Raw genomic sequence first — 54267 nt, forward strand, 5'->3', positions numbered from 1 at the left:
TCTCGGGCTCGCGGGCGCTCTGCGATTTCATCCGCAGCTTTGCCTCGGGGTTCATCTTCACCACCGCGCTGCCGCCGGCGGTGGCGGCCGCGGCCCAGGCCTCGATCGCGCATCTGAAGGTTTCCGACGCCGAGCGCCGGCAGCAACGCCGGCAGGTAGCGCGCCTGCGCGCGGCGCTGGACCGGCAGGGCATCCCGCACCTGGCCAATGACAGCCACATCATCCCGGTGATGATCAAGGACCCGGTGAAATGCCGGATGCTGGCGGACATCCTGATGCGCGACTGGGGGATCTACGTGCAGCCGATCAACTATCCAACCGTGCCCAAGGGCACCGAGCGCCTGCGCTTTACCCCGGGGCCGCTGCATTCGGACGCCGACATCGACCACCTGGTCGAGGCCCTCACCGTATTGTGGAAGCAATGCGCCCTTGCCCACGCGGTGGCCTGAGCGCCGCGCCACCTGCTTCTTTGGTTTGAAAAATACCTCGGGGAGCGCGAGGGGCTGGCCCCTCGCTCTTGTCTCCGTTGGCCGGTGTCAGATCCGCTCTATCGCCAAGGCGATGCCCTGGCCGCCGCCGATGCACATAGTGATCAGCGCCTTGGATCCGCCGGTGCGTTCCAGCTCGTAAAGCGCCTTGACCGTGAGGATCGCTCCCGTTGCGCCGACCGGGTGGCCAAGGGCGATGGCGCCGCCGTTTGGGTTCACCTTCGCCGGGTCGAGGCCCAGTTCCTTGTTCACCGCCAGGGCCTGCGCGGCAAAGGCCTCGTTCGATTCGATCACGTCGAAGTCGGCAACGCCTAGGCCCGTACGCTCGAGCAGGGACATCACCGCGGGAACCGGGCCGATGCCCATGACCTCGGGGCGCACACCGGCATGGGCATAGCCCAGCACGCGGGCGCGCGGTTTAAGGCCGGCGCCTTCGGCCGCCGAGGCACGCGCCAGCACCAGCGCCGCCGCGCCGTCGTTGATGCCGCTGGCATTGCCAGCCGTCACGCTTCCGTCTTTCTGGAAGACCGCGCGCAGGCCGGAAAGCGCCTCCAGCGTGGTGGCCTTGGGGTGTTCATCGGTGTCGAAATCCACCATGTCGCGCTTCTTGCGCACCTGCACCGGCACGATCTGCTCGGCGAACCGTCCTTCGGCGATGGCTTTGGCGGCGCGTTCCTGGCTTTCCAGCGCAAAGGCGTCCTGCGCCTCGCGGGAAATGTCATGCTCCGAGGCAACGTTTTCGGCTGTCACGCCCATGTGGCCGGTGCCGAAGGGGCAGTTCAGCGCGCCCAGCATCATGTCCAGCGTCTTGACGTCGCCCATCTTGGCGCCCCAGCGCTGATCGGTGATCGCGAAGGGAGAGCGCGACATCGCCTCGGCTCCGCCGGCCAGCGCGAAGTCCGCATCGCCCAGCATCAGCGACTGCACCGCAGAAACGATGGCCTGCGCGCCGGACCCGCAGAGCCGGTTGACGTTCATCGCCGGGGTGCTGTCGGGAATGCCCGCCTGCATCGCCGCCACGCGGCTGAGGTACATGTCGCGCGGTTCGGTGTTGATGACATGGCCGAACACGACGTGTCCGATCTGCCCGCCCTCGACGCCCGCGCGTTCCAGCGCGGCCTTTGCCGCCGCTGTCCCGAGGTCAATGGGCGGCGTGCCTGCAAGGCTGCCGCCGAACGTTCCGATGGCGGTGCGCGCACCGCTCAGGATGACGATATCTTCGCTCATGGTCCCCTCCTGGATCTGGGGCGACTATGCGCGCGCGACATGGGTTTGTCAGCCCTCGGGACGGGTTTGCAAATTGAGACGTAACGGCACGCCACCTGTGGTAAACCGGACGGACAACAGGGAGGAAGTGTTATGTCCAGCAGCGTTCAGGTGCTCTATCCGGCGACGGAAGGCACCCATTTCGACTATGACTACTACGTCAACACGCATCTCAAGATGGTGGCCGAGATCTGGGGTCCTTACATGAAGACCGCCATTGCCACCAAGGGGCTGTCCGGCGGTCCCGATACGCCGCCGGGCTTTCATGCCATCGCGACGCTGGTCTTCAAGGACGGGGCCGCCTTGAAAGAGGGAATGGCCAAGGCGCAGCCGCTGTTGGATGACATCCCGAAATTCACCGATTGCCAGCCGCAGATGCTGATCGGCGAGGTGATCGGCTGAAGCACTCCGTGGCCGCGTCCGTCAGTCCATGACGGGCGCGGCTGGATCTGCATCCTTCAGCACCCGCACCTCGCGTTGCGGGAAGGGGATCGAGATGTCGTTGGCCTGGAAGGCGTCCCAGAGGGCGAGGTACACGTTGCCCCGGATGTTCGTCAGCCCGCCCGTGGGGTCGGTGATCCAGAAGCGCAGGACATAGTCCACCGAGGAATCGCCGAAGCCGATGATGTGGCAGACCGGGGGCTTGTGGCTGAGCACCCGGTTCACGCTTTGCGCAGCGGCGATGGCGATGCGCCGCACCTCGTGCGGATCGTCCTGGTAGGAGGTGCCAAAGTGGATGTCGAGCCGCACGAAGTCGTTGGAATGCGACCAGTTCACCACTTGCCCGGTGATCAGATCCTCGTTCGGGATCAGATATTCCCGGCCATCGCGCGTGACCACGCTGACATAGCGTGCGCCCAGGGACTCGATCCAGCCAAAGGTCTCGCCCAGGCTGATGACGTCGCCGGGCTTGATCGACTTGTCGAGCAGGATGATGATCCCGGAGACGAGGTTCGACACAACCTTTTGCAGGCCAAAGCCGAGGCCCACGCCGATGGCGCCCGACAGCACCGCCAGGCCGGTCAGATCCACCCCCACCGATTTCAGCGCGATGAAGAAGGCCGAGCCAAACAGGATTACCTGCAGGACCTTGACCGCCAGCACCTGCATCGATGGGCTGATCGCCGTGTTGCGCCGGATCGAGGCTGCCGAGGCGCCTGCCATCAGCCGGGCCATCGCCAAGAGCACCGCCATGATCACCACGGCCTTGATGATCAGCCACATCGACAGCCGCGTCTCCCCCATCGTGATCGCGATGGATTCCAGCGTGTTTTCCGCCTCGTCGGTCCAGCCGAGGATCGACAGCGTGGCCCATGTCCAGGCGCCGTAGCGCACCACCACGCCAAGTGCAGGGTTCGCGATCAGCCGGGTCGCGAAGGCGATGAACAGCCAGGCGGTCGAAAGGTTCGCCACCACCCGCAACAAGAGCGAGCGGTAGGACCAGGTCAGTTCCTTCATCACCAGGTAGGCGACCCAGATCATCGCCACGAACAGGATCATCCGCATCCGCCGCTGCACGATCAGCCCGATCCGCAACCGCCATTTCGGCCAGTTCTCGCGGCTGCGAAGCCAGTCGGAATAGCGCGGCCGGATCAGGGCGCGCAGTCCCCATGCGAATAGAAAGACGGCGAGGATGATGCCGATCTGGTAGGTGGTCCAGGGCCGCATGGCCTGTCGCCACAGCAACTCGCCTTCGGCCAGCAGGAATTCCCAGAGGCCGATCAGTGCCTCGGGGTCCAGCGGCAGCGTCTCCTGTGGGTCCATGTCACCTTCCGTCGGCGCGGGTCTCGGGAACTTCAAAGAGTATTGCAAAGCGGGAACCGCGCAACCCTCTGGATTGCTTGACTTGCCGAGGAGGGCGGCGCAGCTTCCGGCCATGATCCTCACTTCTGCCATTGACGCCATCGGGAACACGCCGCTGATCGACCTCACCCGTGCCTGCGCGGCGCTGGGGGTCGAGGGGCGTATCCTGGCCAAGCCCGATTTCTTGTTGCCGGGGTTTTCCAAGAAGGACCGGGCGGCCCGCGCCATCATTCAGGCGGCGCGCGAAAGCGGCGTGTTGCAACCCGGGCAGCCGGTGGTCGAGCTGACCTCGGGCAACATGGGCACCGGGCTGGCCATCGTCTGCGGCATTCTCGGGCATCCGTTCATCGCGGTGATGAGCCGGGGCAATTCGGTCGAACGGGCGCGCATGATGGCGGCGTTGGGCGCCGAGGTGGTGCTGGTCGACCAGGCGCCGGGGGGTGTTCCGGGGCAGGTGTCCGGTGCGGACCTGGCGCTGGTCGAAGAGGCAACTCAGCGCATCACGCGAGACCGCGGCGCCTTTCGGGCTGACCAGTTCGGCCATTCGGGCAACCCCGCGGCGCATGAAACCGGCACAGGGCCGGAACTATGGCAGCAGTCCGGCGGCACGATCGAGGTCTTTGCGGATTTCGTGGGGTCCGGCGGGACGCTGGCGGGCACGGCACGGTTTCTCGCCCCCAAGGGCGTGCGCTGTTACGCTGTCGAACCCCGGGGCGCCGAGGCCATCGGCGGCGGGGATACCAGGCATCCGGACCACCCGATACAGGGCGGCGGCTATGGCATGGCGGACCTGGTGCATCTGCGTGACGCGCCGCTGTCGGGAACCCTGACCGTCAGCGGCGAGCAGGCGCGGGACCACGCCCGCCTGCTGGCGCGGACAGAGGGGCTGTTCGCCGGCTATTCGTCGGGCGCGAACCTTGCAGCGGCGGCAGACCTTTTGCGCGGGCCGGAAAGGGGCCGCACGGTGGGGATAGTACTGTGCGACAGTGGTCTGAAATACCTTTCGACCGACCTCTGGGCGGACGCGACCTGATCGCCTGTCAATGTCTGCTAACGAATGACGCCGCCCCTTGAGGCGGCGCGGCTTTGGCACCCGTGAGGCCGGTCCGCCCGACAGGGCGACCGGTGTCCCGGCATCATTCCACCAGCACGGTCAGCGGGGTGATCCCGCTTGATTCCACGCGGGCCTGCACGCTGAACGCCGCCACGATCAGCACGGCGATCAAGCCAAGGTTGACGATGTTCAATGCACTGCGCATCGGATGCCTCATTTCCTCATGTAACGGGTACGCATTGCCCCGTCACTCGGATCAAGATTTTCGGAAGTCTTGCGCGGATTTCCCCGCGAACCGCCGGAAAATGGGCCAGATCCGGAGATGCCACAAGGGGGCCGCGTCAGTTTGTCCACGGCCCGGGACGGTCATGGGTCCGTGCCCGGCAAATCCTCGCCGTCGGCGCTTTTCATTGCCAGTTTGCGGATAAGCTGACAGGGTCGGTCAAACCCGGGAGAGCCGTGTTTCACGGCGGGTCATTGATTGGAGAGGAAGAGCATTCATGGGTCAGTTCACCGTTCTGTCCGCTACTTACTACAGCCAGTTTACCATCGGCGGCGTGCCGTCTGGCTGGAACAAGCAGGGCGACACGATCAACAACCCGGTCTACGGCTCTTCGATCTACGAGGAACAGGGTGGCCCGATCGACGAGGAAGTCGAACAGGGAGAGGTCATCAACCCCGACTACTCCGCCAGTGACGCAACCTACCTGGGCAAGGTAACCTTTGGCGGGCGCGACTTCTACTTTATCCAGGACCAGTTCGGCTACCTGCTCGGCTCGACCGAGGCGAACGTACCCTATTCCGAATTCCCGAACTCCATCGATCCCAGCGACGTGCTGAACGAGAACATGCCCGCCTGTTTCCTGACAGGTACGGGGATTTCGACGCCCACAGGCCGCGTGGCGGTCGAGGACCTGCACATTGGATCAGAGATCCTCTCGCACGGCGGCGAGGTGGTGCGGGTGAAATGGATCGGGGTTCAGCGGGTTTCGACCCGGTTCGGCCCGGCCGAGCGCCTGATGCCCGTGCGTGTCCGCGCCGGGGCGTTGGGCGGCGGCTGTCCGGAACGGGATCTGGTATTGACGGCGGATCATGCCCTGCTGATCGACGGGATGCTGATCGACGCGGGCGCACTGGTGAATGGCGCGGGTATCACTTGGGTGCCGCTGTCGGACCTGGGCGAGGGCTATACGCTCTACCATGTCGAGACCGAGGAACACGCGGTCATCCTGGCCGAAGGCGCCCCGGCAGAGACCTTTATCGACTACATCGGCCGTCGCGCCTTTGCGAACCATGCCGAGTATACTGCGCTTTACGGTGAGGACCGTGCCATCCCGGAAATGTCCCTGCCGCGCATCTCCTCGGCCCGGCAGGTGCCCGAGGCGCTGCGGCGCCGTCTGGCGCCCGGCCAGGTGGCCTGAGGGCGCACCTGCTCTGCCCATTGAGAGCGGTCCCGACGAGCGTCGGCGCTCTCTTGCGGGAATCTTTGCGAGGCTGTATCAGGCGGGGTCATGAAACCCCATGTCGACAGGACAGACCGCGCGCGCCTGCGCGAACGTTTCTACGGCGCCACGCACACCGTGCTGGCCCGGCTACAGGCGCGCGCCTGATCCCCGGCGCGTGCCCGCGCCACCCTTCCGACACGCCATTCGCCAATCAACGGGAGAGGACCAATGTCCCCCAAGACGCTTTATGACAAGATCTGGGATGCCCATCTCGTCCACGAGGACGCAGACGGCACCAGCCTCATCTACATCGACCGCCACCTCGTCCACGAGGTGACCAGCCCGCAGGCCTTCGAAGGGCTGCGCATGGCGGGCCGCACCGTGCGCGCGCCGGACAAGACCATCGCCGTCCCGGATCACAACGTGCCCACCACCGAGGGCCGCGACAACCCCGACCAGATGCCCGAGGACAGCCGCATCCAGGTGGCCGCGCTGGACACCAACGCCAAGGAATTCGGCATCCACTATTACCCGGTGTCGGACATCCGCCAGGGCATCGTGCACATCGTCGGCCCCGAACAGGGCTGGACCCTGCCGGGCATGACCGTGGTCTGCGGCGACAGCCACACCGCCACGCATGGCGCATTCGGCGCGCTGGCGCATGGTATCGGCACCTCCGAGGTCGAACACGTCCTCGCTACCCAGACGCTGATTCAGTCCAAGTCCAAGAACATGAAGGTCGAGATCACCGGCAAGCTGGCGCCGGGCGTGACCGCCAAGGACATCGTGCTGCGCATCATCGCCGAAACCGGCACCGCCGGCGGCACCGGCTATGTCATCGAGTATTGCGGTGAAGCGATCCGCAACCTCTCGATGGAAGGCCGGATGACGATCTGCAACATGGCCATCGAGGGAGGTGCCCGCGCCGGCCTGATCGCGCCGGACGAGACCACCTTTGACTACGTCAAGGGCCGCCCCCACGCGCCGAAGGGCGCCCAGTGGGAGGCCGCGCTCAACTGGTGGAAGACGCTCTATTCGGACGATGACGCGCATTGGGACAAGGTGCTGACCATCCCGGGCGAGTCGATCGAACCCACCGTGACCTGGGGCACCTCGCCCGAGGACGCGCTGCCGATTTCGGCGGTCGTGCCCGCGCCCGACAGCTTCAAGGGCGGCAAGGTCGCCGCGGCTCAGCGGTCGCTCGACTACATGGGTCTCCAGCCCGGCACGCCGCTGACCGACATCCAGATCGACACCGTGTTCATCGGTTCCTGCACCAATGGCCGGATCGAGGACCTGCGCGCCGTCGCCGAGGTCGTGAAAGGCAAAAAGGTCAAGGACGGCATGCGCGCCATGATCGTTCCCGGGTCCGGCCTTGTCCGCGCCCAGGCCGAGGAAGAAGGCCTGGCCGATATCTTCAAGGAGGCCGGTTTCGAATGGCGCCTTGCGGGCTGTTCCATGTGCCTTGCCATGAACCCCGACCAGCTGTCCGAGGGTGAGCGCTGTGCCTCCACCTCGAACCGCAACTTCGAGGGCCGCCAGGGTTACAAGGGGCGGACGCACCTCGTGTCGCCCGCGATGGCCGCTGCTGCCGCGCTGACCGGTCACTTGACCGACGTACGCGCGCTGATGACCGAAAACGCCTGAGGAGTCTGACCGATGGACAAGTTCGAAAAACTCACCGGGATCGCGGCGCCCATGCCGCTGGTCAACATCGACACCGACATGATCATCCCCAAGGTCTTTCTGAAGACCATCAAGCGGTCCGGCCTGGGCGTGAACCTCTTCGACGAGATGCGCTATGATCGGCAGGGCAACGAGATTTCCGATTTCGTGCTGAACCAGCCGCAGTATCGCGAGACCGAGATCCTGGTGGCGGGCGACAACTTCGGGTGCGGCTCGTCGCGGGAACACGCGCCTTGGGCGTTGAAGGACTTCGGCATCAAGGCGATCATCTCGACCTCCTTTGCCGACATCTTCTACAACAACTGCTTCAAGAACGGGCTGTTGCCGATCAAGCTGCCGCAAGAGGCGGTGGACGTGCTGATGAAGGACGCCGAAAAAGGCTCCAACGCGCGGATGATCGTCGACCTCGAGGCGCAGACCGTCACCACCTCGGACGGCGAGAGCTTCAGCTTTGAAATCGACCCGTTCAAGAAGCACTGCCTGCTCGAAGGCCTCGATGACATCGGCCTGTCGATGGAAAAGGCGCCGGCCATTGATGCCTTCGAGGCGCAGGCCGCACAGGCGCGCCCCTGGGTCTGATCCAATGAGACTCGCCCCCGCCGCGGCTCGCGGCGGGGGTGTTTCCGGCGCCGCCAGGGGCGGTGATCGCCACACTCGCTAATGCCGGGTTAACGGATGGCCCGATTTTCGGGCAGTCCTCTTGTGGCGGATTTTTCTTTTCCCCCAAGATATTGCGGTGCGTTCTTCACGCGCCTTTTTCGTGCCTTGGAATTGATGCAATCCCGCACCAGTACCTCCCCGAAAGGGCCATGAATCTGAGCAAGCCTCCCTTGAATGCTTGAGCGATCTGGGCAAAAGGGGCAAAACTTGGGCAAGATTGAGGCAACCCGCCGTAAAGTGCGGGCTCGGGATGGAACAAGGGCGCGGCATCGTATCGCTCCCGTCCGGAACGAAAGGGCAGAACTGTGATCACGCGAATGGTGGCCGCCGGGGCGCGGGCATTCCTTGTTGCATTGCTTGTGGCGACTCCTGCGCTGCTGATGCCGGGAACCCGTGCCGAGACCACCCAGATGATCGCCCTGATCGGCCTTGTTGCCGCCATCCTGACCCTTGTCGAATATCTTGCCGACGCGCCCTCGCTGATCGAGTTCCGTTCGGCCCCGCCGTTCAACCGCATCCGTTTCTTCTCGCTTGCGCTGACCGTGATCCTGTTGACGTTGATTTGCCGGGGCGCGGTGTTGCCGACCCCCCTAACGGACGGTCTGATCGGTTTTGGCCGCATGATCGGTGAGGCGATGGATTTCTCCTTTTCGCCCGTGCACCTGATGCTGCTGGCCGTACCCGGAGAGGCGATGGTCGAAGAGATCCGTCCGCTGGCAGGCCTGGCCTATGTCATTTCCCTTGTCACGATCCTGCTGTTCGTGGCGCTGGTGCGGATCCTGGATTGGCCGCTGGGGCGGGGTGCCTTCAATTTCTGGATCAACCTGCCGCTCTACGACCCTACCGCAGGTGGTGACATCCTGCGGCGCCTGCGCCGGGACAGCCACGTTAACGTAGCCTTAGGGTTCCTGCTGCCATTCTTGATTCCGGCGCTGCTGAAGGCCGCCGGGGTTCATGCGACGTCCTTGTCCTGGGCCGAACCGCAAACACTGATCTGGACGATGAGCGCATGGGCCTTTCTGCCGGCAAGCTTGATCATGAGGGGGGTGGCGCTGATGCGCATTGCCGACCTGATCGAGGAAAAGCGCCGCCGCGCCTACGCGCAGGCGGACCTGCAGGCGGTCTGATCCTCTTTCTCAGCTACGTTCTCGTGGCCTGGGCGGCCTGTGCCGACCCGGTGCGCCTGGCCACCTGGCACGGTGATTTCAGCCGCAAGGGGCCGGGGCTGATGCTGGCCGACCTGGAAAAGGCGCCGCCGGACCTCGGGCCGATCGTCTCGGTCGGGCCGGACGTTCTGCTGTTGACCGACATCGACTATGACGCCGGTCTGGTCGCGTTGGGAAAGCTGAACAGCCTTCTGGCTGACCAGGGCCTGCACTATCCGTATCTCTTTGCCTTGCGGCCCAATACCGGAATGGCGACCGGGCTGGACATCGACGGGGACGGCTATCGTGGCGGTCCGCGCGATGCGCAGGGCTTTGGCTGGTTCGCGGGGCAGGGCGGTATGGCGCTGCTGTCGCGCTATCCGGTGGACCTGTGGGTCGATCATTCCGCGCTGTTGTGGAAGGACGTGCCGGACAGCGCGATTGCCCCTGACGACCCGGCACACGATGTGCAGCGCCTTTCCAGTTCCGCGCATTGGGCATTGCGCGTGGCAACGCCGGGCGGGGGGCTGACGCTGCTGACGCTTGCGGTCACACCGCCGGTTTTCGACGGCCCCGAGGATCGCAACGGGCGCCGCAATCGGGATGAGGTTCTGCTTTGGACTCATGTCCTTGACGGCAAGCTCGGTCATTCGCCCGATACGCCCGTCGTCATGATCGGCAATCTCAATCTTGATCCCGCACGCGGCAACGGGCTGCATGACGCCGCGCGCCGGGTGCTGGAACATGGGCGCCTGCAGGATCCAATGCCCGGTGCGGAGACCGTGACCTGGGACAGCACGGGGCCGATGCGGGTGAGTTATGTCTTGCCAGACCGGGCGCTGTCTGTCGGCGACAGCGGCGTCACGCCGCCGTCGCCGGATCTTGGGCCGCATGGTCTCGTCTGGGTCGATCTGACCCTGCCTTGAGCACTGGCGCCACGGCGGCGGCCAGTGCCTCGTCCACCGGGGTTTCCCGAAAGTCCGGCAGGAGCGCGTCGAAACTTTCATGTGTCAGGCGATGCGGCTTGTCCCAGAGGTAGCGCATCTCGACCAGTTTCGCCCCCAAGGGCCAGACCGGCGCGGCCAGGCGGAGGGGCCACCAGGCCATGCGCTTGACCCTCACCCCGCGTCCCAGGATCTCGCCGATCTGCCTGGCCATGTCCTGCCCGGTCAGCGTGTAGCCGGGAAAGTTCACCTCCGTGAATCGCGGCAGTATCTCGCTCCGTTCCGCCAGGGCGACCGCAGCGCGCGCCATGTCGGGCAGGAAGGCCCAGGCATGCGGCACATCCGGGTCGCCGGGATAGGTCAGCACGCCCTTCTTTAGCGAGGGCGCCATCTGCAGGTCGAACCAGTTGCCGGAGGCCGCGGTATCCAGGAAATCTCCGGCCCGCAAAAGGATCACGGGGATACCCGCATCGCGGTAGGTCTGCTCCATCTCGATCCGCACGCGGCCAAGGGGGTTCCGGGCCGCGTGGGCGACTTCGGGCCCAAACCCCTCCGGCGCCTCCTTGCCGAAGACATAGACGTTGCCGGGCAGGATAACCGTCGCGCCAGAGGTGCGCGCCGCCGCGATCACCTGTTCAGTCAGACGTGGTATCTGCGTGGCCCAGTCCGTGTAGGCCGGGTTCCAGCCGTTCACGATGATATCCATCCCCTGTGCCGCTTGCGCCAGGTCGTCCTGTTCGCGGTCGAGCAGCACAACCCGCCAACCCGCGTTCCAGAAGGCCTCTGCCGCGTTGCGTCCGAACCGCCCGCTGCCGCCCAGGATCAGCACGTTGCCCGTCATCTGACCATCCTCCATCTCACGTGCCCCCAAGTGTGCCCCATTCATCAGATTCGAGGAATTGCCAGAATGCGCAGCTCATGTATTCATGAATGAATGGATACAATCGTCACCAAGCTTGACTGGTCGCTGGTCCAGACCTTCCTGACCGTGGCCGAAACCGGATCACTGTCAGAGGCGGCGCGGCGTCTGGGAATCTCGCAACCGACCGCCGGACGGCAGGTCCGCCAGATCGAGACCACACTGGGGTTGGAGCTGTTCCGCCGCCAGTCGCGCGGACTGGCGCTCAGCGAGGCGGGCGCCGACCTGCTGCCCCACGCGCAGCGCATGGCCGAGGGCATGCGGGGGCTGAGCTTGGCCGCCGCGGGCCGGGCAGAGACGCTCTCAGGCCCCGTGCGCGTCACAGCCAGCGTCTTTACCGCGCAATACCACCTGCCGCCAATTCTTGCGAAACTGCGCGAGGAAGAACCGGAGATCAGTATCGACCTGGTGCCCACGGACCGGTCTGAGAACTTGTTGTACCGTGAGGCCGATATCGCCGTGCGGATGTATCGCAGCGAACAGCTGGACATCGTCACGCGTCACCTGGGCGAACTGGAATTGGGGCTCTACGGGGCGAAATCCTACATCGCGCGCCGGGGGCGGCCGGAGACTTTCGAGGCGTTCCTGAACCATGACCTGGTCGGGTATGACCGCTCTGACCTGATCCTGCGCGGCATGCGCGAGATGGGCGTGGAGGCACAGCGGGACTGGTTCGCCACCCGCACCGATCATCACCCCGTCTATTGGGAGTTGATAAAGGCAGGCTGCGGCATCGGCTTTGCGCAACGCAACATCGGCGATGCCGAACCGCTGGTGGAGCGGGTGCTGCCACAGATCCCGCTGCCGACGCTGCCGCTCTGGCTGGCGGCGCATGAGGCGGTCCGGAACACGCCGCGGATTCGCCGCGTCTGGGAGGCGCTGGCCGAAGGGCTGTCGGCCCATGTGGGCCGCGACAGGCGGGGTGATATTGACCAGACTGCCCCCGCGCGCTAGGGGCCTGACGTCACGAATAGGAGAGCCCGACCATGTCCAACCCTTCGCTTCTCATCCTGCCGGGCGACGGCATCGGCCCCGAGGTCATGGCCGAGGTCCGCAAGGTCATCGACTGGTACGGCGCAAAGCGCGACCTGGCCTTTGATGTGTCCGAGGACCTGGTGGGCGGCGCGGCCTACGACGCGCACGGCACACCGCTGCACGATGACACGATGGCCAAGGCGCAAGAGGTGGACGCGGTCCTTCTGGGCGCCGTCGGCGGCCCGAAATACGACGTGCTGGATTTCAGCGTGAAGCCCGAGCGTGGCCTTTTGCGCCTGCGCAAGGAAATGGACCTCTATGCCAACCTGCGCCCGGCCCAGTGCTTTGACGCGTTGGCGGATTTCTCGTCGCTGAAAAAGGATGTGGTCGCCGGCCTGGACATCATGATCGTGCGCGAGCTGACCTCGGGCATCTATTTCGGCGAGCCGCGCGGCATCATCGAAGAAGGCAACGAGCGCGTGGGCATCAACACCCAACGCTACACCGAGTCGGAGATCGACCGCGTGGCGCGCTCTGCGTTCGAACTGGCCATGAAGCGCGACAAGAAGCTGTGCTCGATGGAAAAGGCCAACGTCATGGAATCCGGCGTGCTCTGGCGCGAGGTGGTGACCGAGGTCGGCAAGGATTACCCCGAGGTCGAGTTGAGCCACATGTACGCCGATGCGGGCGCCATGCAGCTGTGCCGCTGGCCCAAGCAGTTCGACGTCATCGTGACCGACAACCTGTTCGGCGACTTGCTGTCCGATGCCGCTGCCATGCTGACCGGCAGCCTTGGCATGTTGCCCTCGGCCAGCCTTGGCGCGCCGATGGCGAATGGCCGTCCCAAGGCTCTGTATGAGCCGGTGCACGGCTCGGCGCCCGACATTGCGGGCCAGGGCAAGGCGAACCCGATTGCCTGCATCCTGTCGTTCGCGATGGCGCTGCGCTACAGCTTTGACCTTGGCGACGAGGCCACCCGCCTGGAACAGGCCGTGGAAAAAGTGCTGGCCGACGGTGCGCGCACCGCGGACCTGCTGGGCGAAGAAGGCGTCGATCCGGTTTCGACCAGCCAGATGGGCGACGCCATCGTTGCCGCGCTGGACGCCTCGCTGTAATAAATCCCGTCTCGACAGGGATGCCCGGGCCGGACAGGATCACCCTGTCCGGCCCGAAAGGTTTCTGCCCATGTTGCGTCCCGCCCTGATCACCTGCCTCCTTGCGTCGCCCCTCGTCGCCGAGGAGGTCCAGATCCTGCCCGGCTACTCCGATTTCCGTGTGCCATCGGCGCAGGTGACGGACATGCCGATGTCCCTTGTCCAGGACCTGGTCCTTGGGTTTCCGGGTGAAGGCGAGGGCCTGCCCCGGTTGGACCTGACCGCAGGGATCACGGACGGGCGGCTGGTTATCGAGGTCACGGAGGACGGTCTGGCCGACGATTCTACCCGTGCCCTTCAACGCCGGTTCGAGTTCCTCCGCGCTGATGGAGGCTGGCAGCTTGTCGCCTTTGGCCATCGTCAACGCTGTTGGCGGGGCAACACCGATGACTGGACGGACCAGCCCTGCCCCTGACCGGGCAAAGTTGCGCCCATCCCCCTTGCGTTCCAGCGGCAATCATCCTGTGATAGCGTTAACAAGCGGCGCCAACCGACTCAGCTTTACGGATTCCGGATGTCTCACAACGCCAAAGGCGCCCTTTTGGCGCTGCTCGCTTTCGGGGTGTTCTCGCTTCACGACGTGATCGTGAAGTGGCTGGGGGCCAGTTACAGCCCGGTGCAGATCGTCTTTTTCAGCGGGTTGTTTTCCTTTCCGCTGCTGACGCTGATCCTGATCCGCGAATCGCAGCCCGGCACTTTGCGGCCGGTGCATCCCTGGTGGCTGATGGTGCGGACCCTGTCTGCTGTCATCACGGGTCTGTCGGCCTTTTATGCCTTTTCCGTTCTGCCGTTGGCACAGGTCTATGCGATTCTCTTTGCCGCCCCCCTGCTGATCACCCTGCTGGCGATTCCCATCCTGGGCGAACAGGTGGGTCTGCGTCGCGGTATTGCGGTGGTCGTCGGTCTCTGCGGCGTTCTGGTGGTGCTGCGCCCCGGCGGAACAGAGCTGAGCTTGGGGCACCTGGCGGCGCTGGTTGCCGCCTTTGCCAGCTCCCTGGCCTCGATCATCGTGCGCAAGATCGGCCAAGACGAACGCAGCGTCGTCATGCTGCTTTATCCGATCCTGACGAATTTCATCGTCATGGGCGCGGCGCTGCCCTTTGTCTACAAGCCGATGCCGGCGCTGGAACTGGGCGGGCTGGCGTTGATGTCCGTCATGGCGTTTGCAGCCTCGGCGCTGGTCATCATGGCCTACAAGGCGGGCGAGGCCGTGGTGGTCGCCCCGATGCAGTATTCGCAGATCCTCTGGGCGGTTTTCACCGGGGCGGTCTTCTTCAACGAATACCCCGACACCTGGACGGCAGCGGGTGCGGGAATCATCATCGCCAGCGGCACCTACATCGTGCTGCGCGAAGGCGGAAAATCCTCGACCAACCGTCCGGTGCTGCGGTCCCGGACTCGGTTCGAGACCGGGATCGTGCCCCGTGTGCGGTTTTTCAGGAAAGACCGGACGCCGCGCGCGAAAGACCCGCGGCAAGCGCACGATTGAGCCTTGCCAAAGCCCCGGCGCTGGGCTATCCCGCCCGCCACGGTCGGAGTGTAGCTCAGCCTGGTAGAGCACTGTCTTCGGGAGGCAGGGGCCGGAGGTTCGAATCCTCTCACTCCGACCAATATGACCATCCAGTTTATCGGGGCCTTCGTGGGCCCCTTTTCGTTTCGGGCGAGCGCGACGCGGCATCCCGCCGCCAGGCGGCAGGTCCGCTGGCGACCTCTTGCGATCACCGTTAATTCGAATATACATGAAATATGGAAAAGATGGATGCCATTGCGACGCTGTCCGCCCTGGCGCATGACGCCCGGATCGACGTGTTCCGCCTGCTGGTCAATGCCGGGCCTGATGGCGTGACCGCGGGCCAGATAGCGGACCGGTTGAACATCCGCCCCAACACCCTGTCCAACAATCTCAACATCCTGTCCGGGGCGGGCCTTGTGCGGTCCCTGCGCGAGGGGCGGTCGGTGCGCTATTTCGCGAATTTCGATGCGATGCGCGGTCTGTTGTCCTTCCTGATGCAGGACTGCTGCGGCGGTCGGCCCGACCTCTGCCAACCGATCCTGAACCGGATCACTTGTGCGCCGACGGCGCCAGCCGACATGGAGCCTGACCAATGACCGAAACAACCGCCGATCCCGTGATGGGCACCTTTGAACGCTATCTCAGCCTCTGGGTGGCGCTGGCCATGCTGGTGGGCTTGGGCATCGGCGTGATGGCGCCCGGCCTGGTGCAGGCCATCGCGGCGGCCGAGGTCGCAAGCATCAACCTGGTTGTGGCGGTGCTGATCTGGGCGATGGTCTACCCGATGATGGTCGGCGTGGACTTCGGCGCGATTTCCGGCGTGGCGCGGCAGCCCAAGGGGCTGATCGTGACGCTGGCGGTCAACTGGCTGATCAAGCCCTTCACGATGGCGCTGATGGCGGTTCTGTTCTTCGACCATGTCTTTGCCCCCTGGATCGCGCCCGAGGATGCCGCGCAATACACCGCCGGTCTGATCCTGCTGGGGGCGGCGCCCTGTACCGCGATGGTCTTTGTCTGGTCGCAGCTGACCCGGGGCGATGCGACCTACACGCTGGTGCAGGTGTCGGTGAACGACATCATCATGGTCTTTGCCTTTGCGCCCATCGTCGCCTTTCTGCTGGGCGTAGCAGAGATTTCCGTGCCCTGGGAAACGCTGGTGCTGGCAACGGTGCTGTACGTGGTCTTGCCGCTGATTGCGGGCCTGTTGACACGGCGGGCATTAGGTAGCCAGCAAGCGGTCGAGAGGTTCACCGCAAGGGTCAAACCCTGGTCGGTCGTCGGGCTGATCGCCACGGTCGCCATTCTCTTTGGCCTGCAAGGAGAGGTGATCCTGGCCCGGCCGCTGGTCATCGTCCTGATTGCCGTGCCGATCCTTGTGCAGAGCTATGGCATCTTCGCGCTGGCCTATGGCGCCGCCTATGCGCTGAAGGTGCCGCACCGGATCGCGGCACCCTGCGCGATGATCGGTACGTCGAACTTTTTCGAACTCGCCGTGGCCGTCGCCATCAGCCTCTTTGGCCTCAATTCGGGCGCTGCGCTGGCGACGGTCGTCGGCGTGCTGGTCGAGGTGCCGGTGATGTTGTCTCTGGTGGCCTTTGCCAACCGCACGCGCGCTCGGTTCCCTGCAGTCTGAACCTAGATCGAGGCGGTGATGCCGCCATCGACATACAGCGTGTGCCCGTTGACAAAGCTGGAGGCATCCGAGGACAGGAAGACACAGGCGCCCACCAGTTCCTCGACCTTGCCCCAGCGCCCGGCGGGGGTGCGTTTTTCCAGCCAGGCGGAGAACTCGGGATCGTTGACCAGCGCCTCGTTCAGCGGCGTGTCGAAATAGCCCGGCGCGATGGCGTTGCATTGCAGCCCGTGGCGGGCCCAGTCGGTCGCCATGCCCTTGGTCAGGTTGCCGACCGCGCCCTTGGTCGTGGTGTAGGGCGCGATGCCGGGGCGGGCCAGCGCGGTCTGGACAGAGGCGATGTTGATGATCTTGCCACGTCCGCGCCCGATCATGTGCCGCGCGCAGGCCTGGCCGACGTGAAAGACGCTGGCGACATTGGTCTGCAGCAGCTTTTCGAACATCTCGGCCGGGAAGTCCTCCAGCGGGGTGCGGTACTGCATGCCCGCGTTGTTCACCAGGATGTCGATGGCGCCATGTTCGGCCTCGAACCCGTCGATGGCCTTGCGCACGGCATCATGATCTGTGGCATCGAAGGCAAGTTCACGGACCGTTGCGCCGGTGCCGCGCAGGCTCTCGGCGGCCTTGGTCAGCTTGCCCGCGTCGCGCCCGTTCAGGACGATCTTGGCCCCGGCCTCGGCCAGGCCGCGCGCAAGGGCATATCCGATCCCCTGCGAAGATCCGGTGACAAGCGCGCGTCGGTCGGCAAGCGAGAAAAGCTGGGACATTGGGTCTCCTCCGGTCGTGTTTCGGGCGATAGCGCGCGGTTCGGGCCGTGTTGTCAACCCGCGCGGGGCTTGCATCCTTGGTCAGGGCAGGGTCATTGAAGGGGCCGGACCATGTCCGGCGCCGGGATCGGAAGGGAGCAGGGACCATGCCGACAGATGCACTCTCGTGGATTGCCGTGGACTGGGGGACCTCGCGGTTGCGGGTCTGGCCGATGGACGCCGATGATCGCCCGCTGGAACTGATCGAATCGGACAAGGGCATGTCGCGCCTGACGCCCGACGCTTTCGAGCCGACACTGCTGGACCTCCTGGGCGACCGTTTGCCCGATACGACGGTGCCGGTGATGATCTGCGGCATGGCGGGCGCCCGGCAGGGCTGGTCCGAGGCCCCCTATGCTGCTGTCCCCTGCGAGCCGCCGGTTCGGGGTATCCGCCCGCCTGTGCAGGATGCGCGCCTGTCGGTGCAGATCCTGCCCGGTGTCCAGCAGGACCGCCCGGCCGACGTGATGCGCGGAGAGGAAACCCAGATCGCCGGGTTCCTGGTGCAGGAACCGCGCTTTGACGGTGTTCTGTGCCTGCCGGGAACGCATACGAAATGGGCTCACATCAGCGCCCGAGAGATCGTGTCCTTTCGGACCTTCATGACCGGCGAGCTTTTTGCCCTGCTGAGCAGCCAGTCGGTCCTGCGCCACACGATGACCGAAGACGGCTGGGATGCAGAGGTCTTTGCCAGCGCGGTGAGCGATTCGCTGTCCCGGCCCGCGGGTCTTGCCGCCTCGCTGTTCACCCTGCGCGCCGACGCGCTGTTGCACGGGACCAGATCGGCGGCATCCCGCGCGCGCCTGTCGGGCCTTCTGATCGGGGCCGAACTGGCCGCCGCGCGGCCCTACTGGCTGGGGCAGGAGGTGGTGATCCTGGGCGAGGACGCGCTTGCCACGGCCTATGCCACGGCGCTTGAACCGCAGGGCGTGCAGCCTCGTCTGCTGCCCGCCGGTGACATCACGCTGGCCGGTCTGACCGCCGCTTATCACCAGATGAAAGACCCGACATGACCAGAGAGCTTATCGCCATCCTGCGCGGCCTGACCCCCGACGAGGCCGCCCCCGTCACCGAGGCGCTGATAGCCGCCGGGATCACCAAGATCGAGGTGCCGCTGAATTCGCCCGACCCGTTCGACAGCATCCGGCGGATGATCACCCATGCCGGCGACACTGCGCTGATCGGCGCCGGTACGGTGCTGGACCCGGTCGAGGTCGGTCAACTGGCCGCACTGGGGGCGGGCATGGTGGTCTCGCCCGATTGCAATCCTCGCGTGATCGTGGCGGCCAAGTCGGCGGGGCTGTTGTCCTATCCGGGCGTCTTCACTGCGACAGAGGCTTTCACCGCGCTGCGCAACGGCGCCGACGGGCTGAAGTTCTTTCCCGCGTTCAAGCTGGGTCTCGACGGGTTCTCGGCGCTCAAGGCGGTGCTGCCGGCAGAGGCTGCGACCTATGCCGTGGGCGGCGTCGGCCCAGAGGATTTCGCCGACTGGCAAAAGGCCGGGATCACTGGGTTCGGCATCGGATCGAGCCTGTACAAGCCAGGGCGCACTGCCGGCGACGTCAAGGCGCGTGCCGAGGACCTGGTGGCTGCCTACGATGCCGCCTTTGGCTGAGGCTTGACAGCCGCGGCGCGGCATGTACGTTATAACATAACGAAACGGGTGAAGCGTCTTCGCCCTAATTGGAATGCCGTACCGCCTGATGCCGTCCTTGTCCCCCGAACCCGTGAATGCAAGCGCCCGGCCTGAACATGGGGTCAACCGGTCAAGCGGCGCGCATGGGGTGGCGGACTGATGGCGTTACCCCTGGAAATCAAGGATCTCGAGGTGCGGGCGGGCACCCGGACCCTGCTGAGAGTTGGTGATCTTTCCGCCCCCGCCGGCGCACTGATCGGCATACGGGGGCCTTCCGGTGCCGGGAAATCGACGTTCCTGCACGCGCTCAGCGGGTTGATCGAGGTACGCGGACGCCTGTGCTGGGGAGAGGTGGACCTGACCCGCCTGCGGCCCGAACGACGAACCGTCTTTCGCTCGGAAAACATGGGTCTGATCTTTCAGGACTTCCTGTTGTTTGAGGAACTTTCGCCGCAGGCCAACGCGGGGCTTTCCGGGCTTTTCAGGACGCGCCATGACCGAGCGCCAATCGCCACCCGTGCCGCCGAGGCGCTGGCACGTCTGGCCGTCCCGGAGGGCAACCGCAAGGTCGGGTCCTTTTCCGGAGGTGAGCGGCAAAGGGTGGCCATCGCCCGCGCCCTGGCGACCGATCCGGGCTTGTTGCTGGCCGATGAACCGACCGCGAGCCTGGACCGGCGGGCCGCCGATGCCTTGATCGAAGATCTGACCGGCCTGGCGCGTGCCGGCGGCAAGACCCTGATCGCGGTGAGCCACGATGCCCATCTGCTCGAACGGTTGGACCGTGTGCTGACCATCGAGGACGGGAAAGTCACGGACGATACCGGGGTGCAGGCCGCATGAGGGACAGTTGGGACAGCCTGCCGGTCCTCGCGCAAGACCTGATCATCGCCGGGGCGCTCTTGCTGCCCTTGCTGGTGATCGGGGGCATCCTGCTGCGCGGGTTCCGGCCCCTGCCGCTGGTCCGCGCGCTGATGTGGCGGTTTCGCTGGGCCAACCTGCTGTTCGTACTGCTAATCGCGGTGTCGACCGGCATGGGTATCGGGCTGATCGCGCAGGAGCGTGGGCTGCGCACCGGCAGCGCCCAGGCGGCAGAGAAATTCGATCTGGTGGTGACGGCGCCGGGGTCGGAACTGACCATGATGCTGGCGGCGGTCTTTCTGCAGCCCAGTGCCGTGCCGCTGCTGGACGGGGAGGCCTATGACCGGATCGCCAACCACCCGCAGGTGCAGATCGCGGCGCCCATCGCCTTCGGGGACAGCCACGATGGCGCACCGGTCGTCGGCACCATCGCGGAGTTTGTCACCTACCTCAGTGACGGCCAGATCGAGGGGCGGATATTTGCCCGGTCCGGAGAGGCCGTGGTGGGGGCGGCCATCGACCTGCAGATCGGTGACCGCTTCACGCCGGCCCACGGTCGCGGCAGCGGCGCCGATGCCGAGGCCCATGACGGCGTCGGGATCGAGGTGGTCGGACGCATGGCGCGCAGCGGCTCTCCCTGGGATCGGGCCATCCTGATCCCCGTCGAAACCGTCTGGGAGGTTCACGGCCTGGCCAACGGCCACCGCTTCGAAGAAGGTGACAGGATCGGCCCGCCTTTCACCCCCGAGTTGTTCCCCGGCACCCCGGCGGTGATCGTCCATGCCGGCGAACTCTGGGCCAATTATGCGCTGCGCTCGGAATTCACCGTGGGCGGCGAGACGATGGCCTTTTTTCCGGGCACCGTGCTGGCCGATCTTTATCGGGTCATGGGGGATGTGCGGCAGGCCATGTCTGTCATGTCCATCGTGACCCAGGTGCTTGTGGCGGCCTCTGTCCTGTTGGGGTTGTTCATCCTCACGCGTCTTTTCCAGCGGCAGCTGGCCATGCTGCGGGCGCTGGGGGCGCCGCGCCGTTTTGTCATGGCGGTGGTCTGGGGCTATGGCGTCACGCTGCTGGTGGCGGGAACGATGCTTGGGCTGGCGTTCGGCTATGCCGCGGCCCTGGTCCTGTCGCGGATCGTGACGCACAGGACCGATGTCCTGGTGACGGCCACGATCACCTGGGCCGAGGTGAACCTGGCGCTGGGCTTTCTGTCGGCCATGTCCGTCTTGTCTCTTGTTCCGGCGCTTGTCGTTCTGACGCGCCCTGTTGTGGAGAACCTACGCCAATGAAACATCTGCTTGCCGCGCTCATGCTGATGACCACCCCGGTTCTGGCCGAAGAGGGGCATGATCACGACGAACCGGCCCATGCCTTCGAGATCGGGGGACTGGAAATCCTGCATCCCTGGACCAATGCCACCGATCAAGATCATGCGCTGCTGTTCATGGACCTGCACAATGAGGGCACGGCCCGGGTCGAGATCCTGGGCGCCCGGCTGGACAGCGGGCTGGAAGGGCACTTGGTGGGCTTTCGCATGAAGGACGGCGAGATGGGATTCGAGTCCCTGCCGCCGATCCCGGTGGCCCCGGGCCGGCAGCTGGCGCTGGAGCCGGACGGACTGGCGATCCGCTTTGACGGGCTGCAAGCGGTGCTGGAAGAAGGTCACCACTGGGAGGTGATCCTGCTGACCTCGGCCGGAGAGCTGGAGATCGACGTCGTGATCGAGGCCCAAGACGCGCGCCAGCACGGCCACGCGGGGCATTCGCACTAGGGTTCCCGTAGGGCCGGGCGCACAGGCCCGGTGCTGCGCGGCTTGAGGACCGTTCAGGGAATTTTCCAGAGCAAAGCCGGGGATTGCGTGACCTTGGACCGATACGCGCTGTATACTTTAGGTATGCAAGCCGTGTTGAAGGACCCTGGAGAGGAAACGCGATGACCGCCAGTCCAAAGGAAATCTGCCGCGAGGCGCTGCGAGAGGGGATCCTGTTGCAGGACCTTGCCCCGGGCACAGAGCTGGACGAGGGCCGGATTGCCGCCGACTACGGCCTGTCCCGTACCCCGCTGCGCGAGATTTTCCAGGTGCTGGCGGGTGAGGGATACCTGCGATTGGAGGCGAACCGCGGCGCGCGGGTGGTCTCGCTGGAGCTTGCCACGGTGCGCGCGCTCATGCAGACCGCACCGCTGATCCTGGCCACGGCTGCGCGGCTGGCGGCGGAGGTCCGTGGCGGCGCGGGGCTGGATCCGCTGAAGGCGGCGCAACTGCGGTTCCAACAGGCACTGGAGGGCGGGGACGACGGGGCGGCGGCTCTTGCGGATCATGGGTTTCACACGCAGCTCGGCGAGATGGCGGTAAACCCCTACATGCTGCCCGCGCTGAACCGGGTGCTGATCGACCAGACGCGCCTGAGCCGGGGGGTCTTTAGCCCCGGCACCAAGAAGGAACGCAAGCTGGTCAAGAAGGCCGTGCAGCAGCACGAGGCCCTGATCGCCGCAATCGAAAGCGGCGCGGCGGACCAGGCCGCCGACCTGGCCTTGCAACACTGGGAGCTGTCGCGTGGCCATATGGAGGGTTTCCTGCGCCCCGACCCGCTGCCGATGGTGCCGGTGGCGCAGGCAGAGAGCACGGCCTAGCTGCCCTCGGCCAGGTCCTTGAGGATCGGGCAATCGGGCCGGTTGTCGCCGTGGCACGCGTTGACCAGCGTCGCCAGCGTGTCGCGCATCCCCTGCAGCTGGGCGATCTTTTCGTCGATGCGGGTCAGGTGTTCCTCGGCCACGCGTTTGACGTCGGCGCTGGCGCGGTGATCGTCCTGGTAGAGGCCGACCAGTACGCGGCAATCCTCGATCGAGAATCCCAGCGCGCGGGCGCGCGCCAGGAAGGCCAGCTTGTGCAGGTCGCTTTCGCGGAAGGCGCGGTAGCCGTTGGCATCGCGCGGCGGTTTGACCAGGCCGATGTCCTCGTAATAGCGGATCGTCTTGGCCGGCAGTCCGGCGCGTTCCGCGACCTCTCCGATGTTCATGCCGTCACCTCGCGGGTACGGGGTGCCGGGGCGGTGGCAGGGGCGTCGCTTAGCGCCCCTTTCAGCCCGCGCAGACGCAGCGCGTTGGTCAGGACAAAGACCGAGGAGAGCGCCATCGCACCTGCCGCCAGCATGGGCGACAGCATCATGCCAGTGAGCGGGTAGAGCAGACCCGCCGCCACCGGGATCAGCGCCACGTTATAGCCGAAGGCCCAGACCAGGTTCTGCCGGATGTTGCGCATCACCGCGCGGCTGACATGAACCGCGTTGACGGCCCCTGCGACGGCGCCGGAGGACAGCACCACGTCGGCGCTTTCGATGGCGACATCGGTGCCGGTGCCGATGGCGAGGCCGACATCGGCCTCGGCCAGCGCGGGCGCGTCGTTGATGCCGTCCCCGACAAAGACCACCGGGCCAAAACGTTCGCGCAGGGCGCGCACGGCGTCCAGCTTGCCCTCGGGCAGGACTTCGGCCTCGATCTGGTCGATGCCCAGGTCCGCGCCGATGGCCTCGGCCACGGGCCGCGCATCGCCCGAGACCATGGCGACGCGCAAGCCCGTCTGTTTCAGGGCGTCCACCGCGGCGCGCGCGCCCGGCTTGATCCGGTCGGCCACCGCGAAGGCGCCCGCCAGGGTGCCGTCCACGGCAACCAGCACCGGGGTCTGTGCGGCGCGTTCCATCTGGTGCAGCGTGTCGGACAGTGCGGTCACGTCGATGTTTTCGCGTGCCATCAGCCGGGCGTTGCCGACCAGGACGCTCTGCCCCTCGACCCGGGCGCGCAACCCGTGGCCGGGGATGGCCTCGACCTCTTCCGGGGCCGGGGCGGCGCCAGCGGCCTGTTCCAGCGCGCGTGCGATGGGATGCTCCGATCCCTGCTCGGCACTGGCGGCCAGGCGCAGGACGGTTTCCGCGTCAAAGCCGGGTGCGGTCTCACGCCGGACCAGTGCCGGGCGGCCCTCTGTCAGGGTGCCGGTCTTGTCAAAGGCGATCACCTTGGCGCCGTCCAGCCGTTGCAGCGCCTCGCCCTTGCGAAACAGGATCCCCAGTTCGGCGGCACGGCCCGTGCCCACCATGATCGAGACCGGCGTGGCAAGACCCATCGCGCAGGGGCAGGCGATGATGAGGACAGAAACGGCGGCGACCAGCGCAAAGGTCAGGCCGGGACCGAAGATCAGCCAGGCCAGAACCGTCACGGCGGCGATGACCAGAACGGCAGGTACGAACCACAGCACCACCTTGTCGGCCAGCGCCTGGATCGGCAGCCGGGCGCCCTGGGCCTGTTCCACCATCGAGACGATGCGCGACAGGACGGTGTCGCCGCCCACCGCCTCGGCCCGCACGCGCAGGGCGCCGGCGCCGTTGACCGTACCGCCGATGACCTGCGCGCCTTCTGATTTTTCTACTGGGGCGGGTTCCCCCGTGACCATGCTTTCCTCGACAAAGGAGCGGCCAGAGATCACGATACCATCCGTGGCGATGCGCTCGCCGGGGCGCACCTGCAGGATGTCGCCCTTCTGTAGTTCGGAAAACTTGATTTCCTCGGTCCCGTCCGCACGTTCCACGCGGGCCATGTCGGGCCGCAGGTCCAGCAGGTGCCGGATGGCGGCGCCGGTGCGGCCCTTTGCGCGCGCCTCCAGCCAGCGTCCCATGAGGATCAGCGTGACGATCACCGCTGCCGCCTCGAAATAGACGGCGCGGGCGGTTTCCGGCAACAGCGCCGGGGCAAAGAGCGCCACTGAGGAATAACCCCAGGCGGCCAGTGTCCCCAGCGCCACCAGAGAATTCATGTCCGGCGTCCCCTTGGCCAGCAGCGGCAGCCCGATCCGGTAGAACCGGCGGCCCGGCCCGACCAGAACCAGCGTCGTCAGCACGAATTGTACCGTCCACCACAGGGTTTGTCCCAGCGTGGCGTCGATCCAGTGATGCAGCGCGGGGATCATGTGCCCGCCCATGACACCCAGGAAGACCGGCAGGGTCAGCGCGCCCGCGATCAGGGTTTGACGTTTCAGCGCCGCGGCCTCCTCGGCCTGTCGGGCGGTGGCGTCCGGGGTTTCGTCGCCGTCCATCGGCGTGGCCGGATAGCCCGCGGCTGTCACGGCCTCGGCCAGGGTCTGGGGATCGACGCTGCCCGCCAGAACCAGCGCTTCGGCGGTCTGGGCGGTCAGGTTCACGCGCGCCTCAAGTACGCCCGGCAAAGCGGAGAGCGCCTTTTCCACCCGGCCCACGCAGGAGGCACAGCTCATGCCCTCGATGGCCAGGCGGATGCGCTGTTCTGCTGCGGGATAGCCGGCTGTCTTCAGCGCGTCGCGCAGATCCCCGGCCTCTGTGTTGGTTTGAACCGTTGCCATACGGTTGGCGAGATTGACGTTTGCCTCGGACACGCCTTCGACGCCTTCCAGCGCGCGCTTGGCCCGCCCGGCACATCCGCCGCAGGTCATTCCAGTTACTTCGAATCGCAATTGTGTCATGGCTCGTGCCTCCTGCGACCGGATATGGGGGTTCCAGTCATGGGAAGGTAAAGACCCGATGCGAAATTTTTTCCGGGCTCAGCCCAGGCCGGTTTCCTGCGCGATCTGCGCGCGCGACTTGCGCGCCCGTTCGGTGGCGGATTTCAACTGTCCGCAGGCCGCCATGATGTCCTCGCCCCGTGGCGTGCGGATCGGAGAGGCATAACCGGCCTTGTAGATGATATCGGCGAATTTCTCGATCCGGGACCAGTCGCTGCGCTGGTAGGGCGAGCCGGGCCATTCGTTGAAGGGGATCAGGTTGATCTTGGCCGGGATGCCCTTGATCAGCTTCACCAGCCGGCGCGCGTCTTCGTCGGTGTCGTTCACGTCCTTCAGCATCACGTATTCAAAGGTGATGCGTTCCGAGTTCGACAGGCGCGGGTATTCGCGCAGCGCGGTCAGCAGCGTCTCGATGTTCCAGCGCTTGTTGATCGGCACCAGCTTGTCGCGCACCTCATCCGTGGTGGCGTGAAAACTGACCGCCAGCTGACAGCCGATTTCCTCGGCGGCGCGGGCGATCTCGGGCACGACGCCGGATGTGGACAGGGTGATGCGGCGGCGGGACAGGGCGATACCCTCTCCGTCCATCGCGATCTTCATCGCGTCGCGCACGCCCTCGAAATTATACAGCGGCTCACCCATGCCCATCAGGACAATGTTGGACAACAGGCGCGGGCCGCTCTCGCCGGTGCCGGTGCCGGGTTCGGGCCATTCGTCCAGATCATCGCGTGCCAGCATGATCTGGCCGACGATTTCACCCGCCGTCAGGTTGCGAACCAGCTTTTGCGTGCCGGTATGGCAAAAGGAACAGGTCAGCGTGCAGCCCACCTGCGAGGAAATGCACAGCGTGCCGCGATCTTCCTCGGGGATATAGACGACCTCGACCTCGTGCCCGCCGGCGATGCGGACAAGGTACTTGCGCGTGCCATCCGCCGAAACCTGGCGCGAGACCATCTCGGGCAGCGAGATCACGAAATTCTCGGCCAGCAGCGCGCGATAGGGTTTGGCCAGGTTGGTCATGGCGTCGAAATCGCGCACGCCCCAGTGATACAGCCACTGCCAGACCTGGTTCACCCGCATCTTGACCTGCTTTTCCGGCGTGCCGGCGGCCAGCAGCGCCTCGCGCAGTTGCGGGCGGGTCAATCCGATGATGTTCATCGGTCCCTCCGGCAGCTTGCGGGGGATGGTCAAGAGATCCTGGGTGATGGGCGTCGTCGCAGTCATGCGAAAAGGCTCCTGTCTGGCGCGAAGCCCGCCGTATACAGGATTCGCGGGCAAAGCCAAAGGGCCGAATGACATCCGTCACGCGGCCCCTGTTTCTTCTTGGTCCAAATACCCGGGAACGGCGCTGTGCCGTTCGGCCCCGATCAGGAGCAGCGCGCCTCGGCGTCCTCGAAGGCGGCGGTGAACCCAAGCAGCGAGAAGGTGTCCTTGGTTGCGGTCCCGCGCGAAGAGACCGCGGACACGACGGCGTCGGCGCCCCGTTTCATCGCGGTGATGATGCGGGTGTCGTCCTGCGGCGTGGCCGGCCAGGCCCATTCGCCCTCGGTGTAAAGCTCGAACTCGCTGTCGCCGATCACCACGTTGACGGTCGACCCGTCCGCGAAGGGATAGCCGCCGGTAAAGGCGACCTGGCCGCTGACCCCTGCCTCGGGGCGGAAGAAGACCATCAACAGGATTTCGCCCCGCGTGACGGCGACCACGCGACCGTCCTTGGTGTTGACGCTTTCCTTGTAGGTGGTCACGGCCCAGCATTCGCGGGGCGTTTCCTCTTCGAACACCGACCAGTCGGTCATCGCGTCCACGCGCGCCGTACTGCTATCCTGCGCGCCTGCTGCCGTCGCGCTCAGCACAAGGGCGAGCGCGCCCAATCCCCGACCCAGACCTGACATCATTCCTGCAGCCTCCAGCTGTCTCTACCTCGACTTACGTACAGGGCCTTGAATGTCCCGGATGGCCCGCGCACGAAAGGGTTTTTATCTCGACGGCGGGACAATAGCCTGAAAGAAGTCGGGCGTAAAAGCCCCGGTGGCAGATTATCGCTCAACTGTTGGAGGTCATTCATGACAGCGGTTCCCCTGGTCGAGGTTCATCGCGGCCCCGTGATCGAAAGCTGGCATTCCGGGCACGCCGTGGTCTGTGACACCACGGGCGGAATTGTCGATGCCTGGGGTGATCCCGAAGCGGTGATCCTGCCGCGCAGTTCGGCCAAGATGCTGCAGGCGCTGCCCTTGGTCTCTTCGGGCGCGGCACGGGCCGCCGGATTGGGGAGCGAGCGGCTGGCGCTGGCCTGTGCCTCGCACAACGGGGCGCCGTTGCATGCGCGGCTGGTGGGCGACTGGTTGGCCGAACGGGGCCTGACCGAGGATGACCTGCTGTGCGGGCCTCAGCCTTCGCGGGACAAGGAATTGCGCTTCTCGATGATCCGCGACGGGGAAAAGCCGGGGCGCGTGCTGAACAACTGTTCCGGCAAGCACATCGGCTTTCTGACGCTGACGCAACACCTGAAGGCGGGGCCGGATTACGTCGATCCCGCGCACCCGGTGCAGATGGCCTGCCGCGAAGCCTTTGAGGAGGTGACGGGCGAGACCAGCCCGGGGTTCGGCATCGACGGCTGTTCGGCCCCGAACTTCGCCACCACGATGACGGGGATGGCGCGCGCTATGGCGTTTTTTGCGGGCGCCGCGGCGCGCGGCGATGCCCAGTCGCGGGCGGCGGCGGACCTGGTCGAGGCGATGATCGCCCATCCGATACTTGTCGCCGGTGAGGGGCGCGCCTGTACCTTGCTGATGCAGGCCGCGAAAGAGCCGGTGGCGCTGAAGACCGGGGCAGAAGGTTATTTCATCGCCATCCTGCCCGCGCGCGGCCTAGGCGTGGCGGTCAAGATCGCGGACGGGGCGACACGCGCCTCGGAATGCGTGATCGCGGCGCTGATGGTGCGGCTGGGGGTGCTGGACGCGGACCACCCTGATGTGGCGCGCTTCCTGAACCCGCCGATTCGCAATTGGGACGGGCTGGTGACCGGCGAAATCCGCCCCGTGGCGGGTCTGGTCAGGCAGTGACGAATTCGCCCCTGGCATAGCCCTGCAGGTAGAGCAGCGCGGTCAGGTCGCCGTGGTTGACCCTCAGGTCGCTCTGCGCCTGGACCGAGGGTTTCGCGTGCAGCGCCACGCCCAGCCCGGCGCGGGTCAGCATGCCCAGGTCATTGGCGCCGTCACCCACGGCGATCACGTCACAGGCGGAAATCTCCAACCGGGCGGTGATCTCGTCCAGTGCCTGTACCTTGGCCTCACGGCCCAGGATCGGGCGGCCGACCTCTCCGGTCAGTTCACCGTTCTCGATCAACAGCGTGTTGGCGCGATTCTCGTCAAAGCCCAGCAGCGCCGAAACCCGCGTGGTGAAGGCGGTGAACCCGCCCGAGACCAGCACGCAATGCCCGCCCGCCGCGTGCATCGTTGCCAGCAGGGTCTTGCCGCCGGGCATCAGCGTGATGCGGCTCTCGACCACCTTGTCGATGACGCTTTCCGGCAGGCCCTTCAGCAGGGCGACCCGTTCGATCAGCGCGCCTTCGAAATCCAGCTCGCCGTTCATGGCGCGGGCGGTGATCTCTTTCACATGGGCGCCGACGCCGGCCTCTTCGGCCAGTTCGTCGATGCACTCCTGCTGGATCATGGTGCTGTCCATGTCGGCCAGCAGCATCCGCTTGCGCCGGTTCGCCTCGGTCAGGACGTTCAGGTCGGCCATCTCCGCGATGGAGGCGCGGATCTCGTCGAGGTTGCCGGGCGTTGTCTCCAACGGGAATTCGGCGGCCTCGTCCGGGGAAAGCCAGCTCACCGTGCCGCCCCCCAGCGCGTTGCGCAGGCTGTCGACCAGCGCCGGGTCGAGCTGTCCGGGTTTGGCGATGAGAGAGGCGATCTGCATGGGGCTTTGTCCTTTGCTGCGCGGTGTGCTTTTGGCATGGCGCTGCGCTGTTGGCCAGTGGGGGCAGGGGGCGCTGCCCCCGTCTCCCTGCGGTCGACTCCCCCGGGAGTATTTTTGCAAAGAAGAAGCCGGGGGCGCTCAGGCAAAGCTGCCCTGGCAGAACCAGCCGGGTGAGGCCATGCCCCCATGCGCGTAGAAGAGCCAGAGCCTTTCGCCGCGATCCGTGTCCACCCGCCAGTAGTCGCGGGGCCCCGAGCGCCAGTCGGGATCGTCGAGCCACCATTCAGGCGCGATGCGTTCCGGGCCTGTTTGCGCGGTGGCCTGCCAGTCCCGTCCGCGCCAGCGGAACCGCTGCGGCGGGCGCGGCAGGTCGGGGGCGGTGACAGGCTCGGGCCGCCAGAGCAGCAGGGGGCGGGCTACCGGGGGGGCGGGCCAGACGCGTGCGGGCTGTGACCAGGCAGCGGCCAGGATTTGTGACGCCTTTTCAGGGATATGACTGTCGGCAGGGGCGCGGCGGGTGATCGTCTCCATCCCCAGCCGGGCGCCGAGCCGGCTGATCAGGTCATCGAGCGCGGCGCCGCCCTGGACGCGGCGGGTGCCCTGTTCCGCGGCCTCCAGGTGGCCGGTGCGGGTGCGGGCGTGCAGCGGTTCGTGCACCACGGCCTCTAGTCGCAGCATGTCGATGCCGGGGCCGGCCTCCAGCCCGGAGATCTTGAGCCTTATCAGGGGCATGAGCCTGTGCGGCTGGTCGCTGGCCACGGCGCTGGTGACGGTCTGCCAGTGCATCTGGTGGTCGCAGCGGTGCGCCTCGATCCGCAGTGATCGGGCGCCGCGCCCGCTGGCCCTGAGCGTGGTGCAGAGCCGTTCCGTCATGCGTGAGAGGGCCTCGGCCACGTCCTCTTCCAGCCCGATGGGATCGGGAAAGGACATGCGCAGGGCAAAGCGATCGGGCGGCGCGCTGGGCGAGACCGGCTCGGGCGCGGCGCCGGTGGCCTGGTCGAGCCGGTCGACCAGGCCGCGCCCGAACCGGCGTGCCAGCGGCGCGCGGGGCTGGCCCAGGAGATCCCCCACGCGGCGCAGGCCGAGGCGGGAAAGCTGTTCGATAACATGGGGTTCCAGCCGCAGGGCGGCGATGGGCAGGGGCGAGAGCGCGCGCCAGCCCTGGCCGGGGGGCGCGATGCGCGTGCCCAGGCCCTGCGCAGCGGGGCGTGGTGGGGCGGTGCCGCCGCGGGTCCAGTGGCGGCGCTTGCCGGCGCGGGCGCGGGTGGCGGGGGCCTCTTGGTCGATGGCGTCGCCGGTGCGGGCGGGGGCGGCCTGTTGCTGCGAGAAACGCGCCAGCGCCCAGGCCGCGCCCAGCGTGTCGGCGATGCCGAAATGCACCGTCAGGCCAAGGTCGGCACAGTCCTGCGTGGCCTGTTGTGCCAGCTGTTCCTCGCCGCCGAAGAGATGCGCGCAGCCGGTCAGGTCGATCACCAGCGCGTCGGGCGGTTCCACCGCAACCCAGGGCGAGAACTTGCCCGCCCAGCGGTGCAGCGCACCAAGAAAGTCTTTCTCTTGAATGGGTTGCGCGGGGCGGGTGAGCAGGCCTGCGCACATGGCATGGGCGTCGCGCAGCGGCTGGCCGGGGCGCAGCCCGGCCTGCGAGGCGGCCAGGGACAGCGACCCCAGCACCTGTGCGGCGCCCTCTTGCGCGACGGTGGCAAAGGGCACCTCGGCCAGGTGGGGCTGGGCGCGGATCAGGCGTTCGGCGCCAAGGCGGGGAAACCAGAGCGAGAGGATGCGGCGGTTGGGCATGGGGAATCGCGGGCAGCGTGTTCTTGTTATGTTCTAGCTTTCGCGGGGCGCGGAGTCGAGTCCGGGAGGCGGGGTTTCGAGAGCGCGCGGTGGGGTAACGGCGCGTACGCCGCAAGCGCAACACAAGACCTTGGGGGTGAGGTGTCCGCGAACCACAACGCAGATGACAGGTGCCACACCCGCCCCGCCGCTGCGAATCGTACAAAACGTACAAAAGGTACGGCGATTCCAGCATTTTGTACAAAACGCGGCGCGATCTCTGACGCGCCGGGGCCGCGCGGGGCAGAAATCCGGTTAACGGGCGCAAAGGCCGCAGGCGGGACAGGGCGGGACCGGGGGAAAGGAGCGGCAGCCCGCATGTCGCATTTGCCCGGCCTCCGGTCGCCCCCTGACCTTTGGGAAACCAGCGGTTGTATCGGGTGTCCGGCGCCGGGCGACGCGCCCCAAAAAAGGCCCGGCGCGCGCTTGCGACGGCCCCCGCTTTGCATCAGAGTCCGCGCAATTTCAAATCCACGGGAAGGATCGACAATGCGCACAAGAGCCGCAGTAGCCCTGGAAGCGGGCAAGCCGCTTGAGGTCATGGAAGTGAACCTGGAAGGCCCCAAGGCCGGCGAGGTCCTGGTGGAAATCAAGGCGACGGGGATCTGCCACACCGACGAGTTCACCCTGTCGGGCGCCGACCCCGAGGGGCTGTTCCCGGCGATCCTGGGCCATGAAGGCGCGGGCGTGGTGCTGGAGGTCGGCCCGGGTGTCACCTCGCTGAAGCCGGGCGACCATGTCATCCCGCTTTACACCGCCGAATGCCGCCAGTGCGAATACTGCCTCAACCCCAAGACCAACCTCTGCCAGAGCGTGCGCGCCACCCAGGGTCAGGGCCTGATGCCGGACGGCACCTCGCGGTTTTCGATGCTCGATGGCACGCCGATCCTGCACTACATGGGCTGTTCGACCTTCTCGAACCACACGGTCCTGCCCGAGGTCAGCCTGGCCAAGATCAACCCCGACGCGCCTTTCGACAAGGTCTGCTACATCGGGTGCGGCGTCACCACCGGCATCGGCGCGGTGATCTATACCGCCAAGGTCGAGATCGGGTCGCGCACGATCGTGTTCGGCCTGGGCGGCATCGGCCTGAACGTGATCCAGGGCCTGCGGCTGGCAGGGGCCGACCAGATCGTCGGCGTCGACCTGAACCCCGACAAGAAGGCGATGGCCGAGAAGTTCGGCATGACCGATTTCGTCAACCCCAACGAGGTCGAGGGCGATCTTGTCCCCTACCTGGTCGACCTGACCAAGGGTGGCGCGGATTACACCTTTGACGCGACGGGCAATGTGAACGTCATGCGCACGGCGCTGGAAGCGGCGCACAAGGGCTGGGGCGAGTCGATCATCATCGGCGTGGCGCCCGCCGGGGCCGAGATTTCCACCCGTCCGTTCCAGCTGGTCACGGGCCGCACCTGGCGCGGCACCGCCTTTGGCGGCGCGCGCGGCCGGACCGATGTGCCGAAGATCGTCGACTGGTACATGGACGGCAAGATCGAGATCGACCCGATGATCACGCACACGCTGACGCTGGACGAGATCAACAAGGGGTTCGACCTGATGCACGCGGGTGAATCGATCCGGTCGGTCGTCGTCTACTGATCTGGGCGGCGGGGTGAACCCCGCCCTGCGATTCCGGAAACGCCGGTCCTTGAGGGGCCGGCGTTTTCGTTTGGGGGGACCTCCTGCGCGGCGGCTCGGGAACGTATCGCGACGCTCTGCTCCATTTGGTCCGCCATCTTTCCCTTCCCGGAAAACCGTCCTACCCTGCCCCGAGACCAGCAAAGGACGGCCCATGCGCAACAAGATCCGCGAGCTCTATGTCGGTGAGAGCGACCGGGCGCACAGGTTCCGCTACGCGCTGTTGTTCTTTGACATCGGCACCATCCTCTTCGTGATCGCCACCTCGTTCACCCAGCACGGCCCCTTCGTCGAGGCGGTGGACGCGGTGTTCGGCGTCATCATCCTGGCGGAGTTCAGCGCGCGGTTCTGGATCTCGACCAACCGGGTGCGGCTGATGACGCGGCTGGTGACGATTGCCGATCTCATCGCCATCGTCTCTTTCCTGGCGCCGCTGGCGGGTGAGGGGCTGGGATTCCTGCGGGTGATGCGGACGCTGCGACTGTTGCACACCTACCACCTGTCGGCGCAGCTGAAGCGCGACTTTGCCTATTTCCGCCGCAACGAGGACGTGGTGCTGGCGGTGCTGAACCTGGGCGTCTTCATCTTCATCATGACGGGGCTGGTCTATGCCACGCAGTATACCTTCAACCCGCAGATCCAGAATTATGCCGACGCGCTCTATTTCACCGTCACGGCGCTGACGACCACCGGGTTCGGGGATATCACGTTGCAGGGTCAGGTGGGGCGGCTGATCTCGGTCGTCGTGATGATCTTTGGCGTCACCCTGTTCCTGCGGCTGGTGCAGGTGCTGATCCGCCCCAACAAGGTGCGCGAGGAATGCGAACAATGCGGGTTGGTGCTGCATGACGCGGACGCGGTGCACTGCAAGCACTGCGGCGCGGTGATCCATATCAGGACGGAGGGGCAGGCGTGATCATACGCGAGGCCGTCGAGGCGGACCGCGCGGCGGTCTGGACCATGCTGGAGCCGGTGTTCCGCGCCGGCGACACCTATGCCATCGACCCCGACATCCCGCGCGACGCGGCGCTGGACTACTGGTTCGGGCCGGAACGGCATGTCTTTGTCGCCGAAGATGCGGGCGAGGTGCTGGGCACCTATTACATGGTGCGCAACCAGAAAGGCGGCGGCAGCCATGTCTGCAACTGCGGTTACGTCACCGCCGCGGCGGCGCAGGGGCGCGGCGTGGCGCGGGCGATGCTGGCGCATTCGCTGGACATGGCGCCGCGACTGGGGTTCCGCGCGATGCAGTACAACTTTGTCGTCTCGACGAACACGCGCGCGGTGGCGACCTGGCAGCGCGCGGGGTTCGAGGTGGTGGGGCGCCTGCCGGGCGCCTTCCTGCATCCCGATCAGGGATATGTGGACGCGCTGGTGATGTACCGGATGTTGTGAGGGCCGGGTGGTTGCGGCGCGCGATTGCTGTCACACTGCACCCGGATGGCCCTACCGGGGCGAAAAGGAGGCTCAATGGCCGACAATACACTTTTGGCGGTGCTGATCGACGCCGACAACACTTCGCCGAAATACACCAAGGCGATCTTCGACGAGATCGCGATCCTGGGCGAGGCCAGCGTGCGGCGTTGCTACGGCGATTTCTCCAGCCAGCAGATGGCGGGCTGGAACAAGGTGCAGGCGGATTTCGGCATCGTGCCGCATCACTCGCCGGCCAATACCGTGGGCAAGAACGCCAGCGACATCGCACTGGTGATCGACGCGATGGACCTGATGCACACGGGCCGTTTCGACGGGTTCGTTCTGGTCAGTTCGGACAGCGATTTCACGCGGCTGGCCAGCCGTATCCGCGAACAGGGGCTGGATGTCTACGGCATGGGGATGCAGAAGACACCGGACGCCTTCCGCAAGGCCTGCAAGCGCTTCATCTTTCTCGAGAACCTGGATTCGGCGCCCGAGAAGGCCTCGGGCGGGAAGCCCAAGGCCAAGACCGACCTGACGCAGGCGCGCGACCTGATCTTCAAGGCGATGGAATCCATCGACCAGGACGACGAGTGGTATCGCCTGGGGGACATTGGCCAAGTCATCACCGCCGCCAACCCGGATTTCGACACCCGCAGTTACGGCAAGCGCAAGCTGTCGGACCTGGTCGCGGAGCTGAAGGTGTTCGAGACCAAGCGCAGCACCAGCGGCAACCAGCTTTTGCTGCGCCGGGTCGACTGAGCGGGACCGCAGGGAACCCCAAGCCCGCCTCGTGCGTTGATCCTGACGCCGCCCCGGAGGAGGTCCGGGCGGCGTGTCTTATCGTCAGGACATCAGAGGAGGATGGACTCATGGATGCGATCAAGGCGACGGAAATCGCACATGCCCTGTACCGGGCGCATGGCGGCAAGGCCGAGGCGGAAGCCGCACAGCGGGAACGGCAGTCCCGCGATGACGGCAACGAACGCGAGGCCGAGAACTGGCGCGCGATCCGGGGCAGCATCCGCCAGATGCGCGGCGCCAACCAGAGCTGACCGGCGGATGCCTCTCAGCGCCGTGTCAGGGCCACCAGCTGGTGACCGTGGCGATAATCGCGCTGACCGTGACGATGCTGGCGGTGGTGGAAATCAGGATCGAGGCCGAGACGCGCTGCGGCGCGATGCCGTAGTGCTGTGCCAGGATAAAGACGTTGCCCGCCACCGGCAGCGCGGCGGCAGAGACCGCCACCGAGGCGCGGTAGGCGTCGACCGGGAAGAAGACGTAGACCCCCAGCCCCACGAAGAGCGGATGCAGCACCAGCTTGGCAAAGCTCAGCCAGGCGGCGATCTGGATACGCTCGGCGGATTTCGACGCCAGAGAAGCGCCGATGGCAAAGAGCGCGCCGGGCGTGGCGGCATTGCCCAGGGTGGTCAGGAAACTGTTGGCCGCCTCGGGCACCGGCAAACCGCTGGCCGAGACCATCAGGCCCAACCCGATGGAGACGATCATCGGGTTCTTCAGCAGGCCCAGAAGCAGTTTCCACAGGATGCCCAGCCCCATGTGGCCCTCGCGCGCGCCGGTCACCAGCAGTGTCAGCAACGAGGAAAAGACGATCAGGTCGATGGAGAGGATCAGGATGATCGGGCCCACGGCCTCTTGCCCCAAAAGCAGCGCCAGCATCGGCACGCCCAGGAAGCCGGTGTTGCCGATGGCGGCGCATTGCGCCTCGATCGAGGCGGTCGGCACGTCCAGTCCGCGCAGGAAGGCCACCGCCATGCCCAGCCCCCAGGTGACGGCGGTGCCCCAGAGATAGGCGCTGGCCAGGCGCGGCTCGAAGATCTCGTCAAAGCGCAGGTTGGCGGAGAACCGGAACAGCATCGCCGAGAGGGCAAAGAAGAAGACGAACTTGGTCAGCGCGGCGCTGGCCTCTTCCGAGAAGAACCGCGATTTCGCGGCGCCATAGCCCAGCCCGATCAGGCCGAAGAAGGGCAGTGTCTTGAGGAAGATGTCCAGCATGTCGTTGCTGTAGCACGGGGGGCGGCGGGGTCAACGGCGATGGGACTGCCCCGGCATTCGTGGCGGGGCCACCGTGCTGCCGCCGCGTCAGGGGCGCGCGCCGTTGACAGCCATGCCCCTCGCCCCGGATCATGAGGACATGACACCGGGGAAGGCCTTTTTGACGACAGAGGAGATTCGCAGCCTCTCGGCCCGTTCCGACCTTTGGGGCGCGGCGCTGCTGTTGCATTGCTGGGCGCTGATCCTGGGTGCGCTGGCGGTGTTCCTGTGGTGGCCCAATGCGCTGACCTTCGTGCTCGCGGTCATGGTGATCGGGTCGCGGCAGCTGGGGTTGGCGATCCTGATGCACGAGGCGGCGCATAATGCGCTGTTCAAGTCGCGGAAACTGAACGAGTTTGCCGGTGTCTGGCTTTGCGGGGCGCCGATCCTGGCGGACCTGGCCAGCTACCGGCACTATCACCTGATGCACCATCGCCACACGCAGACCGAGCAGGACCCGGACCTGCGGCTGTCGAAACCCTTTCCGACCACCCGCGCCTCGCTGCGGCGCAAGTTGATCCGGGACATCACCGGGCAGACGGGGATCAAGCAGCGGGCGGCACAGGTGATGTTCGCGCTGCGGCTGGTGGGCGAGACCGAGGGCGTCAGCAGCCAGGACCTGGCGCAGGCCTTTCACGGGCCGGTGTTGACCCGGGCGCTGGTGGCGAACGGGGTGCTGTTCGCGGTGTTCTGGGCGCTGGGCGGCTGGTGGCTGTGGGTCGCGCTGTGGCTCTTGCCGCTGCTCACATGGTTCCAGATGGTGCTGCGTATTCGCAATATCGCCGAACATGGCGCGGTCGAGTTCTCGGAGGATCCGCTGCGCAACACGCGCACCACCCTGGCCGGCCCGCTGGAGCGGCTGTTCCTGGCGCCCTACTGGGTGAATTACCATCTCGAACACCACCTGGTGATGCATGTACCCGCGCATAACCTCCCGCGCCTGCACGCGATGCTGCGGGACAAGGGCGTGACGGGGCGGATGATGCTGGCGGAGGGCTACGCGCAGGTGTTGCGCGCGGCCTCGGCCCGGACGGCCTGACCGGGGCATGGGCTACAGGCGGCACCAGTTCATGACCCTGCCGGCCGAGGGCCGCGCCGAGCTGTGGCGGCTGGCTGTCGGGCTGGTGCTGATCGTGGTGATCTGGTTCGCCCTGGCGCGCGGCGTGATCGCGGTGCTGGGCAGCCTGATGGCGGATGACGCCTACCTGACCTTGCTGGACAACCTGCAGAGCGGCGACACCCCCGGCAGCCTGACCCTTGTGCTGCTGCTAAGCGGGGCGCTGTGGATCGCCGCGATGGCGGTGGCCGAAATCCTGCACAAGCGGCCGGGGCGCAGCCTGCTGGGCCCCTGGCCGCTGTTCTGGCGCGATTTCCTGCGGGTGACATGGGCGGTGGCGCTGCTGAACGCCGCGCTGTTGCTGTTGCCGCCCTGGGACTTCCACGCATCGACGGTGCCGGGCCTGCCCGCGAACACCTGGATGCTGTTCCTGCCGACGACCCTGGTGGCCGTGCTGGTCCAGACCGGCGCCGAAGAGGTCTTTTTCCGCGGTTATTTCCAGTCGCAGTTGGCGGCGCGTGTCCGGCATCCGTTGATCTGGCTGGGCCTGCCTTCCGTGGTTTTCGGCTTTGGCCACTACCTGCCGGGGGTCTATGGTGGCAATGCGGCGCTGATCGCGGCCTGGAGCGCGCTGTTCGGGCTGGCGGCGGCGGACCTGACGGCGCGGGCAGGCAACCTTGGTCCGGCGATCGGGCTGCATTTCGTCAACAACTTCATGGCCTTCGCGGTGACCTCGATGCAGGGGGACATGTCGGGCCTGGCGTTGCGGCAGATGCCCTTTGGGCCCGGCGACGAGGCGGCGGTGGCGGCGGTCTTGCCGCTGGACCTGGCGCTGATCGGGGTCAGCTGGCTGGCGGCACGGGTGGCGCTGCGGCTGTAGCGGGCGGCGGGGTGAACCCCGCCCTACGCCCGTGGCAGGGGTTTGCCTGCGCGGGCGGGGCCGCTGGCTTTGGCTGATTGCAATTCCGGGGCGGCTTGCCTATTTCTCGCCCATCCTGGAACCGGCGCGAGCACTTCATGAACTGGATCACCAATTACGTCCGCCCCCGGATCAACTCGATCTTTTCGCGCCGCGAGGTGCCGGAGAACCTGTGGTCCAAGTGTGACGGCTGTGGCACGATGCTGTTCCACCGCGAGATCAGCGACAACCTGAACGTCTGCACCAATTGCGGACATCACATGCACATCACGCCGCGCGACCGATTCCTGGCTCTGTTCGACGGCGGCGTGTTCACCGAGGTCGCGGTGCCGGAACCGCTGGCCGACCCGCTGCATTTCCGCGACCAGAAACGATACCCTGACCGGATGAAGGCCGCCCAGAAGGCCACCGGCGAAAGGGAGGCCATGCTGGTGGCCGCCGGAGAGATCGGCCGCACGCCCATCGTGGCCGCCGCGCAGGACTTCAGCTTCATGGCGGGGTCGATGGGGATGTATGTCGGCAACGCCATCATCGCCGCCGCGCAGGAGGCGGTAAAGCTGGGCCGCCCGCTGGTGCTGTTTTCCGCCGCCGGGGGCGCGCGGATGCAGGAAGGCATCCTGAGCCTGATGCAGATGCCGCGCACCACGGTTGCGGTGCAGATGCTGCGCGAGGCGGGGCTGCCCTACATCGTCGTGCTGACCCATCCGACGACCGGCGGCGTGACCGCATCCTATGCGATGCTGGGTGACGTGCAGATCGCCGAGCCGAACGCGCTGATCTGTTTTGCCGGGCCGCGGGTGATCGAGCAGACGATCCGCGAAAAGCTGCCCGAGGGGTTCCAGCGCGCGGAATACCTGCTGGAACACGGGATGCTGGACCGGGTGACGGACCGCCGCAAGATGCGCGAAGAGCTGATCGTCATCACCCGCATGCTGATGAAGATGCCGCCGGCGACCTGGGGCGACCTGCCCGCACCCGGCCCGGACGATCTGAAGCCCGCCGCCGAGCCGAACGCGGCACTGGACGATTCCGCGGAGTGATCTCCGCCTTTCGATAGGTTCTCCCAAGATGACCGTAGCCGCGCCTGGGTCCGACCAGTTGCTGCAGCGCATGATGACGCTGCATCCCAAGATCATCGACCTGACGCTTGACCGGGTCTGGCAGCTGCTGGAGGCCCTGGGCCACCCGGAGGAAAAGCTGCCGCCGGTGATCCACCTGGCGGGCACCAATGGCAAGGGATCGACCCAGGCCATGATCCGCGCCGGGATCGAGGCGGCGGGGCAGACCTGCCACGCCTATACCTCGCCCCACCTGGCACGGTTCCACGAACGCATCCGCCTGCGCGGCGAGCTGATTTCCGAACAGGCCCTGACCGAGGTTCTGGATGAATGCGTGAGTGCCAATGGCGGCGCGTCGATCACCTATTTCGAGATCACGACCTGCGCCGCCATCCTGGCGATGAGCCGGGTTCCGGCGGATTACGTCTTGCTGGAAACCGGGCTGGGCGGGCGCCTGGACGCAACCAACGTGGTGGCGCGTCCGGCGGCGACGGTGATCACGCCGATCTCGATGGACCATGAACAGTACCTGGGCGACACGCTGGCGCGGATCGCCGGGGAAAAGGCCGGGATCATCAAGCGCGGCGTGCCCTGCGTGGTCGGCCCGCAACCGGACGAGGCGCTGGAGGTGATCGAGGCGCGGGCCGAGGCGCTGGGCGCGCCCTTGCTGGCGCAGGGGCAGCACTGGCACGCCTGGGAAGAGCGCGGACGGCTGGTGTTCCAGGACGAGAACGGCCTGCTGGACCTGCCAATGCCGGCGCTGCCGGGCGCCCACCAGATCGAGAATGCGGGCGCGGCGCTGGCGGTGCTGCGGCTCCTTGGGCTGGGCGAGGCGGCTTTTGAAGGCGCCATGACCCAGGCGACCTGGCCCGCGCGGATGCAACGGCTGCGGCAGGGGCCGCTGGCCGAGATGGCGCCCGAGGCGGAGTTGTGGCTGGATGGCGGGCACAACCCGGCGGCAGGCAAGGCGCTGGCCGCGCACCTGGGCGGCCTGCCAGAACGTCCGACCCACCTGATCTGCGGGATGCTGAACACCAAGGATGCGCGCGGCTTCCTGACCCCGCTGGCGGCGGTGGCGGACAGCCTGACGGCGGTGAACATCCCCGGCGAGGCCAACACCCTGTCCGCCGAGGACACCGCCCGCATGGCCGCGGACTCGGGCCATCGGGCCTTGATGGCCGAGGACGTGGGCGCGGCCCTGCGGGCCATCGTGGCAGAGACGCCGGAGGCACGGGTGTTGATCTGCGGATCGCTGTACCTGGCCGGCTCCGTCCTGCGCGACGGGATGAGCTGACGCGGCGGCATGTGCCGCCACGGATCACGCCGAATCAGGTTCTTGATTCGGCTTGATTTCCCCAGAAAGTTGTAGGCCGCGAATCACTTTGTCTTGACTGATTCGCGGGGCGTTGCCTATATTTGCCCAAGCTGCCACGCCGAAACACACGGGGATGACGTGTTTCGCCGTATCTTGGGGACAATTCGAAATGCTGCACAAAATGCGCCGCGCATTTGCGCTCGGACTCTGTCTGCTTGCCGCGCCCGCCCTTGCCCAGGACGTCAAGATCACGCCGGACGCGGCCTATCGGTCGATCTGGGTCAACGGCGAGAACATCGTGATCGAGCGCATCCAGGATACCTCGCACCGGCTGGAAACCGAATTCACCAAGACCTCGCGGCCCTGTCCCCCGTTCTGCATCCACCCGATTTCCGCCGGCAAGGGCGTGACCACCGTGGGCGAGATCGAGGTGATGGATTTCCTGGAAACCAAGGTGTCCAAGGGGTCGGGCCTGCTGATCGACAGCCGGCTGCCGGAATGGTTCGCCAAGGGCACGATCCCGGGGGCGGTCAACGTGCCCTTTTCGACGCTGGAGCCGGAAAACCCCTACCGTGACCAGATCCTGGAGGCGCTGGGCGCCCGCAGGCTGGGCAGCCGCTGGGATTTCTCGGATGCGCTGGACCTGCTGATGTTCTGCAACGGGCCGTGGTGCGACCAGAGCCCGCGCGCGATCCGCAACCTGACCGACGCGGGCTATCCGCCCGAGAAGATCCAGTATTATCGCGGCGGGATGCAGCTGTGGCTGCTCCTGGGCCTGACCGTCAAGGTTCCGGCCTGATGGCCGCGCAAGGGGGAGGGGGCGGCAGATGATCCGGATCATCCTGTTCAGCATCGCGTTCGTGGCCGTGACCGCCGCCCTGATCGTGTTCCAGCCGGGGGCCGCGCATATCCGTGACCGGATGGCGGCAGAGCCGGACTTGGTGACACGCGCCGCGCCGGCGCCCGATCCGTTGCCGCGTGCGCTGGCCCGGTCGGTCGAGGCGCCGCAGGCGGCGGCCCCGGCTCCGTCGGCGGATGTGACGGCGGTCCTCTCCGCCCTGGTGCGCGAGGCGCAGAAGCCGGCGGGCACGGCCCCGGCTCCGACACCGCAATCGAACCCGGCGCTGGCGATTGCGGCGGCGGTCAAGGCCGCGCAGGCGCCGGCGGGTGATCCGGCGTTCACGACCGCGCTCTTGTCCGAACTGGGCAAGGCCCCGGCGGCGGGCGCCGAGGGGGACGCGCTGATGGCCATGACGCAGGACGTGTTGGCCAACCTGACCGGCGATGCCAAGGGCGCCGGTGCGCCGGACTCCGGCGATCTGCAGACGCTGGTGGTGCAGGCCCTGCGGCAGGGGCAATCGGATGCCTACCTGGACGCGCTGCTGAACGAGGCGCGCGACAGCGGCCGGATCGCGGTGCCCGAGGCGCTGATCACCTCGGACGGCAAGGTGGACACGACGACCCTGCTGGCGACCCTGGTGCAACGCTCGGTGGGGGCGACCAAGGTTCCGGCGGACAGCGGGCTGGCGGGGGTCGAGCCGGAGGTGACGCGGCCCCGTGCCCGTTCCCTTGCCCGGGCCGAGGTCTATACGGTGCAGCCGGGCGACAGCCTGGCGGCGATTTCCTACCGCTTCTACGGCGACACGATGCAGTACACGGTGATCTACGACGCCAACCGCGACAAGATCACCACTCCGGACAAGATCCGGGTGGGCCAGCAACTGACCATCCCGGTTTTGTGACCAAGAAGACTACAGGCAAGCAACGAGCATAAGACTGGGGCCGGTTCTGCCGGCCCCATTTTTTTGCGCCCTTGGGGGGACCTGTGTCAGGTGGACCATTCGGCGGCCTGCATCTCGCGCAGGCGGCTGGCGGTGCGTTCGAACTCGAAACTGCCCTCACCCTCGACATAGAGCATTTCTGGCTGCGCTGCGGCAGAGGCGATCAGCTTGACCCGCGCCTCGTAGAGCGTGTCGATCAGGGTGACGAAACGCTTGGCTTCGTTGAAGTTGCGGCGCGACAGTTGCGGGATGTTCTCGATGATCAGGACACGCACGCTTTCGGCCAGCTTGAGATAGTCGGCGGGGCCCAGCATCCGGCCGCAGAGGTCAAAGAAGGAGGCCCGCGCGACACCGTTGTGATAGCGCGGCAGTTCCACCTCGCGGCCCTTGACGTGCAGGGTCAGGGTTTCCTCAAGTCCGTGAGTCAGCTCTTCCCACAGGGCGTCGATCTGGCTGCGGGCCTCGGCATTGGCGGGGGTGAAAAAGACCTGCGCGCCGGCCAGCCGGTCTTGCCGGTGGTCGCGGTCCGAGGCCAGCTCGCGCACCACCATGCGCTCCTTGAGGAAGGCGATGAAGGGCAGGAACAACTGCCGGTTCAGGCCATCCTTGTAGAGATCGTCCGGCAAGCGGTTCGAGGTGGTGACGACGGTTGTGCCGCCGTCGAACAGCGCCTCGAACAGGCGGCCCACGATCATCGCGTCGGCGATGTCGGTGATCTGCATCTCGTCAAAGGCCAGCACGCGCACCTTGTCGCTGATGTCCTTGGCGACGGGCTTGATCGGGTCCTCGGCGCCCTGGCTGCGCAGGGCGTGAATCGCGGCCTGGACCTCTTGCATGAAGGCGTGGAAATGCACCCGGCGCGCGGGCACGTCCAGCGTGTCGACAAAGAGATCCATCAGCATGGACTTGCCCCGGCCGACGCCGCCCCAGAGGTACAGGCCCTGCGGCGCCTCGATGGTCTTGCGGAAAAAGCCGCGCTTGACCGGCTGCGCCAGATCGGTGCGCAGCCGTTCCAGTTCGGGCAGGACGGCGGTCTGCGCCTCGTCCGGCTTGATCTTTCCCGACGCGACGCGGGATTGGTAGACGTCTGTGACAGTGGCCATGCCCTCGCATAGCCAATGCGCGGGGCCTTGTGTAGAGGCGCCGTGCAGCTTGCGGGGGGACAGGGCGGCGTGGCAGGGTCGCTCGGTGGCGGTGACAGGCAGGGGGGACGCGGATGGAGGACGAGGAACGGCTGGCGGATGAGCTGCGCGAGGTGCTGCAGCACGTCAAGATGAACCGCCGCGACGGCCTGTCCTTTCTCAACCTCTCGAACCCCTGGTTCCTGGCAGAGCTGCCCGACTGGCTGGGTCGGCTGGACTGGATCACCTGGCTGGACCTGGAGGGCACGCGGATCACCGACCTGGCGCCGCTGGCCCGCCTGACCCGGATGGAGAAGCTGGACCTGCGGGGCACGCCGGTCACGGACCTGTCGCCGCTGTCGGGCATGACCCACCTGCGCAACCTGTTCCTGGAGGGAACGGAGGTCGTGGAGCTGTCGCCCCTGGCGGGCCTAGGGCGGTTGCAAGAACTGTGGCTGGACGGCACCGCCGTCACCGACCTGACGCCCCTTGCGCGGTGCCGAGGGCTGCGCCAGCTGTCGATCCGGCGCACCGGGGTGACGGACCTGTCGCCGCTGAAGGGGCTGCCGGAGCTGGCGGTGCTGGATCTCACCGGATCGCAGGTGCAGGACCTGCGCCCGGTCCTGGGCCTGCCAGCGCTCTGCGAAGGCGAGGGCGAGGTGGGCATTTCCTTCGAGGAGACGCCCGCCGCCCTGCGTGACCGGGCACTGGCACGGATCGCAGAGACCGAGGACCCGGAGGTGCGGGCCAGCGACCTTGTCGATCACCTGACCGGCGGCGCGCGGCTGACCGGCTGGCGCGGCGACGCATAAGGAATTCTGAACCGAACCATCACGCATTCGAGTTTGACGCCGGGCGTCGAACGGGCGACTTCTCGGCGCCCGTGTTCCGGAGGTTTCATCATGTCGTCCCGTGCCCCGCTTTTCACCCCGGTCCTGATCGTCGGCTGCATCATCATCCTTGTCAGCTTTGCCGTCCGGGCCAGTTTCGGGGTCTTCCAGATCCCTATCGCCGAGGAATTCGGCTGGGCCCGGGCCGAGTTCAGCCTGGCCATCGCGATCCAGAACCTGGCCTGGGGCATCGGCCAGCCGCTGTTCGGCGCCTTTGCCGAGCGGTTGGGCGACCGGGTGGCGATCATCCTGGGCGCGGTGATGTATGCCATCGGTCTGGTGCTGTCGGGCCTGTCGAACGATCCGTTTTCGCTGCAGGCGCTGGAGGTGCTGGTGGGCTTCGGCATCGCGGGCACCGGCTTCGGCGTGATCCTGGCGGTGGTTGGCCGGGCGTCCAGCGCCGAGAACCGGTCGATGTCGCTGGCGATTGCCACGGCGGCGGGCAGCGCCGGACAGGTGGTTGGCGCGCCGGTGGCCGAGGCGCTGCTGGGGCTGATGGCCTGGCAGATGGTGTTTTTCGTCTTCGCCGGCGCGATCCTGGCGGTGCTGCTGACCCTGCCCCTGATGCGGGCGCCGGCGGCCTCGAAAACCGAGATCGAGGAAAGCATGGGCGTGATTCTGCGCCGGGCGTTCCGCGATCCCTCTTTCTCGCTGATCTTCATCGGGTTCTTTTCCTGCGGCTACCAGCTGGCCTTCATCACGGCGCATTTCCCGGCGCTGGTGACGGAGATGTGCGGGCCGATCGCCGTGGGCGGCACGCTGCATTCGCTGGGGGTGACGACGACCTCTGCGCTGGGGGCGGCCTCGATCGCGCTGATCGGGCTGTTCAACATCGCCGGGACGCTGACGGCGGGCTGGCTGGGAAATCTCTTTCCGCGCAAGTACCTGCTGGCGCTGATCTATACCGCGCGCACGGTGGTCGCCGCGGCCTTTATCCTGATGCCGATCACCCCGGGCAGCGTGCTGGTCTTTTCGGCGGTGATGGGCTCGCTCTGGCTGGCGACGGTACCGCTGACCTCTGGCCTGGTCGCGCATCTTTACGGGCTGCGCTACATGGGCACGCTGTATGGCGTCGTCTTCTTCAGCCACCAGGTCGGCGGGTTCCTGGGGGTCTGGCTGGGCGGGCGGCTGTATGACGCGACCGGGGATTACACGATGGTCTGGTGGATCGGCGTGGGCGTCGGTGCGCTGAGCGCGCTGGTGCACCTGCCGATCCGGGAAAACCGGGCGTTGCCAGTGCCTGTGACGGCCTGAGGACAAGGGGGGCGCTGCCCCCCGGCTCTGCGAGCCTCCCCCGGAGGTATTTTCGGCCCAAAGAAACGCCGGGTGGTCAGAGGTCGAGCGCGCGGGCGAGTTGATCCGTGTGGGTATAGGTGAGGCCGTGGCCGGCGCCGTCGATGACCTCTTGCCGGGCGGTGCGGTTCCACTGGGTCAGCGTGTCCAGGGCGCTGAGCGGGATCACCTTGTCCTCGCGGCCCCAGACCGCCGTGACGGGTATCCCGGCGCCGGCGATTTTCCGGTGTTCCTCTTGCAGGGGCGCGCGCAGAACGCCGCGCAGCGAGGACAACACCGAACGCAGGAAGCCGCGCCGGTCGAGCTGGGCCAGTTGCAGGTCCGCGATTCCCTGAACCGAAGAGGGCAGGGCGCGCTCTGCCTCGATGCCCGCACGCAACTGGCGGGGATAGCCCATGTGGAAGAGCCAGTCACCCAGGATGGGCACGCCGGTGGTGAAGCGGGCGATCGGCCCGAGATCGTGGCCCATGCCGGCGGGCGCCACGAGGGCCAGCCGGTGCACGCGGTCCGGATGCGCGGCGGCAAAGCAGGTGACGATGGCGCCGCCCATCGAGTAGCCCATAAGGGTCACGGGCGTGTCGATCCCCTCATGCTCCAGCAGGTCGGACAGTTGCCGGGTGAAGAAGGCGCCGGTCTGGCGGCCGCGCGGCGCGTCGGAAAAGCCGCGCCCGTAGAGATCGTAGCTGAGCACCTGCGCCCCGGCGGCGGTCAGGTGCGGGATCAACCCGCGCCAGACGAAGGAAGGGGTGGTCAACCCGTGGACGCAGACGACGACCGGAGCGTCCTCGGGGCCGGACCACTGGTAATGGGTGCGCCCCTGGGACAGTTCGGCGAATTGCCCGGGGGCGCTGATCTGCAGGTCGGGGGTTCTTTGGCGGCGGGTTTCGCGCCAAGCGGGCAGGGTGGCGGCGCCGAGCGCGGCAAGCGCCAGCGCGCCGCCGAGCAGGGTCATGCCGCTTGCCAGGCGTCGAGGATGTAGCGCGCGCACATCAGGTCGAGATGCGCGCCGCCACCGTTCTTGAACAGGGTGATTTCTTCGTCGCTGCGGCGGTGGAAGAGTTCCGGCGCATAGTAATCCGCGACGATGTCATGGCCGGTGATCAGCCCGTTGGTGAAGGGGATCTTGAGCTCTCCGATATGGGCCAGCGTGGTGTCGTAGCTGTCGACAAAGAGCCGCGCGCGCTTGATGGCGGTGTCGTCGGCCTCGCGCATGTCGGGGCGGTAGGCGCCGATCAGGTCGATGTGCTGGCCGGGGCGGAACCAGTCGCCTTTCAGCAGGGGGTTGGTGCTCATGGTGGCGGAGGTGACGATGTCGGCCGCGCCCACCGCCTGTTCAAGATCCTCGGCCCAGGCGATGCCGCGCTCTTCGGCGAAGGCGCGGGCCTTGTCGGGGGTGCGGTTCCAGACGGTGAACTCGGCCTCGGGGAAACCGGCGGAATAGGCCTGGTGCAGGGATGCGCCCACCGTGCCCGCACCGACGATCAGGATCTTGCGGCTGTCGGGGCGGGCCAGTTTCAGCGCCGCGCAGAGGCTGTCGCCGGCAGTCTTCCACTTGGTGACGAGGTGGAAATCCACCACTGCGCTCAGGCTGCCGTCACCGTCGTCGAATAGGTTCACCGCGCCGCCGATCATCGGCTTGCCCTTGCCGGGGTTGCCGGGAAAGACCGTGGCCGCCTTGACCGCGATGCCCAGCCCGTCGATCCAGGCCGAGCGGTTCAGCAGCGTGTCCTTGCCGCGGTAGAGAAAGACATCCTCGATTTCCGCCTTGGGCAGTTGGTGGCCCGCATCGAAGGCCCGCGCAAGGCCAAGCCAGTCGAGGTTTTTCTCGCCTTCGTCGAAAGGGATGATGGTGGTCATTGCGCCTCGCTTTCAGTCAGCAGGCCCTCGGCGACGAGCCTTTGCGCCCAGCCGTCGGGTCCGGTGAAATGATGGGTGTGCCAGCCGCGCGCGGCGGCGGCGGCGATGTTGTCGGCGCGGTCGTCGGTAAAGAGCAGCGCCTGACCGGGCAGGCCAAGTTGCGTTTCGACCTGTTGGTAGATCTCGGGCTCGGGCTTGATGACGCCCATGTGGCCGCTGACGAAAGCCTGATCGAATTCGTTCAGGAAGTCATAGGCCGGAGTGGCGATTTCCCATGTGCCGATGCCGAAATTGGTCAGCGCGTGGACCGGCGTGCCTTTGGCCCGCAGCGCCCGCATCACGCGGACGGAACGGGGAATGGCGGGTTTCGCCATTTCCAGCCAGTCGTCGTGCCAGAGGCGGATTTCCTCGCCCCATTCCGGGGTTTTCTCTGCCCAGTCGTAGACCGTGCCGCGAAAATCGCCGCCGCGGTCGATCACGTCGTTCATGCCGTGAAGGTCCAGTTGGGCAAACATGGCGCGGCGCCGGTCCTCGCCGATCCGTGCGTCGTAGTAGCGTTCGGGCTGCCATTCGATCAGCACGTTGCCGATGTCGAAGATCACCGCCTTGATGGTCATGTCCTTGTTTTCCCTGCCTGCCGGACGGCCCGTTCCAATGCGTCGAGGAAACGGCTGCGGTCGGCCTTTGTAAACCCCTTGCCCGAGCCCGGCCGAAAGGGATCGGCGGCGCGCAGATCGCTCATCAGGTCGCGCATGGCCAGTTGCGCGCCGATGTTGGCCTGCGTCAGCGCAGAGCCGTCCGGGCGCAGCACCTGCGCGCCTGCCTCGACGCATTTGGCGGCCAGGGGGATGTCATTGGTGATGACCACGTCGCCGGGGCCGGCGCGGTCGGCGATCCACTTGTCGGCCTCGTCGGGGCCGTCGGGGACAATCTGCAGGCTGACCAGCGGGTTGCGCGAGGGGCGCAGCCCGCCGTTGGCGACCAGCACCATCGCCAGCCTGTGCCGGGTGGCGACGGTTTCGGCCTCTGCCTTGACCGGGCAGGCGTCGGCGTCGACGTAAAGCGTCATCGCAAGGCCCCGCCCGGAAGGAGGTCCCGGCGCAGGGCCGGGACGGGGTCACGCATGGAGCGCCTCGGAGTGGAAGGCGACATGGTCTTCCATGAAGGTCGAGACGAAGAAATAGCTGTGGTCATAGCCTTTCTGCATCCGGAAGACGCCATCCTGGCGGCGGGCGGCCATCGCTTCGGCCAGGCATTCGGGTTTGAGCAGATCGAGGAACTGGTCATCGCCGCCCTGGTCGATCAGCACCGGCCCGTCAAAGCCCTTGTCCCGCATCAGCAGGGTGGAATCATGGGCCGCCCAGGTCGACTCATTCGCGCCCAGGTAGGCGCCCAGCTGCTTGCGGCCCCAGTCGCTGGCGGAGGGATGGGTGATCGGCGCAAAAGCCGAGACGCTGGCGAAACGGCCCGGCAGGCCCATCGCCAGGGTCAGCGCGCCATGCCCGCCCATCGAGTGCCCGGTGATCGCCTGCCGCCCCATGTCGAGCGCGAAATTTTCGCCCACCAGCGCAGGCAGTTCCTCTGCCACGTAGTCCCACATGTTGAAATGCGGCGCCCAGGGGGCCTCTGTCGCGTTGACGTAGAAACCGGCGCCCTTGCCCAGGTCATAGGCCTCGTCGTCGGCCACATCGTCGCCGCGCGGCGAGGTGTCGGGAAAGATCAGCGCCAGCCCGTGTTCGGCGGCCCAGCCCTGTGCGCCCGCCTTGACCATCGCGTTTTCATGCGTGCAGGTCAGCCCGGAGAGATACCAGAGCACGGGCACCGGCACATGCGCGGCCTCTTCGGGCAGGAACAGGCCAAAGGTCATGTCGCATTTGCAGGCGTCGGAGGCATGCGTGTAAACGCCCTGGGTTCCGCCAAAGCATTTGTTTTCGGATACGGTCTTCATCGTGTCTCCCAGCGCGCCCGCCGGGGGCGCTTGTCATGTTCCGTAGCGTGCCATGAAGGTTTCGACGGCACCATCCACGACTCGTGCGATGTCGTCATCGCTGAAACTGGACTGAATGCCAAATATGATCTTGGGCCAGAGGTCCGCCTTGCAGAGTTCCGCGAACTGGTCCGAGGCAAGGGTCATGTCGTCGATCTGCAACTCGCCGCGCTCGCAGGCGGCGGTGAGGTAGTCGGTCATCACGCGGCGCATGATCATCGGCCCGCTCTGGTAGAACTGGCGGCCAAGCTCTGGGAAGCGGTCGGATTCGGCGACGCAGATCCGGAAGATCCGCTGCCCCATCTCGGAATAGAGAAAGCCCAGGAACTTGCGCCCGGCGCGGGCGAGGACCTCACGCGGGGGGCGGGTGAGGTCCATCGTCAGCAGGGCCTGGTCGGCCTGGTTGCGGCACTGGGCGCTGGCCACCTCGATGAAGAGCAGGCGCTTGTCGGGGAAATAGCTGTAGAGCGTCGCCTTGGAGACGCCCGCCTCGCGCGCGATGTCGTCGACGCTGGCGCCTTCGAAGCCGTCACGCAAAAAGATGTCGCGCGCGCCATCGACCACCTGGTCGAACTTGCGCCCTTTCCGGACCGCCGGTTGTGTGTTCATTGCGCCCCTCTCTTTCGCAGGGTTGATTATAGACTGCTCGGTTCAGTTTGGGCAAGGAATGCGCGGCGTCACTTGCAGACCTGCGGCCCCGCGCAACCCTGCGAGGACATGTCGGGATGCGGCTGTGGCGCGGGAAAGGTGAGGTCGGGCAGGAAGACCGGGCCGACGTCGGCCAGCGCGGGACCGGTGACAAGGGCAGCAGCGGCGGCGAGGGCAAGGAGGATGCGTTTCATGACTGGCTCCATCTTGGAAATCGAACCGAACGGTTCAGTTAATTAAACTATACGGTTTAGTATGATTTGCAAGAGGCAGGCAACGAATGCGGCAGATTGGCCAACCGCGGGACTTGGCGCTTGCGCTTGGGCAAATGCTGACTACTGTTTAGAATAATTCTAAAAAGAGGCCCAACATGCTTTACATGGGAAACCGCCGCCGCTTTCGTGACCTCTCGGAACAGGAAGTGCTGGCACTTGCGATCTCCTCGGAAGAGGATGACGCACGCATCTATCGCAGCTTTGCCGAACGCCTGCGGGCGGACTACCCGGACACCGCGGCGGTCTTTGACGGTATGGCCCAGGAAGAGGACGGCCATCGCCGCGCGCTGATCGACCTGCACAGCGCCCGGTTCGGAGAGGTGATCCCGCTGATCCGCCGCGAACATGTGGCGGGATACTATGCCCGCCGCCCCGTCTGGCTGACCGAAAACCTGTCGCTGGAACGGATCCGCGACGAGGCCGCCAGCATGGAGCGCCAGGCGGAGCGGTTCTATCACATGGCGGCGCAGAACGCGCAGGACGCGGACACCCGCAAGCTGCTGGGTGACCTGGCCGCGATGGAGGCGAAACACGAGGACCGGGCGCACGAACTGGAAGCCGAGCACCTGGGCGGAGAGGCCCGGGACGAGGAAGACGACCGCGCCAAGCGGCAGTTCGTCCTGACCTGGGTGCAGCCGGGGCTGGCGGGGCTGATGGATGGGTCGGTCTCGACCCTTGCGCCGATCTTTGCCACCGCCTTTGCCACCCACGATCCCTGGACGACTTTCCTGGTCGGGCTGGCCGCCTCTGTCGGCGCGGGGATCTCGATGGGCTTTACCGAGGCTGCTTCGGACGATGGCGAATTGTCGGGGCGCGGGTCGCCGACGAAACGCGGCATCGCCTCTGGCGTGATGACCACGGTGGGCGGGCTGGGCCATGCGCTGCCCTACCTGATCCCGCATTTCTGGACCGCGACGACCATCGCCCTGATCGTCGTTTTCATCGAGCTTTGGGCGATTGCCTGGATCCAGAACAAGTTCATGGAGACGCCGTTCCTGCGCGCCACCTTCCAGGTTGTCCTGGGCGGGGCGCTGGTTTTTGCCGCCGGGGCCCTGATCGGCTCGGGGTGACGGATGGTTCGGGGCGGTGGGCGCCGCTCTTTCAGCCAGCTGAAATTCGCCCCGCCCGCCGTCCCACCGGACGCCTGCCGCCGGAGGCCCCGCTGGTATACCAAGCGGCGCTTGACGCTTGTGCCGCTTTCGGGGCTTGGTTATTCCAAGAAAAACCCACTCCACGGGAGGAGCCAAGCCCATGCTCAAGCGTCCATTCGACAAGACCAAACTGCCCAGCCGCCATGTCACCGAAGGCCCGGCGCGCGCACCGCATCGGTCGTTCCTGTACGCGATGGGGCTGACCGAGGAAGAGATTCACCAGCCGCTGGTCGGCGTGGCAACCTGCTGGAACGAGGCCGCGCCCTGCAACATCGCGCTGAACCGGCAGGCGCAGGCGGTCAAGCTGGGCGTCAAGGAAGCCAGCGGCACCCCGCGCGAGTTCACCACCATCACCGTGACCGACGGCATCGCGATGGGCCACGAGGGCATGCGTGCCTCGCTGGCGTCGCGCGAGGCCATTGCCGACACGGTGGAACTGACCATGCGCGGCCATTGTTACGATGCCATCGTGGGCCTGGCGGGCTGTGACAAGTCGCTGCCGGGGATGATGATGGCGATGGTGCGCCTGAACGTGCCCTCCGTCTTCATCTACGGTGGCTCGATCATGCCGGGCCGGTACAAGGGCAAGGACATCACCGTCCAGGATGTTTTCGAGGCGGTGGGCAAGCACCAGGCCGGTGCCAACAGCGACGAGGAGCTGCGCGCCATCGAGAAGGCGGCCTGCCCCTCAGCCGGCGCCTGCGGCGGCCAGTTCACCGCCAACACGATGGCCTGCGTCTCCGAGGCGATCGGCCTGGCGCTGATGAATTCCTCGGGCGCGCCGGCGCCGTATGAAAGCCGCGATGCCTATGGCACCGCGTCGGGCATTGCCGCGATGCACCTGCTGGAACAGAACATCCGCGCGCGCGACATCGTCACGCGGAAATCGCTGGAGAACGCGGCGCGTGTCGTCGCCTGTACCGGCGGATCGACGAACGCCGGGCTTCACTTGCCCGCCATCGCGCATGAGGCGGGGCTGGAATTCTACCTCGACGATGTCTGCGAGATCTTCCGTGACACGCCCTATTTCGTCGACCTCAAGCCGGGCGGCAACTACGTCGCCAAGGACCTGTACGAGGCGGGCGGTGTCCCGGTGGTGATGAAGGAGCTGCGCAAGGCGGGCCTGATCCACGAGGACTGCATGACCGCCAGCGGCCGCGCCATCGGCGAAGAACTGGACCTGATCGAGCGCGAGGCCGACGGCAAGGTGATCTATCCCATCGAGACGCCGATCACCAAGACCGGCGGTGTCGTGGGCCTGAAGGGCAACCTTGCCCCGCAGGGCGCCATCGTGAAAGTCGCGGGCATCGCGGCCGAAGACCAGGTCTTTACCGGGCCGGCGCGGGTGTTCGAATGCGAAGAGGACGCCTTTGAGGCGGTCAAGATGCGCGCCTACAAGGAAGGCGAGGTCATCGTCATCCGCAACGAGGGTCCGGCAGGTGGCCCCGGCATGCGCGAGATGCTGGCCACCACGGCGGCACTGTCCGGTCAGGGCATGGGCAAGAAGGTGGCGCTGATCACCGATGGCCGGTTCTCGGGCGCGACGCGGGGGTTCTGCGTCGGTCACGTCGGCCCCGAGGCGGCGCACGGCGGACCGATCGCGCTGGTGCAGGACGGCGACGTCATCACCATCGACGCGGTGAACGGCGCTATCTCCGTCGACCTGACCGACGAGGAACTGGCCGCCCGCAAGGACGCCTGGTCCGGCCCCAGGGAGACGATTTACGCCTCCGGTTCGCTGTGGAAATACGCGCAACTTGTCGGCGAGACCTACAAGGGCGCGGTGACCCATCCCGGCGGCGCCGCCGAGAAACACGTCTACGCGGATCTCTGACCCGGTGGCGGCGCGCAGCCTCATGACGTGCGCCGCCGGCGCGCTGTTCCTGGCCGGTTGTCTAAACACCCTGCCGGGGTCGAACCCAGATGGCGCCGACGCCGAGGCGCGCGCGGGTCTTGCCGCCTTCTTTGCCGGAGGGGGCGGGCAACGGCGGGCACCGCTGGCCAAGGCCAGCCTTGCCGGGGGCGATGTGGTGGTTGCCGGGCCCGATGGCTATTGCCTCGACCCGGAGTCCAAGCGCGCGGGGCCGGAACGCGGGTTCGCGGTCATCGCCTCGTGCCATATCCTCAGCGGCGGACAGGCGGGGCGTCCGGTGGCGCCGGTGCTGGTCACCGTCACGGTGGGGCCGCGCGGCGATACCACGGACCTGCCCACGCCGCAGGCGCTGGCGCAGGCGGCGGGGTCCGAACTGCTGGATGGCGATTCGCGGCGGGGCCGCGTCACGGCGCATCTTTCCAGCGGCGGCGACACGATGTTCGAGGGCAGCGACCCGCGCTATTGGCGGGCGGCCTTCCTGCAGGGCGGGCGCCTGGTCGGGCTTGCGCTTTACGCCCCGCGCGGCAGCGCGCTGGCGGGCGACCGGGGCGAGGCCATGCTTGGTCGGGTCAGGGACAATATTTCGCGTCTCAGCCCCAAGGAGGCCAGTGCCGCGCAGCCGAAACCGGCAAACGGCATGCTGGGGCGTTTATTCAATCGTTAG

The 54267-nt window shown here is 66.5% G+C and carries 57 protein-coding genes and 1 tRNA gene; 38 read left to right on the forward strand and 20 right to left on the reverse strand.

Features of this window, described 5'->3' with window-relative positions; genetic code table 11:
- A partial coding sequence (locus G9Q80_RS05630; RefSeq protein ID WP_168246434.1) for an aminotransferase class I/II-fold pyridoxal phosphate-dependent enzyme occupies positions 1-449 on the forward strand: 449 nt, incomplete at its 5' end.
- Positions 450-536: 87 nt separating this feature from the next.
- Here G9Q80_RS05630 and G9Q80_RS05635 read toward each other — a convergent pair.
- Entirely contained in the window at positions 537-1715 is a 1179-nt protein-coding gene (locus tag G9Q80_RS05635) for an acetyl-CoA C-acyltransferase family protein (RefSeq protein WP_088716800.1), read from the reverse strand.
- A gap of 132 nt (positions 1716-1847) precedes the next feature.
- On the opposite strand from G9Q80_RS05635, the gene G9Q80_RS05640 reads away from it, so the two are divergent.
- On the forward strand, positions 1848-2156 hold the full coding sequence (locus G9Q80_RS05640) for an EthD family reductase (protein ID WP_043143882.1): 309 nt from the start codon (positions 1848-1850) through the stop codon (positions 2154-2156).
- Positions 2157-2177: 21 nt separating this feature from the next.
- On the opposite strand, the gene G9Q80_RS05645 is transcribed toward G9Q80_RS05640, so the two are convergent.
- Positions 2178-3518 carry a mechanosensitive ion channel family protein gene (locus G9Q80_RS05645; protein ID WP_088716799.1) on the reverse strand — a complete coding sequence of 447 codons (1341 nt, stop codon included), beginning with the start codon at positions 3516-3518 and terminating at the stop codon, positions 2178-2180.
- Between the two features lie 112 nt (positions 3519-3630).
- Here G9Q80_RS05645 and G9Q80_RS05650 point away from each other — a divergent pair, with 112 nt between their 5' ends.
- Positions 3631-4590 carry a PLP-dependent cysteine synthase family protein gene (locus tag G9Q80_RS05650; protein WP_088716798.1) on the forward strand — a complete coding sequence of 320 codons (960 nt, stop codon included), beginning with the start codon at positions 3631-3633 and terminating at the stop codon, positions 4588-4590.
- A 103-nt stretch (positions 4591-4693) separates the two neighbouring features.
- On the opposite strand, the gene G9Q80_RS28395 is transcribed toward G9Q80_RS05650, so the two are convergent.
- The gene (locus tag G9Q80_RS28395) at positions 4694-4816 is read right to left on the reverse strand and encodes a hypothetical protein (RefSeq protein WP_263281699.1); all 123 of its coding nucleotides are present in this window, start codon (positions 4814-4816) and stop codon (positions 4694-4696) included.
- Positions 4817-5111: 295 nt separating this feature from the next.
- Between G9Q80_RS28395 and G9Q80_RS05655 the strand changes: the two genes are divergently transcribed.
- The 5 genes from G9Q80_RS05655 to G9Q80_RS05675 all read left to right on the forward strand — a co-directional run bounded on the left by G9Q80_RS05655 (position 5112) and on the right by G9Q80_RS05675 (position 10473).
- On the forward strand, positions 5112-6032 hold the full coding sequence (locus G9Q80_RS05655; RefSeq protein ID WP_088716797.1) for a Hint domain-containing protein: 921 nt from the start codon (positions 5112-5114) through the stop codon (positions 6030-6032).
- A gap of 252 nt (positions 6033-6284) precedes the next feature.
- A complete protein-coding gene (leuC, locus tag G9Q80_RS05660; protein ID WP_069211258.1) occupies positions 6285-7703 on the forward strand; it encodes a 3-isopropylmalate dehydratase large subunit in 1419 nt (472 codons plus the stop codon).
- A 12-nt stretch (positions 7704-7715) separates the two neighbouring features.
- Positions 7716-8321: a 3-isopropylmalate dehydratase small subunit gene (gene leuD, locus G9Q80_RS05665; RefSeq protein ID WP_043143873.1), complete on the forward strand. Its 606-nt coding sequence runs from the start codon at positions 7716-7718 to the stop codon at positions 8319-8321.
- A gap of 398 nt (positions 8322-8719) precedes the next feature.
- A complete protein-coding gene (locus tag G9Q80_RS05670; RefSeq protein ID WP_069211259.1) occupies positions 8720-9529 on the forward strand; it encodes a hypothetical protein in 810 nt (269 codons plus the stop codon).
- Positions 9530-9552: 23 nt separating this feature from the next.
- Positions 9553-10473 (forward strand): endonuclease/exonuclease/phosphatase family protein, encoded by a 921-nt coding sequence (locus G9Q80_RS05675; RefSeq protein ID WP_088716796.1) that lies wholly within the window; start codon positions 9553-9555, stop codon positions 10471-10473.
- Here the strand turns inward: G9Q80_RS05675 and G9Q80_RS05680 are convergent.
- Positions 10409-11347: a Rossmann-fold NAD(P)-binding domain-containing protein gene (locus G9Q80_RS05680; protein ID WP_246870488.1), complete on the reverse strand. Its 939-nt coding sequence runs from the start codon at positions 11345-11347 to the stop codon at positions 10409-10411. The genes G9Q80_RS05675 and G9Q80_RS05680 overlap by 65 nt on opposite strands.
- 78 nt (positions 11348-11425) lie before the next feature.
- Between G9Q80_RS05680 and G9Q80_RS05685 the strand changes: the two genes are divergently transcribed.
- From G9Q80_RS05685 to arsB, 7 genes are all read left to right on the forward strand, one after another.
- On the forward strand, positions 11426-12364 hold the full coding sequence (locus G9Q80_RS05685; RefSeq protein WP_088716795.1) for a LysR family transcriptional regulator: 939 nt from the start codon (positions 11426-11428) through the stop codon (positions 12362-12364).
- Positions 12365-12396: 32 nt separating this feature from the next.
- Positions 12397-13500: a 3-isopropylmalate dehydrogenase gene (leuB, locus tag G9Q80_RS05690; RefSeq protein WP_043143865.1), complete on the forward strand. Its 1104-nt coding sequence runs from the start codon at positions 12397-12399 to the stop codon at positions 13498-13500.
- A 70-nt stretch (positions 13501-13570) separates the two neighbouring features.
- Positions 13571-13954 (forward strand): hypothetical protein, encoded by a 384-nt coding sequence (locus G9Q80_RS05695; RefSeq protein ID WP_043143862.1) that lies wholly within the window; start codon positions 13571-13573, stop codon positions 13952-13954.
- A gap of 99 nt (positions 13955-14053) precedes the next feature.
- Complete coding sequence (locus G9Q80_RS05700; protein WP_052244599.1) at positions 14054-15028, forward strand: DMT family transporter; 975 nt, start codon at positions 14054-14056, stop codon at positions 15026-15028.
- A 44-nt stretch (positions 15029-15072) separates the two neighbouring features.
- Positions 15073-15149, forward strand: a tRNA-Pro gene (locus G9Q80_RS05705).
- Between the two features lie 136 nt (positions 15150-15285).
- Positions 15286-15648 carry an ArsR/SmtB family transcription factor gene (locus G9Q80_RS05710; protein ID WP_088716794.1) on the forward strand — a complete coding sequence of 121 codons (363 nt, stop codon included), beginning with the start codon at positions 15286-15288 and terminating at the stop codon, positions 15646-15648.
- 23 nt (positions 15649-15671) lie between these two features.
- The gene (arsB, locus tag G9Q80_RS05715) at positions 15672-16685 is read left to right on the forward strand and encodes an ACR3 family arsenite efflux transporter (RefSeq protein WP_088716804.1); all 1014 of its coding nucleotides are present in this window, start codon (positions 15672-15674) and stop codon (positions 16683-16685) included.
- 2 nt (positions 16686-16687) lie between these two features.
- Here the strand turns inward: arsB and G9Q80_RS05720 are convergent, their stop codons facing one another.
- Positions 16688-17452, reverse strand: a complete 765-nt coding sequence (locus G9Q80_RS05720; RefSeq protein ID WP_088716793.1) for an SDR family oxidoreductase — start codon at positions 17450-17452, stop codon at positions 16688-16690.
- Between the two features lie 146 nt (positions 17453-17598).
- Here G9Q80_RS05720 and G9Q80_RS05725 point away from each other — a divergent pair, with 146 nt between their 5' ends.
- From G9Q80_RS05725 to G9Q80_RS05750, 6 genes are all read left to right on the forward strand, one after another.
- Positions 17599-18504 carry a 2-dehydro-3-deoxygalactonokinase gene (locus G9Q80_RS05725; protein WP_088716792.1) on the forward strand — a complete coding sequence of 302 codons (906 nt, stop codon included), beginning with the start codon at positions 17599-17601 and terminating at the stop codon, positions 18502-18504.
- Entirely contained in the window at positions 18501-19106 is a 606-nt protein-coding gene (locus G9Q80_RS05730) for a 2-dehydro-3-deoxy-6-phosphogalactonate aldolase (RefSeq protein ID WP_043147018.1), read from the forward strand. Before G9Q80_RS05725 ends, G9Q80_RS05730 begins: the two co-directional genes overlap by 4 nt.
- A 180-nt stretch (positions 19107-19286) precedes the next feature.
- On the forward strand, positions 19287-19967 hold the full coding sequence (locus G9Q80_RS05735; protein WP_088716791.1) for an ABC transporter ATP-binding protein: 681 nt from the start codon (positions 19287-19289) through the stop codon (positions 19965-19967).
- Positions 19964-21277, forward strand: coding sequence for an ABC transporter permease (locus tag G9Q80_RS05740; protein WP_088716790.1), 1314 nt, complete (start codon positions 19964-19966; stop codon positions 21275-21277). The genes G9Q80_RS05735 and G9Q80_RS05740 overlap by 4 nt, the downstream gene beginning before the upstream one ends.
- A complete protein-coding gene (locus tag G9Q80_RS05745) occupies positions 21274-21759 on the forward strand; it encodes a copper chaperone PCu(A)C domain-containing protein (protein WP_088716789.1) in 486 nt (161 codons plus the stop codon). The genes G9Q80_RS05740 and G9Q80_RS05745 overlap by 4 nt, the downstream gene beginning before the upstream one ends.
- A gap of 161 nt (positions 21760-21920) precedes the next feature.
- The gene (locus G9Q80_RS05750; protein WP_088716788.1) at positions 21921-22619 is read left to right on the forward strand and encodes a GntR family transcriptional regulator; all 699 of its coding nucleotides are present in this window, start codon (positions 21921-21923) and stop codon (positions 22617-22619) included.
- On the opposite strand, the gene cueR is transcribed toward G9Q80_RS05750, so the two are convergent.
- From cueR to G9Q80_RS05770, 4 genes are all read right to left on the reverse strand, one after another.
- A complete protein-coding gene (gene cueR / locus G9Q80_RS05755; RefSeq protein WP_043147027.1) occupies positions 22616-23005 on the reverse strand; it encodes a Cu(I)-responsive transcriptional regulator in 390 nt (129 codons plus the stop codon). The genes G9Q80_RS05750 and cueR overlap by 4 nt on opposite strands.
- Complete coding sequence (locus G9Q80_RS05760; RefSeq protein WP_088716787.1) at positions 23002-25473, reverse strand: heavy metal translocating P-type ATPase; 2472 nt, start codon at positions 25471-25473, stop codon at positions 23002-23004. Before G9Q80_RS05760 ends, cueR begins: the two co-directional genes overlap by 4 nt.
- Positions 25474-25551: 78 nt before the next feature.
- Complete coding sequence (gene rlmN / locus G9Q80_RS05765) at positions 25552-26736, reverse strand: dual-specificity RNA methyltransferase RlmN (RefSeq protein WP_043147030.1); 1185 nt, start codon at positions 26734-26736, stop codon at positions 25552-25554.
- Positions 26737-26879: 143 nt separating this feature from the next.
- Positions 26880-27407 carry an invasion associated locus B family protein gene (locus G9Q80_RS05770; RefSeq protein WP_043147032.1) on the reverse strand — a complete coding sequence of 176 codons (528 nt, stop codon included), beginning with the start codon at positions 27405-27407 and terminating at the stop codon, positions 26880-26882.
- A gap of 168 nt (positions 27408-27575) precedes the next feature.
- Here G9Q80_RS05770 and G9Q80_RS05775 point away from each other — a divergent pair, with 168 nt between their 5' ends.
- The gene (locus tag G9Q80_RS05775; RefSeq protein ID WP_088716786.1) at positions 27576-28574 is read left to right on the forward strand and encodes an asparaginase; all 999 of its coding nucleotides are present in this window, start codon (positions 27576-27578) and stop codon (positions 28572-28574) included.
- On the opposite strand, the gene serB is transcribed toward G9Q80_RS05775, so the two are convergent.
- Both serB and G9Q80_RS05785 read right to left on the reverse strand, forming a co-directional pair.
- Positions 28564-29433: a phosphoserine phosphatase SerB gene (gene serB / locus G9Q80_RS05780; RefSeq protein WP_088716785.1), complete on the reverse strand. Its 870-nt coding sequence runs from the start codon at positions 29431-29433 to the stop codon at positions 28564-28566. The two genes, G9Q80_RS05775 and serB, sit on opposite strands and share 11 nt — an antisense overlap.
- A gap of 138 nt (positions 29434-29571) precedes the next feature.
- Complete coding sequence (locus tag G9Q80_RS05785) at positions 29572-31227, reverse strand: Y-family DNA polymerase (RefSeq protein ID WP_088716784.1); 1656 nt, start codon at positions 31225-31227, stop codon at positions 29572-29574.
- A gap of 528 nt (positions 31228-31755) precedes the next feature.
- On the opposite strand from G9Q80_RS05785, the gene G9Q80_RS05790 reads away from it, so the two are divergent.
- The 5 genes from G9Q80_RS05790 to G9Q80_RS05810 all read left to right on the forward strand — a co-directional run bounded on the left by G9Q80_RS05790 (position 31756) and on the right by G9Q80_RS05810 (position 35378).
- Entirely contained in the window at positions 31756-32868 is a 1113-nt protein-coding gene (locus G9Q80_RS05790; protein ID WP_088716783.1) for an S-(hydroxymethyl)glutathione dehydrogenase/class III alcohol dehydrogenase, read from the forward strand.
- 193 nt (positions 32869-33061) lie between these two features.
- The gene (locus G9Q80_RS05795) at positions 33062-33823 is read left to right on the forward strand and encodes a potassium channel family protein (RefSeq protein WP_069210750.1); all 762 of its coding nucleotides are present in this window, start codon (positions 33062-33064) and stop codon (positions 33821-33823) included.
- Positions 33824-33867: 44 nt separating this feature from the next.
- On the forward strand, positions 33868-34302 hold the full coding sequence (locus G9Q80_RS05800) for a GNAT family N-acetyltransferase (protein ID WP_198550046.1): 435 nt from the start codon (positions 33868-33870) through the stop codon (positions 34300-34302).
- Between the two features lie 75 nt (positions 34303-34377).
- Entirely contained in the window at positions 34378-35085 is a 708-nt protein-coding gene (locus tag G9Q80_RS05805; protein WP_043146049.1) for an NYN domain-containing protein, read from the forward strand.
- Positions 35086-35195: 110 nt separating this feature from the next.
- The gene (locus G9Q80_RS05810; RefSeq protein WP_043146046.1) at positions 35196-35378 is read left to right on the forward strand and encodes a hypothetical protein; all 183 of its coding nucleotides are present in this window, start codon (positions 35196-35198) and stop codon (positions 35376-35378) included.
- 25 nt (positions 35379-35403) lie between these two features.
- Here the strand turns inward: G9Q80_RS05810 and G9Q80_RS05815 are convergent, their stop codons facing one another.
- Positions 35404-36339, reverse strand: coding sequence for an AEC family transporter (locus tag G9Q80_RS05815; protein ID WP_088671597.1), 936 nt, complete (start codon positions 36337-36339; stop codon positions 35404-35406).
- 139 nt (positions 36340-36478) lie between these two features.
- On the opposite strand from G9Q80_RS05815, the gene G9Q80_RS05820 reads away from it, so the two are divergent.
- From G9Q80_RS05820 to G9Q80_RS27835, 6 genes are all read left to right on the forward strand, one after another.
- Positions 36479-37417: a fatty acid desaturase family protein gene (locus G9Q80_RS05820; protein ID WP_074623401.1), complete on the forward strand. Its 939-nt coding sequence runs from the start codon at positions 36479-36481 to the stop codon at positions 37415-37417.
- A gap of 31 nt (positions 37418-37448) precedes the next feature.
- Positions 37449-38315: a CPBP family intramembrane glutamic endopeptidase gene (locus tag G9Q80_RS05825; RefSeq protein ID WP_229754875.1), complete on the forward strand. Its 867-nt coding sequence runs from the start codon at positions 37449-37451 to the stop codon at positions 38313-38315.
- Positions 38316-38452: 137 nt separating this feature from the next.
- Positions 38453-39394, forward strand: a complete 942-nt coding sequence (accD, locus tag G9Q80_RS05830) for an acetyl-CoA carboxylase, carboxyltransferase subunit beta (RefSeq protein WP_043146039.1) — start codon at positions 38453-38455, stop codon at positions 39392-39394.
- A gap of 28 nt (positions 39395-39422) precedes the next feature.
- Positions 39423-40706 carry a bifunctional folylpolyglutamate synthase/dihydrofolate synthase gene (locus tag G9Q80_RS05835; RefSeq protein WP_088671596.1) on the forward strand — a complete coding sequence of 428 codons (1284 nt, stop codon included), beginning with the start codon at positions 39423-39425 and terminating at the stop codon, positions 40704-40706.
- 190 nt (positions 40707-40896) lie between these two features.
- Positions 40897-41526 carry a rhodanese-like domain-containing protein gene (locus G9Q80_RS05840; protein WP_043146034.1) on the forward strand — a complete coding sequence of 210 codons (630 nt, stop codon included), beginning with the start codon at positions 40897-40899 and terminating at the stop codon, positions 41524-41526.
- Positions 41527-41554: 28 nt separating this feature from the next.
- The gene (locus G9Q80_RS27835) at positions 41555-42469 is read left to right on the forward strand and encodes a LysM peptidoglycan-binding domain-containing protein (RefSeq protein ID WP_198550044.1); all 915 of its coding nucleotides are present in this window, start codon (positions 41555-41557) and stop codon (positions 42467-42469) included.
- Positions 42470-42555: 86 nt separating this feature from the next.
- Here the strand turns inward: G9Q80_RS27835 and zapE are convergent, their stop codons facing one another.
- Positions 42556-43611, reverse strand: a complete 1056-nt coding sequence (gene zapE / locus G9Q80_RS05850; RefSeq protein WP_069210743.1) for a cell division protein ZapE — start codon at positions 43609-43611, stop codon at positions 42556-42558.
- A gap of 113 nt (positions 43612-43724) precedes the next feature.
- Here zapE and G9Q80_RS05855 point away from each other — a divergent pair, with 113 nt between their 5' ends.
- The gene (locus G9Q80_RS05855; RefSeq protein WP_069210742.1) at positions 43725-44441 is read left to right on the forward strand and encodes a leucine-rich repeat domain-containing protein; all 717 of its coding nucleotides are present in this window, start codon (positions 43725-43727) and stop codon (positions 44439-44441) included.
- Positions 44442-44531: 90 nt separating this feature from the next.
- Entirely contained in the window at positions 44532-45773 is a 1242-nt protein-coding gene (locus tag G9Q80_RS05860; protein ID WP_043146031.1) for an MFS transporter, read from the forward strand.
- Between the two features lie 76 nt (positions 45774-45849).
- Here G9Q80_RS05860 and G9Q80_RS05865 read toward each other — a convergent pair whose 3' ends face one another.
- The 7 genes from G9Q80_RS05865 to G9Q80_RS05895 all read right to left on the reverse strand — a co-directional run bounded on the left by G9Q80_RS05865 (position 45850) and on the right by G9Q80_RS05895 (position 50498).
- Positions 45850-46764, reverse strand: coding sequence for an alpha/beta fold hydrolase (locus tag G9Q80_RS05865; RefSeq protein WP_088716781.1), 915 nt, complete (start codon positions 46762-46764; stop codon positions 45850-45852).
- A complete protein-coding gene (locus tag G9Q80_RS05870) occupies positions 46761-47669 on the reverse strand; it encodes an ornithine cyclodeaminase family protein (protein ID WP_088716780.1) in 909 nt (302 codons plus the stop codon). Before G9Q80_RS05870 ends, G9Q80_RS05865 begins: the two co-directional genes overlap by 4 nt.
- Entirely contained in the window at positions 47666-48286 is a 621-nt protein-coding gene (locus G9Q80_RS05875; RefSeq protein WP_043146026.1) for an HAD family hydrolase, read from the reverse strand. The genes G9Q80_RS05870 and G9Q80_RS05875 overlap by 4 nt, the downstream gene beginning before the upstream one ends.
- The gene (locus tag G9Q80_RS05880) at positions 48283-48738 is read right to left on the reverse strand and encodes a YaiI/YqxD family protein (RefSeq protein WP_088716779.1); all 456 of its coding nucleotides are present in this window, start codon (positions 48736-48738) and stop codon (positions 48283-48285) included. Before G9Q80_RS05880 ends, G9Q80_RS05875 begins: the two co-directional genes overlap by 4 nt.
- Positions 48739-48786: 48 nt before the next feature.
- Positions 48787-49617: an S-formylglutathione hydrolase gene (gene fghA / locus G9Q80_RS05885; protein WP_088716778.1), complete on the reverse strand. Its 831-nt coding sequence runs from the start codon at positions 49615-49617 to the stop codon at positions 48787-48789.
- A gap of 33 nt (positions 49618-49650) precedes the next feature.
- Complete coding sequence (locus tag G9Q80_RS05890; protein WP_088716777.1) at positions 49651-50265, reverse strand: TetR/AcrR family transcriptional regulator; 615 nt, start codon at positions 50263-50265, stop codon at positions 49651-49653.
- A 68-nt stretch (positions 50266-50333) separates the two neighbouring features.
- A complete protein-coding gene (locus G9Q80_RS05895; RefSeq protein ID WP_157903885.1) occupies positions 50334-50498 on the reverse strand; it encodes a hypothetical protein in 165 nt (54 codons plus the stop codon).
- Between the two features lie 176 nt (positions 50499-50674).
- Here G9Q80_RS05895 and mbfA point away from each other — a divergent pair, with 176 nt between their 5' ends.
- The 3 genes from mbfA to G9Q80_RS05910 all read left to right on the forward strand — a co-directional run bounded on the left by mbfA (position 50675) and on the right by G9Q80_RS05910 (position 54267).
- Positions 50675-51649, forward strand: a complete 975-nt coding sequence (gene mbfA / locus G9Q80_RS05900) for an iron exporter MbfA (RefSeq protein WP_043146017.1) — start codon at positions 50675-50677, stop codon at positions 51647-51649.
- Positions 51650-51830: 181 nt separating this feature from the next.
- Positions 51831-53564, forward strand: coding sequence for a dihydroxy-acid dehydratase (ilvD, locus tag G9Q80_RS05905; protein WP_088716776.1), 1734 nt, complete (start codon positions 51831-51833; stop codon positions 53562-53564).
- 22 nt (positions 53565-53586) lie between these two features.
- The gene (locus tag G9Q80_RS05910; RefSeq protein ID WP_232788320.1) at positions 53587-54267 is read left to right on the forward strand and encodes a dihydroxy-acid dehydratase; all 681 of its coding nucleotides are present in this window, start codon (positions 53587-53589) and stop codon (positions 54265-54267) included.

Source organism: Mameliella sp. LZ-28 (assembly GCF_012274245.1).
In the GTDB taxonomy this organism is placed as follows: Bacteria; Pseudomonadota; Alphaproteobacteria; order Rhodobacterales; family Rhodobacteraceae; genus Antarctobacter; species Antarctobacter albus.

Excerpts from the sequence above, each read along its gene's own strand:
- serB (WP_088716785.1), bottom strand. The coding sequence starts at position 29,433 with ATGCAGATCGCCTCTCTCATCGCCAAACCCGGACAGCTCGACCCGGCG.
- G9Q80_RS05895 (WP_157903885.1), bottom strand. The coding sequence starts at position 50,498 with ATGAAACGCATCCTCCTTGCCCTCGCCGCCGCTGCTGCCCTTGTCACC.
- G9Q80_RS05840 (WP_043146034.1), top strand. The coding sequence starts at position 40,897 with ATGCTGCACAAAATGCGCCGCGCATTTGCGCTCGGACTCTGTCTGCTT.
- G9Q80_RS05880 (WP_088716779.1), bottom strand. The coding sequence starts at position 48,738 with ATGACGCTTTACGTCGACGCCGACGCCTGCCCGGTCAAGGCAGAGGCC.
- G9Q80_RS05805 (WP_043146049.1), top strand. The coding sequence starts at position 34,378 with ATGGCCGACAATACACTTTTGGCGGTGCTGATCGACGCCGACAACACT.
- leuD (WP_043143873.1), top strand. The coding sequence starts at position 7,716 with ATGGACAAGTTCGAAAAACTCACCGGGATCGCGGCGCCCATGCCGCTG.
- G9Q80_RS05815 (WP_088671597.1), bottom strand. The coding sequence starts at position 36,339 with ATGCTGGACATCTTCCTCAAGACACTGCCCTTCTTCGGCCTGATCGGG.
- G9Q80_RS05640 (WP_043143882.1), top strand. The coding sequence starts at position 1,848 with ATGTCCAGCAGCGTTCAGGTGCTCTATCCGGCGACGGAAGGCACCCAT.
- zapE (WP_069210743.1), bottom strand. The coding sequence starts at position 43,611 with ATGGCCACTGTCACAGACGTCTACCAATCCCGCGTCGCGTCGGGAAAG.
- G9Q80_RS05775 (WP_088716786.1), top strand. The coding sequence starts at position 27,576 with ATGACAGCGGTTCCCCTGGTCGAGGTTCATCGCGGCCCCGTGATCGAA.
- G9Q80_RS05720 (WP_088716793.1), bottom strand. The coding sequence starts at position 17,452 with ATGTCCCAGCTTTTCTCGCTTGCCGACCGACGCGCGCTTGTCACCGGA.
- G9Q80_RS05635 (WP_088716800.1), bottom strand. The coding sequence starts at position 1,715 with ATGAGCGAAGATATCGTCATCCTGAGCGGTGCGCGCACCGCCATCGGA.
- cueR (WP_043147027.1), bottom strand. The coding sequence starts at position 23,005 with ATGAACATCGGAGAGGTCGCGGAACGCGCCGGACTGCCGGCCAAGACG.
- G9Q80_RS05855 (WP_069210742.1), top strand. The coding sequence starts at position 43,725 with ATGGAGGACGAGGAACGGCTGGCGGATGAGCTGCGCGAGGTGCTGCAG.
- G9Q80_RS05650 (WP_088716798.1), top strand. The coding sequence starts at position 3,631 with ATGATCCTCACTTCTGCCATTGACGCCATCGGGAACACGCCGCTGATC.
- G9Q80_RS05865 (WP_088716781.1), bottom strand. The coding sequence starts at position 46,764 with ATGACCCTGCTCGGCGGCGCGCTGGCGCTTGCCGCGCTCGGCGCCGCC.
- G9Q80_RS05735 (WP_088716791.1), top strand. The coding sequence starts at position 19,287 with ATGGCGTTACCCCTGGAAATCAAGGATCTCGAGGTGCGGGCGGGCACC.
- G9Q80_RS05730 (WP_043147018.1), top strand. The coding sequence starts at position 18,501 with ATGACCAGAGAGCTTATCGCCATCCTGCGCGGCCTGACCCCCGACGAG.
- G9Q80_RS05750 (WP_088716788.1), top strand. The coding sequence starts at position 21,921 with ATGACCGCCAGTCCAAAGGAAATCTGCCGCGAGGCGCTGCGAGAGGGG.
- ilvD (WP_088716776.1), top strand. The coding sequence starts at position 51,831 with ATGCTCAAGCGTCCATTCGACAAGACCAAACTGCCCAGCCGCCATGTC.
- G9Q80_RS05740 (WP_088716790.1), top strand. The coding sequence starts at position 19,964 with ATGAGGGACAGTTGGGACAGCCTGCCGGTCCTCGCGCAAGACCTGATC.
- G9Q80_RS05820 (WP_074623401.1), top strand. The coding sequence starts at position 36,479 with ATGACACCGGGGAAGGCCTTTTTGACGACAGAGGAGATTCGCAGCCTC.
- G9Q80_RS05800 (WP_198550046.1), top strand. The coding sequence starts at position 33,868 with ATGCTGGAGCCGGTGTTCCGCGCCGGCGACACCTATGCCATCGACCCC.
- G9Q80_RS05645 (WP_088716799.1), bottom strand. The coding sequence starts at position 3,518 with ATGGACCCACAGGAGACGCTGCCGCTGGACCCCGAGGCACTGATCGGC.
- G9Q80_RS05745 (WP_088716789.1), top strand. The coding sequence starts at position 21,274 with ATGAAACATCTGCTTGCCGCGCTCATGCTGATGACCACCCCGGTTCTG.
- fghA (WP_088716778.1), bottom strand. The coding sequence starts at position 49,617 with ATGAAGACCGTATCCGAAAACAAATGCTTTGGCGGAACCCAGGGCGTT.
- G9Q80_RS05875 (WP_043146026.1), bottom strand. The coding sequence starts at position 48,286 with ATGACCATCAAGGCGGTGATCTTCGACATCGGCAACGTGCTGATCGAA.
- G9Q80_RS05790 (WP_088716783.1), top strand. The coding sequence starts at position 31,756 with ATGCGCACAAGAGCCGCAGTAGCCCTGGAAGCGGGCAAGCCGCTTGAG.
- G9Q80_RS05835 (WP_088671596.1), top strand. The coding sequence starts at position 39,423 with ATGACCGTAGCCGCGCCTGGGTCCGACCAGTTGCTGCAGCGCATGATG.
- G9Q80_RS05710 (WP_088716794.1), top strand. The coding sequence starts at position 15,286 with ATGGAAAAGATGGATGCCATTGCGACGCTGTCCGCCCTGGCGCATGAC.
- G9Q80_RS05685 (WP_088716795.1), top strand. The coding sequence starts at position 11,426 with ATGGATACAATCGTCACCAAGCTTGACTGGTCGCTGGTCCAGACCTTC.
- G9Q80_RS05680 (WP_246870488.1), bottom strand. The coding sequence starts at position 11,347 with ATGGAGGATGGTCAGATGACGGGCAACGTGCTGATCCTGGGCGGCAGC.
- G9Q80_RS05670 (WP_069211259.1), top strand. The coding sequence starts at position 8,720 with ATGGTGGCCGCCGGGGCGCGGGCATTCCTTGTTGCATTGCTTGTGGCG.
- G9Q80_RS05910 (WP_232788320.1), top strand. The coding sequence starts at position 53,587 with ATGACGTGCGCCGCCGGCGCGCTGTTCCTGGCCGGTTGTCTAAACACC.
- mbfA (WP_043146017.1), top strand. The coding sequence starts at position 50,675 with ATGCTTTACATGGGAAACCGCCGCCGCTTTCGTGACCTCTCGGAACAG.
- G9Q80_RS28395 (WP_263281699.1), bottom strand. The coding sequence starts at position 4,816 with ATGCGCAGTGCATTGAACATCGTCAACCTTGGCTTGATCGCCGTGCTG.
- accD (WP_043146039.1), top strand. The coding sequence starts at position 38,453 with ATGAACTGGATCACCAATTACGTCCGCCCCCGGATCAACTCGATCTTT.
- G9Q80_RS05770 (WP_043147032.1), bottom strand. The coding sequence starts at position 27,407 with ATGATGTCAGGTCTGGGTCGGGGATTGGGCGCGCTCGCCCTTGTGCTG.
- rlmN (WP_043147030.1), bottom strand. The coding sequence starts at position 26,736 with ATGACTGCGACGACGCCCATCACCCAGGATCTCTTGACCATCCCCCGC.
- G9Q80_RS05810 (WP_043146046.1), top strand. The coding sequence starts at position 35,196 with ATGGATGCGATCAAGGCGACGGAAATCGCACATGCCCTGTACCGGGCG.
- G9Q80_RS05725 (WP_088716792.1), top strand. The coding sequence starts at position 17,599 with ATGCCGACAGATGCACTCTCGTGGATTGCCGTGGACTGGGGGACCTCG.
- G9Q80_RS27835 (WP_198550044.1), top strand. The coding sequence starts at position 41,555 with ATGATCCGGATCATCCTGTTCAGCATCGCGTTCGTGGCCGTGACCGCC.
- G9Q80_RS05655 (WP_088716797.1), top strand. The coding sequence starts at position 5,112 with ATGGGTCAGTTCACCGTTCTGTCCGCTACTTACTACAGCCAGTTTACC.
- G9Q80_RS05695 (WP_043143862.1), top strand. The coding sequence starts at position 13,571 with ATGTTGCGTCCCGCCCTGATCACCTGCCTCCTTGCGTCGCCCCTCGTC.
- G9Q80_RS05860 (WP_043146031.1), top strand. The coding sequence starts at position 44,532 with ATGTCGTCCCGTGCCCCGCTTTTCACCCCGGTCCTGATCGTCGGCTGC.
- G9Q80_RS05870 (WP_088716780.1), bottom strand. The coding sequence starts at position 47,669 with ATGACCACCATCATCCCTTTCGACGAAGGCGAGAAAAACCTCGACTGG.
- G9Q80_RS05760 (WP_088716787.1), bottom strand. The coding sequence starts at position 25,473 with ATGACACAATTGCGATTCGAAGTAACTGGAATGACCTGCGGCGGATGT.
- G9Q80_RS05890 (WP_088716777.1), bottom strand. The coding sequence starts at position 50,265 with ATGAACACACAACCGGCGGTCCGGAAAGGGCGCAAGTTCGACCAGGTG.
- arsB (WP_088716804.1), top strand. The coding sequence starts at position 15,672 with ATGGGCACCTTTGAACGCTATCTCAGCCTCTGGGTGGCGCTGGCCATG.
- G9Q80_RS05795 (WP_069210750.1), top strand. The coding sequence starts at position 33,062 with ATGCGCAACAAGATCCGCGAGCTCTATGTCGGTGAGAGCGACCGGGCG.
- G9Q80_RS05700 (WP_052244599.1), top strand. The coding sequence starts at position 14,054 with ATGTCTCACAACGCCAAAGGCGCCCTTTTGGCGCTGCTCGCTTTCGGG.
- G9Q80_RS05825 (WP_229754875.1), top strand. The coding sequence starts at position 37,449 with ATGACCCTGCCGGCCGAGGGCCGCGCCGAGCTGTGGCGGCTGGCTGTC.
- leuB (WP_043143865.1), top strand. The coding sequence starts at position 12,397 with ATGTCCAACCCTTCGCTTCTCATCCTGCCGGGCGACGGCATCGGCCCC.
- G9Q80_RS05785 (WP_088716784.1), bottom strand. The coding sequence starts at position 31,227 with ATGCCCAACCGCCGCATCCTCTCGCTCTGGTTTCCCCGCCTTGGCGCC.
- leuC (WP_069211258.1), top strand. The coding sequence starts at position 6,285 with ATGTCCCCCAAGACGCTTTATGACAAGATCTGGGATGCCCATCTCGTC.